49 protein-coding genes and 1 pseudogene (1 of these 50 running past the window's edge) are annotated in these 57,671 nt (G+C 72.4%); 30 read left to right on the top strand and 20 right to left on the bottom strand.

Annotated features, from left to right (window positions below; all coding sequences use genetic code 11):
* On the top strand, positions 1-1,100 hold the 3' portion of the coding sequence (groL, locus tag ABZW17_RS38880; protein WP_354825517.1) for a chaperonin GroEL. Its footprint begins 514 nt before the window's first position; the window shows 1,100 of its 1,614 coding nt (coding positions 515-1,614); the start codon falls outside the window, past its left edge; it ends in the stop codon at positions 1,098-1,100.
* Between the two features lie 67 nt (positions 1,101-1,167).
* Here the strand turns inward: groL and ABZW17_RS38875 are convergent, their stop codons facing one another.
* Positions 1,168-1,488: a WhiB family transcriptional regulator gene (locus tag ABZW17_RS38875; protein WP_013222678.1), complete on the bottom strand. Its 321-nt coding sequence runs from the start codon at positions 1,486-1,488 to the stop codon at positions 1,168-1,170.
* Between the two features lie 191 nt (positions 1,489-1,679).
* Between ABZW17_RS38875 and ABZW17_RS38870 the strand changes: the two genes are divergently transcribed.
* From ABZW17_RS38870 to ABZW17_RS38850, 5 genes and pseudogenes are all read left to right on the top strand, one after another.
* On the top strand, positions 1,680-2,624 hold the full coding sequence (locus ABZW17_RS38870) for a MerR family transcriptional regulator (protein ID WP_354825513.1): 945 nt from the start codon (positions 1,680-1,682) through the stop codon (positions 2,622-2,624).
* 43 nt (positions 2,625-2,667) lie between these two features.
* Complete coding sequence (locus ABZW17_RS38865; protein WP_354825511.1) at positions 2,668-3,675, top strand: hypothetical protein; 1,008 nt, start codon at positions 2,668-2,670, stop codon at positions 3,673-3,675.
* Between the two features lie 131 nt (positions 3,676-3,806).
* Positions 3,807-4,403, top strand: a pseudogene (locus ABZW17_RS38860) (response regulator transcription factor).
* Between the two features lie 385 nt (positions 4,404-4,788).
* Entirely contained in the window at positions 4,789-5,361 is a 573-nt protein-coding gene (locus ABZW17_RS38855) for a sigma-70 family RNA polymerase sigma factor (protein ID WP_026468912.1), read from the top strand.
* Positions 5,362-6,297, top strand: coding sequence for an anti-sigma-D factor RsdA (locus ABZW17_RS38850; protein WP_354825508.1), 936 nt, complete (start codon positions 5,362-5,364; stop codon positions 6,295-6,297).
* 127 nt (positions 6,298-6,424) lie between these two features.
* Here the strand turns inward: ABZW17_RS38850 and ABZW17_RS38845 are convergent, their stop codons facing one another.
* A complete protein-coding gene (locus tag ABZW17_RS38845) occupies positions 6,425-6,820 on the bottom strand; it encodes a DUF5319 domain-containing protein (RefSeq protein ID WP_003073549.1) in 396 nt (131 codons plus the stop codon).
* A 129-nt stretch (positions 6,821-6,949) separates the two neighbouring features.
* Between ABZW17_RS38845 and guaB the strand changes: the two genes are divergently transcribed.
* The 3 genes from guaB to ABZW17_RS38830 all read left to right on the top strand — a co-directional run bounded on the left by guaB (position 6,950) and on the right by ABZW17_RS38830 (position 10,399).
* Positions 6,950-8,461, top strand: a complete 1,512-nt coding sequence (gene guaB / locus ABZW17_RS38840; RefSeq protein WP_354825505.1) for an IMP dehydrogenase — start codon at positions 6,950-6,952, stop codon at positions 8,459-8,461.
* A gap of 199 nt (positions 8,462-8,660) precedes the next feature.
* On the top strand, positions 8,661-9,188 hold the full coding sequence (locus ABZW17_RS38835; protein ID WP_354825502.1) for a hypothetical protein: 528 nt from the start codon (positions 8,661-8,663) through the stop codon (positions 9,186-9,188).
* 77 nt (positions 9,189-9,265) lie between these two features.
* Positions 9,266-10,399: a GuaB3 family IMP dehydrogenase-related protein gene (locus ABZW17_RS38830; protein ID WP_013222686.1), complete on the top strand. Its 1,134-nt coding sequence runs from the start codon at positions 9,266-9,268 to the stop codon at positions 10,397-10,399.
* Here the strand turns inward: ABZW17_RS38830 and ABZW17_RS38825 are convergent.
* Complete coding sequence (locus tag ABZW17_RS38825) at positions 10,383-10,577, bottom strand: DUF397 domain-containing protein (protein WP_354825499.1); 195 nt, start codon at positions 10,575-10,577, stop codon at positions 10,383-10,385. The two genes, ABZW17_RS38830 and ABZW17_RS38825, sit on opposite strands and share 17 nt — an antisense overlap.
* A 155-nt stretch (positions 10,578-10,732) precedes the next feature.
* On the opposite strand from ABZW17_RS38825, the gene ABZW17_RS38820 reads away from it, so the two are divergent.
* The 3 genes from ABZW17_RS38820 (at position 10,733) to ABZW17_RS38810 (ending at position 14,741) form a co-directional block, all read left to right on the top strand.
* Positions 10,733-12,445, top strand: a complete 1,713-nt coding sequence (locus ABZW17_RS38820; protein WP_354825497.1) for a GMC family oxidoreductase — start codon at positions 10,733-10,735, stop codon at positions 12,443-12,445.
* Positions 12,446-12,455: 10 nt separating this feature from the next.
* Complete coding sequence (locus ABZW17_RS38815) at positions 12,456-13,163, top strand: maleylpyruvate isomerase family mycothiol-dependent enzyme (protein ID WP_354825495.1); 708 nt, start codon at positions 12,456-12,458, stop codon at positions 13,161-13,163.
* Between the two features lie 72 nt (positions 13,164-13,235).
* Positions 13,236-14,741, top strand: a complete 1,506-nt coding sequence (locus ABZW17_RS38810; RefSeq protein ID WP_354825492.1) for an FAD-binding oxidoreductase — start codon at positions 13,236-13,238, stop codon at positions 14,739-14,741.
* Here ABZW17_RS38810 and ABZW17_RS38805 read toward each other — a convergent pair.
* From ABZW17_RS38805 to ABZW17_RS38795, 3 genes are all read right to left on the bottom strand, one after another.
* Positions 14,738-16,183: an aldehyde dehydrogenase family protein gene (locus tag ABZW17_RS38805; protein WP_354825489.1), complete on the bottom strand. Its 1,446-nt coding sequence runs from the start codon at positions 16,181-16,183 to the stop codon at positions 14,738-14,740. The two genes, ABZW17_RS38810 and ABZW17_RS38805, sit on opposite strands and share 4 nt — an antisense overlap.
* 55 nt (positions 16,184-16,238) lie before the next feature.
* Entirely contained in the window at positions 16,239-17,273 is a 1,035-nt protein-coding gene (locus ABZW17_RS38800; RefSeq protein WP_354825487.1) for a zinc-dependent alcohol dehydrogenase family protein, read from the bottom strand.
* Positions 17,274-17,417: 144 nt separating this feature from the next.
* The gene (locus tag ABZW17_RS38795; protein ID WP_354825484.1) at positions 17,418-17,966 is read right to left on the bottom strand and encodes a DinB family protein; all 549 of its coding nucleotides are present in this window, start codon (positions 17,964-17,966) and stop codon (positions 17,418-17,420) included.
* Between the two features lie 107 nt (positions 17,967-18,073).
* Here ABZW17_RS38795 and guaA point away from each other — a divergent pair, with 107 nt between their 5' ends.
* Positions 18,074-19,630: a glutamine-hydrolyzing GMP synthase gene (gene guaA / locus ABZW17_RS38790; RefSeq protein WP_354825481.1), complete on the top strand. Its 1,557-nt coding sequence runs from the start codon at positions 18,074-18,076 to the stop codon at positions 19,628-19,630.
* Between the two features lie 66 nt (positions 19,631-19,696).
* Here the strand turns inward: guaA and ABZW17_RS38785 are convergent, their stop codons facing one another.
* Together ABZW17_RS38785 and ABZW17_RS38780 are read right to left on the bottom strand one after the other, a co-directional pair.
* On the bottom strand, positions 19,697-19,936 hold the full coding sequence (locus ABZW17_RS38785) for a hypothetical protein (protein WP_354825479.1): 240 nt from the start codon (positions 19,934-19,936) through the stop codon (positions 19,697-19,699).
* Positions 19,929-21,209: a PspC domain-containing protein gene (locus ABZW17_RS38780; RefSeq protein ID WP_354825477.1), complete on the bottom strand. Its 1,281-nt coding sequence runs from the start codon at positions 21,207-21,209 to the stop codon at positions 19,929-19,931. The genes ABZW17_RS38785 and ABZW17_RS38780 overlap by 8 nt, the downstream gene beginning before the upstream one ends.
* Before the next feature lie 120 nt (positions 21,210-21,329).
* Here ABZW17_RS38780 and ABZW17_RS38775 point away from each other — a divergent pair, with 120 nt between their 5' ends.
* A complete protein-coding gene (locus tag ABZW17_RS38775) occupies positions 21,330-22,634 on the top strand; it encodes a PspC domain-containing protein (RefSeq protein ID WP_354825534.1) in 1,305 nt (434 codons plus the stop codon).
* A 7-nt stretch (positions 22,635-22,641) separates the two neighbouring features.
* On the top strand, positions 22,642-23,322 hold the full coding sequence (locus tag ABZW17_RS38770) for a response regulator transcription factor (protein WP_003073499.1): 681 nt from the start codon (positions 22,642-22,644) through the stop codon (positions 23,320-23,322).
* Here ABZW17_RS38770 and ABZW17_RS38765 read toward each other — a convergent pair.
* A complete protein-coding gene (locus ABZW17_RS38765) occupies positions 23,319-24,224 on the bottom strand; it encodes a DMT family transporter (RefSeq protein ID WP_354825474.1) in 906 nt (301 codons plus the stop codon). The two genes, ABZW17_RS38770 and ABZW17_RS38765, sit on opposite strands and share 4 nt — an antisense overlap.
* Positions 24,225-24,327: 103 nt before the next feature.
* Here ABZW17_RS38765 and ABZW17_RS38760 point away from each other — a divergent pair, with 103 nt between their 5' ends.
* Positions 24,328-25,230, top strand: coding sequence for a LysR family transcriptional regulator (locus tag ABZW17_RS38760; RefSeq protein WP_354825472.1), 903 nt, complete (start codon positions 24,328-24,330; stop codon positions 25,228-25,230).
* On the opposite strand, the gene ABZW17_RS38755 is transcribed toward ABZW17_RS38760, so the two are convergent.
* The 7 genes from ABZW17_RS38755 to ABZW17_RS38725 form a co-directional block, all read right to left on the bottom strand.
* Positions 25,227-26,327 (bottom strand): serine/threonine-protein kinase, encoded by a 1,101-nt coding sequence (locus ABZW17_RS38755; protein WP_354825469.1) that lies wholly within the window; start codon positions 26,325-26,327, stop codon positions 25,227-25,229. The two genes, ABZW17_RS38760 and ABZW17_RS38755, sit on opposite strands and share 4 nt — an antisense overlap.
* A 16-nt stretch (positions 26,328-26,343) precedes the next feature.
* Complete coding sequence (locus tag ABZW17_RS38750) at positions 26,344-27,975, bottom strand: protein kinase (RefSeq protein ID WP_354825466.1); 1,632 nt, start codon at positions 27,973-27,975, stop codon at positions 26,344-26,346.
* Positions 27,976-28,190: 215 nt separating this feature from the next.
* Positions 28,191-29,051: a hypothetical protein gene (locus tag ABZW17_RS38745; protein WP_354825463.1), complete on the bottom strand. Its 861-nt coding sequence runs from the start codon at positions 29,049-29,051 to the stop codon at positions 28,191-28,193.
* Between the two features lie 259 nt (positions 29,052-29,310).
* The gene (locus ABZW17_RS38740) at positions 29,311-30,906 is read right to left on the bottom strand and encodes a hypothetical protein (RefSeq protein ID WP_354825460.1); all 1,596 of its coding nucleotides are present in this window, start codon (positions 30,904-30,906) and stop codon (positions 29,311-29,313) included.
* Positions 30,907-31,240: 334 nt separating this feature from the next.
* The gene (locus ABZW17_RS38735) at positions 31,241-31,555 is read right to left on the bottom strand and encodes a hypothetical protein (RefSeq protein WP_354825457.1); all 315 of its coding nucleotides are present in this window, start codon (positions 31,553-31,555) and stop codon (positions 31,241-31,243) included.
* 64 nt (positions 31,556-31,619) lie between these two features.
* A complete protein-coding gene (locus ABZW17_RS38730) occupies positions 31,620-31,916 on the bottom strand; it encodes a chorismate mutase (protein WP_354825454.1) in 297 nt (98 codons plus the stop codon).
* A gap of 161 nt (positions 31,917-32,077) precedes the next feature.
* Complete coding sequence (locus ABZW17_RS38725; RefSeq protein WP_354825451.1) at positions 32,078-32,503, bottom strand: DUF1707 domain-containing protein; 426 nt, start codon at positions 32,501-32,503, stop codon at positions 32,078-32,080.
* 141 nt (positions 32,504-32,644) lie between these two features.
* On the opposite strand from ABZW17_RS38725, the gene pcrA reads away from it, so the two are divergent.
* Entirely contained in the window at positions 32,645-35,059 is a 2,415-nt protein-coding gene (gene pcrA / locus ABZW17_RS38720; RefSeq protein WP_354825449.1) for a DNA helicase PcrA, read from the top strand.
* Between the two features lie 1,137 nt (positions 35,060-36,196).
* Here the strand turns inward: pcrA and ABZW17_RS38715 are convergent.
* The gene (locus tag ABZW17_RS38715; protein WP_354825447.1) at positions 36,197-37,009 is read right to left on the bottom strand and encodes a M23 family metallopeptidase; all 813 of its coding nucleotides are present in this window, start codon (positions 37,007-37,009) and stop codon (positions 36,197-36,199) included.
* Positions 37,010-38,285: 1,276 nt separating this feature from the next.
* Here ABZW17_RS38715 and ABZW17_RS38710 point away from each other — a divergent pair.
* The 9 genes from ABZW17_RS38710 (at position 38,286) to ABZW17_RS38670 (ending at position 47,855) form a co-directional block, all read left to right on the top strand.
* Positions 38,286-39,755: a hypothetical protein gene (locus ABZW17_RS38710; RefSeq protein ID WP_354825444.1), complete on the top strand. Its 1,470-nt coding sequence runs from the start codon at positions 38,286-38,288 to the stop codon at positions 39,753-39,755.
* Positions 39,756-39,765: 10 nt separating this feature from the next.
* The gene (locus ABZW17_RS38705) at positions 39,766-40,068 is read left to right on the top strand and encodes a hypothetical protein (RefSeq protein WP_354825441.1); all 303 of its coding nucleotides are present in this window, start codon (positions 39,766-39,768) and stop codon (positions 40,066-40,068) included.
* 117 nt (positions 40,069-40,185) lie between these two features.
* Positions 40,186-41,355 (top strand): ADP-forming succinate--CoA ligase subunit beta, encoded by a 1,170-nt coding sequence (sucC, locus tag ABZW17_RS38700; RefSeq protein ID WP_354825438.1) that lies wholly within the window; start codon positions 40,186-40,188, stop codon positions 41,353-41,355.
* Between the two features lies 1 nt (position 41,356).
* Positions 41,357-42,247: a succinate--CoA ligase subunit alpha gene (gene sucD, locus ABZW17_RS38695; RefSeq protein WP_354825435.1), complete on the top strand. Its 891-nt coding sequence runs from the start codon at positions 41,357-41,359 to the stop codon at positions 42,245-42,247.
* Between the two features lie 207 nt (positions 42,248-42,454).
* Entirely contained in the window at positions 42,455-43,228 is a 774-nt protein-coding gene (locus tag ABZW17_RS38690) for a DUF5336 domain-containing protein (RefSeq protein ID WP_354825432.1), read from the top strand.
* 142 nt (positions 43,229-43,370) lie between these two features.
* A complete protein-coding gene (locus tag ABZW17_RS38685) occupies positions 43,371-44,822 on the top strand; it encodes a DUF6350 family protein (RefSeq protein WP_354825429.1) in 1,452 nt (483 codons plus the stop codon).
* Between the two features lie 77 nt (positions 44,823-44,899).
* The gene (purN, locus tag ABZW17_RS38680) at positions 44,900-45,517 is read left to right on the top strand and encodes a phosphoribosylglycinamide formyltransferase (protein WP_354825427.1); all 618 of its coding nucleotides are present in this window, start codon (positions 44,900-44,902) and stop codon (positions 45,515-45,517) included.
* Entirely contained in the window at positions 45,507-47,075 is a 1,569-nt protein-coding gene (purH, locus tag ABZW17_RS38675; RefSeq protein ID WP_354825423.1) for a bifunctional phosphoribosylaminoimidazolecarboxamide formyltransferase/IMP cyclohydrolase, read from the top strand. The genes purN and purH overlap by 11 nt, the downstream gene beginning before the upstream one ends.
* A gap of 30 nt (positions 47,076-47,105) precedes the next feature.
* Positions 47,106-47,855 (top strand): hypothetical protein, encoded by a 750-nt coding sequence (locus ABZW17_RS38670; protein ID WP_354825420.1) that lies wholly within the window; start codon positions 47,106-47,108, stop codon positions 47,853-47,855.
* Here the strand turns inward: ABZW17_RS38670 and ABZW17_RS38665 are convergent.
* Entirely contained in the window at positions 47,852-48,610 is a 759-nt protein-coding gene (locus ABZW17_RS38665) for a hypothetical protein (RefSeq protein WP_354825532.1), read from the bottom strand. The genes ABZW17_RS38670 and ABZW17_RS38665 overlap by 4 nt on opposite strands.
* 44 nt (positions 48,611-48,654) lie before the next feature.
* Positions 48,655-49,143, bottom strand: coding sequence for a GNAT family N-acetyltransferase (locus ABZW17_RS38660; protein WP_354825417.1), 489 nt, complete (start codon positions 49,141-49,143; stop codon positions 48,655-48,657).
* Between the two features lie 241 nt (positions 49,144-49,384).
* Between ABZW17_RS38660 and ABZW17_RS38655 the strand changes: the two genes are divergently transcribed.
* The 3 genes from ABZW17_RS38655 to ABZW17_RS38645 all read left to right on the top strand — a co-directional run bounded on the left by ABZW17_RS38655 (position 49,385) and on the right by ABZW17_RS38645 (position 56,095).
* Positions 49,385-50,107 carry a hypothetical protein gene (locus tag ABZW17_RS38655; RefSeq protein ID WP_354825414.1) on the top strand — a complete coding sequence of 241 codons (723 nt, stop codon included), beginning with the start codon at positions 49,385-49,387 and terminating at the stop codon, positions 50,105-50,107.
* 517 nt (positions 50,108-50,624) lie between these two features.
* Positions 50,625-52,187 (top strand): DNA polymerase Y family protein, encoded by a 1,563-nt coding sequence (locus ABZW17_RS38650; RefSeq protein WP_354825529.1) that lies wholly within the window; start codon positions 50,625-50,627, stop codon positions 52,185-52,187.
* 602 nt (positions 52,188-52,789) lie between these two features.
* Positions 52,790-56,095 (top strand): error-prone DNA polymerase, encoded by a 3,306-nt coding sequence (locus ABZW17_RS38645; RefSeq protein WP_354825411.1) that lies wholly within the window; start codon positions 52,790-52,792, stop codon positions 56,093-56,095.
* Here the strand turns inward: ABZW17_RS38645 and ABZW17_RS38640 are convergent.
* Positions 56,088-56,816, bottom strand: a complete 729-nt coding sequence (locus ABZW17_RS38640) for a methyltransferase domain-containing protein (protein ID WP_354825408.1) — start codon at positions 56,814-56,816, stop codon at positions 56,088-56,090. The two genes, ABZW17_RS38645 and ABZW17_RS38640, sit on opposite strands and share 8 nt — an antisense overlap.
* 209 nt (positions 56,817-57,025) lie before the next feature.
* Between ABZW17_RS38640 and ABZW17_RS38635 the strand changes: the two genes are divergently transcribed.
* Positions 57,026-57,613 (top strand): pentapeptide repeat-containing protein, encoded by a 588-nt coding sequence (locus ABZW17_RS38635; protein WP_354825407.1) that lies wholly within the window; start codon positions 57,026-57,028, stop codon positions 57,611-57,613.
* Positions 57,614-57,671: the final 58 nt, after the last annotated feature.

The raw sequence follows: 57,671 nt of genomic DNA, 5'->3' as shown, positions 1-57,671 counted from the left end.
TCATCACCATCGAGGAGTCGTCGACCCTGGCGACCGAGCTGGTGATCACCGAGGGCGTCCAGTTCGACAAGGGCTTCCTCTCGGCGCACTTCGCGACCAACCCGGAGGAGCAGAAGGCGATCCTCGAGGACGCCTACATCCTGCTCGTTCGCGAGAAGGTCTCGTCGCTGGCCGAGCTGCTGCCGGTGCTCGAGAAGGTCGTCGAGGCCAAGAAGCCGCTGCTGATCATCGCCGAGGACGTCGACGGCGAAGCGCTGTCCACCCTCGTGGTGAACTCGCTGCGCAAGACGATCACCGCCGTCGCGGTCAAGGCGCCGTTCTTCGGCGACCGCCGCAAGGCGTTCCTGGACGACCTCGCGGTCGTCACCGGCGGCGAGGTCATCTCCGCGGAGATCGGCCGCAAGCTGGCCGACGTCGACCTCGGCGCGCTGGGCAAGGCCCGCCGCATCGTCGTCACCAAGGACGACACCACGATCGTCGACGGCGACGGCACCAAGGACGCCATCTCCGGGCGGGTCGCGCAGATCCGCAAGGAGATCGAGACGACCGACTCCGACTGGGACCGCGAGAAGCTGCAGGAGCGGCTCGCGAAGCTCGGCGGCGGCGTCGCGGTCATCAAGGTCGGCGCGGCCACCGAGACCGAGCTGAACGAGCGCAAGCACCGCATCGAGGACGCCGTGGCTTCGACCAAGGCGGCCGTCGAGGAGGGCATCCTGCCCGGCGGCGGTTCGGCGCTGGTGCACGCGGTCAAGGAGCTCGAGGGCGGCCTCGGCCTCACCGGCGACGAGGCGACCGGCGTCCGGATCGTCAAGGACGCGCTGGTGGCGCCCCTGTTCTGGATCGCGACCAACGCGGGCCACGAGGGCGCTGTCATCGTCAACAAGGTGCAGGAGCTGGGCTGGGGGCACGGCTTCAACGCCGCCACCGGCGAGCTGACCGACCTGCTGGCTGCCGGCATCGTCGACCCGGTCAAGGTGACCCGGTCCGCGGTGGCGAACGCCGCCTCGATCGCGCGTCTCGTGCTGACGACGGAGTCGTCGGTCGTCGAGAAGCCGGCCGAGGAAGAGCCCGCCGCGGCGGGCCACGGCCACTCGCACTGAGTCACACCCTGAACAGCACGAAGGGCGGCACCCCACCCGGTGCCGCCCTTCGATGTCTGTGAGCCGCTCAGCCGCCCGACATGCTGAGCGCGCGCTTGTCCGCCTTGATGAGGTGCTCGCGTTCGGACTCCGAGAGCCCGCCCCAAATGCCGTAGGGCTCGTGCACCGCCAGCGCGTGGCTGCGGCACATCTCCAAGACGGGGCAGCTCAGGCAGACCGCCTTCGCCCTGGCCTCCCGCCGTGCCCGCGCCGGGCCGCGCTCGCCGTCCGGGTGAAAGAAGGACGCGCTGTCCATCCCCCGGCACGACCCTTCGAGCTGCCAGTCCCACATGTCGGCGTTGGGTCCTGGGAGCCTGCGCGTGTCTGCCATCCTGACCGCCTCCGTCATTCGGTCGATGCCGCTAGCTGCTCTGCTGTGGTGCCGATACTCCATTCGGTGCAACGGGCGTAACGTTAGAAGCGCGCCAATAGTTGTTCAAGCGATTCGGGTCGATTCAGCCGTTAGGCATCCCCCGGATGTGTGAGCAGGGCTTTCGCCTCCGGTTGCCGACTCCGCTGGGTGCCTGGATATTGAGGCTCGTGGGAGCTGGGTCGGGCACCGAAGAACCCACCCTGCCGGTGGCCTCGGTCGCCCGCCGGCTCGGGGTCGCGCCGTCCACCCTCCGAACCTGGGACCGCCGCTACGGACTGGGCCCCAGCCGCCACACAGACGGCCGTCACCGCCGCTACGGCACCTCCGACATCGGCCGCCTCGAACTGATGCAGCGCGCGCTCCTGAGCGGCGCATCGACGGCCGAAGCGGCGCGGTACGCCCTGGAGCAGATCCCGCGCTCGGGCCCACCCCAGCCGGAGGAGCTCTCGGAACCGGCGGACGTGTCGGCGGCCGACGACGGCCTCGAGGTCCGCTCCCGCCTCGCCCGCCGCCTGAGCACGGCGGCGCTGGCCATGGACGTCGGCGCGGTCCAGCGCATGCTGGCGGACACCATCGCCGAGCTCGGCGTCCTCCCGGCGTGGACCGGCGTGATCGAGCCGGTGCTGTCGGCTCTGGGGGCGCGCTGGCGCGGCGCGAGCGCGGGGGCGGAGGTCGAGTACCTGCTGGCGGAGTGCGTGTTCGCGGCGCTCGTGCGGGCGACCCCGGTGCTCGACGAGCCGCGCAACACCCGCCCGGTGCTGCTGGGCTGCGTCCCGGACGAGCGCGACTCGATGCCGATGTACGCGCTGGCGGCCTCGCTGGCCGGACGGCGGATCGGCGCCCAGCTGTTCGGCGTCCCGCTGCCGGCCGAGGTGCTGGCGGTGGCGGTCCGCCGCAGCGCACCGGCGGCGGTGGTGCTGTGGGCGAACGGGCGAGGGGTGGCCGACACCCGGCTGTTCGCCCGGGTGTCCCGCGGACGCCAGCGCAGCCGGTTGTTCGCGTGCGGCCCGGGCTGGGACCCGGCGAGCCTGCCGGACAAGGTGGAGCTGCTGACGGACCTCCCCGGCGCGGCCGACCGCATCGAGCACGTCCTGGTCGGCGCGCGGCGGTAGTTCGATCATGTTTTTTGTCGGACCCAACCGCTAGAAAGGACGGGTGCACGAACCCGCCCTGAGGGCCGCCGCGTTCGGCGGCGATCCGCTGCCCGAGCCCGCCGTCGTGCGCGGGTCCGGCACGCCGCGGGAACGGCTGCTCGCCGCCATCGTGCTCGGCGCCCAGGGCCGGTACGCCGCCGCGGCGATGCTGCTCGACCGCCTCCGGGGCGGCGATGACCCGGTGACGGCCTCGCTCGCGGCCAGCACGCTCGCCTCGCACCGCCGGCAGCTCGGCGGCCACCGGCAGGCCCGCGCCCTCGACGGCGAGGCCTTCGCGAAAGCCGCCCACCTCGAAACCGCCCCGGCCGAGACCGGGACCGGTGCTGCGGTTGGCCGTGGCCCCGAGGCCGGAACGGGCGCTGCGGTCGGCCGTAGCTCCGAGGCCGCGACCGGCGCTGCGGTCGGCCGTGAACCCGAGACCACAGCCACAGCCACAACCTCCGCCGCGGCCGAACCCGACCCGGACGGTCTCGACGCCGCCGGCGCCCGTGCCGACGCCCTCCTCGGCCTCGCCGCCGACAACCTCGCCCTCGGCCGCCTCGCCGCCGCCCGGCGGCTTGCCGAGCGCGCCGCTGCCGAGGACTCCCGCTGGCGGGCCACCGTCCGCGGCGGCTGGGTCGGGGCCGAAATCGCCCTCGCCGCAGGTCAGGGCGCCGAGGCCGTGCCGCACGCCCGGCGCGCTTTCGAAACCGCGCGAGCGCGGGGTGCGCGGCGGCACGCCGTGAAATCCGGGATTGTGCTGGCCGTGGCCCTGCGGGCGGCCGGGGCTCCCGATCACCGGAAGATTTCGGACGACCTTGTCGGAAATGCAATGGCGGCCGCGGAGGAATGCGAACTGCTTTCACTTTCGTGGCCGGCGGCGCTCGTCGCGGCCGACCTGCGCCCAGGACACGCCGAGGAGTATCGATTCAGAGTGGCGCAGGTGTTGCACGCAGTGTTACGAAGCGCAGATCCTTGCGGGAGGAGGGTTGCGGGGGAATCACCATGGGTCCCCGTCCCGGGTGGTTGAGCCGTCGGAATGGGGTGTTCCGGCATCCGGGCTAAGAAGTTTCAAAAAAAGCCACCGGATCGTGTCAAGGTTCGGGCTAAAGCGTCCGATAGGGGAAGAGGAATGTCACCCGGCTGCAGGAAGGAAACCCCGTGACGACGGTCTTGATCTGCGACGACCGACGCAGTGTCCGTGAAGGGCTCACCCGAGTGATGTCCGCGGTCCCTGGGGTCAGTCGCATCGACTGCGTAGCGCACGGTGACGAGCTGCTGGCCCGGTACTCCCGTCAGCCCGTCGACGTCGTGCTGGTCGGGACGCAGCGCGCGGTCCCGACGGGTGTCGAAGCCACCCGGCGGCTCGTCTCGGCCAACCCCCAGGCGAACGTCATCGTCTTCGGCGCCCCGGACGACGCGGGCAGCATCGCCGCCGCGATCGCCGGCGGTGCCCGCGGCTACCTCCGCTAGGACGCGTCCCGGCCGGAGCTGGTCGCCGCACTGGCCCACACCCTGGCGAGCACCTCGGTGCCCGCGCCCCGTCAGCCGTCCGACCCGGGCGTCCAGCTGACCGAGCGCGAGCTTCAGGTGCTCCGCGGGATGAGCCAGGGCAAGAGCAACGGCCAGATCGGCCGCGAGCTCTACCTGTCGGAGGACACGGTCAAGACCCACGCCCGCCGGCTGTTCCGCAAGCTCGGCGTGCGCGACCGCGCGCAGGCCGTGGCCCACGGCTTCCGCCGCGGCCTGGTCAGCTGACCTGCTGCTCTCCCCGTTCCTGACACGGCCGGTTTACAGGTGACGACGGGCCAGGGCGCACCGCCCTGGCCCGTACCTGTGTGGTCCCCATCACATTCCGGCGCCCGCCAGGGCCGCCCGGCGGCCGATCACCGCCCGGCACCGTCCCTCCGACGGATCTCGTACCCGCGCCGCCGTCCGGTCGTTGAAACCGGTGATGCGGGCCGCGGGTCTGCACCACAATCCGTATTTCCGCGGCTACGCACGCCGCGGCGCGCCGGGGAGTACCGCGCGCGCCGCACCGGACCGGGCCGCAGGTACGGTAACTGTCACCGGTGCGCGGTGGAGGCGACCACGGGCCGGGTTCTTTGCCCACCTACACGTAACACTGGGACTGTTGTCTGCGATGGCCAATGTGGGGGATGGACTGGATGAACCGGTCGCCGCTGCTGTCGAGGGAGATCCCCAGGCAGTGGAGCGGCTGCTGGCTGCTATCCGTCCACTGGTAGTGCGGTATTGCCGCGCCCGGGTTGGCAGGCAGGAGCGATCGTTCGCTTCGGCAGACGATGTTGCGCAGGAGGTGTGTCTCGCGGTGCTAACGGCATTGCCTTCGTACCGTGACCAAGGCCGCCCTTTTCTGGCGTTCGTCTACGGGATCGCGCAGCACAAGGTGGCCGACGCGCACCGCGCGGCCGCGCGCAACCGGGCCGAGCCGGTGGCCGAAATCCCCGACGAGGTCGAGGGCGGGGTCGGCCCCGAGCAGCGGGCGCTGCAAGGTGAGCTGAACGAGCGGATGTCCCAGTTGTTGCAGGTGCTGCCGGACAAGCAGCGGGAGATCGTGGTGCTGCGCGTGGTCGTCGGCCTGTCGGCGGAGGAGACCGCTGATGCGGTGGGCTCCACCCCCGGCGCCGTCCGCGTCGCCCAGCACCGCGCCCTCGCGCGGCTGAGAAAGGTCCTGGCCGCGGAGGAGGTGATCTGAGTGACCGGTCACGAGAAGAGATTCGAGCCGGATGACGTCTTCGGCAGTGGTCTGACGGCGTCGGAGGCGGAGTTCGCCGCCGACCTGTCGGCCGTGCAGGCCGACGACGCGCTGCTCGACGCGCTCGGCGGGTCCGACCCGGCGCTGGCCGACGGTCTCGGCGACCAGGAGCTCAACGCGTTGCTGGTGGCGTGGCGAAGAGACATCGACAGCGAGCCGCTGGCCGAGCTCGTCGACGTCGACACCGCCGTACGCACCGTCAGCACCGCCGCGCTGGCGAAGCGGCACGCCTCGGGCGGACGCCGCCGCAGGCTGCTCGTCCCGGTCGCCGTCGCCGCCGCCGTGCTGGCGATCGCGTTCACCGGCACCGGGCTGGCCGCGCGCTCCGCGCAACCCGGCGACACGCTGTGGGGCCTCGCCAAGGTCCTGTACTCCGACCACACCCGCTCGGTCGAGGCGGCCGCGACCGCCAAACTCGACCTCGAGAAGGCCAACCTGGCCATCGCCGGCGGCAACCTCGACGCCGCCCGCCAGGCCCTCCAGGACGCCCAGGCCGCGCTGTCGCAGGTCACCGACGAGGAGAACCGCGACCAGCTGATGGAGCAGCACCGGCAGCTCGCCGCGCAGCTGACGAACCCGGACGCGCCGGTCCAGGGCCCGATCCAGACCTCGGTGCCGCCGGCTTCGCCGGGCGCGCCGACGAGCCCGGCCCCGCCGGCCGGCTCGGCCTCGTCCCTCCCCGGCAGCGGCAGCGGCACGACGAGCCTCCCGGGCAGCGTGACCCCCACGCCGACACCCCCGCCGCCGACCACGACCCCACCGCCGACCACGACCCCGGCACCCCCGACGACGACCGGCGCGACCGGCAACGAGCCGGGCACGCCGCGGAGCGAGTCCGCGGGCGGTACGCCGCAGGGTGTCAGCGAGACGCCGTAGTAACGGTTACGGCCCGGCAGCACGAGCTGCCGGGCGGTGGGGACACCGGCCGCAGCCACGGAAAAGCAGGCACGAAAAAGCCCTGGTGAGCAATCTCACCAGGGCTTCCTCATGTGCTCAGCAGCGCTCAGTACGCACTTTCGTTCGCCGTCACGCCGTCGGCGAACCCGCGGCAGTAGTCCCAGCTCACGTAGTCACCCGGGTTCGGGTCGTAAGCCGGCTCGTGCGGGCGCATCCGGCCGTCCGCCAGCAGCTGCTCGAGGCTGGCTCGCAGCAGGTGCCAGTCGTGGTAGTGCGGCTCGTCGCACTCGCCGCAGTCGACCACGATCCCGCGGACTCCGCGGGGCTCGAGCAGGGCCTGGTAGACCGCCAGATCCGACAGGTCGGCCAGCAGTTCGGTGCGTTCGGAGTCGCTGATCGGCTCGTCCAGCCGGTCCTCCGGGTCTCCGAAGGCGCGGGCCGGGTCGTCCGGGTCGTCCGCGAACGGGTCTGGGGGCAGGACATCGTGCGCCACGGCCTGCACGGTACCGGGCGCCCCCGCCGGCCCGCCCACCGCCCGGGGCGGGCGGCGCGCGGCGGATATCATGAGGGGAAGGCTCCGAGTCGCCACAGCGACACGCTCATCCCGCGCCAGGAAGGCCCTTCACCCGCTATGACCAGCGACGGCACCACCGCCCCCGTTCCGGCCAAGTTCGCCATGCTCGGCCTGACCTTCGACGACGTGCTGCTGCTGCCGGCCGAATCGGACGTCGTCCCCAGTGCCGTCGACACCAGCGCCCGGCTGACCCGCAACATCACCCTCGGCATCCCGCTGGTGTCCGCCGCGATGGACACCGTCACCGAAGCGCGGATGGCGATCGCCATGGCCCGCCAGGGCGGCATCGGCGTCCTCCAGCGCAACCTGCCGATCGACGAGCAGGCCGCCGCGGTCGAGGTCGTCAAGCGGTCCGAGGCCGGCATGGTCACCGACCCGGTCACCTGCGCGCCCGACGCGACCCTGGCCGAGGTCGACGCGCTGTGCGCGAAGTTCCGCATCTCCGGCGTGCCGGTGACCGACGCGTCCGGCGCGCTGGTGGGCATCATCACCAACCGCGACATGCGCTTCGAGGTCGACCACAGCCGCCCGGTCTCCGAGGTGATGACGAAGGCGCCGCTGATCACCGCGCAGGTCGGTGTCTCGGCGGACGCCGCGCTCGGCCTGCTGCGCCGGCACAAGATCGAGAAGCTGCCGATCGTGGACGGCGCGGGCAAGCTGCGCGGCCTGATCACCGTCAAGGACTTCGTGAAGACCGAGCAGTACCCGCGGGCGACGAAGGACCCGGACGGCCGGCTCATCGTCGGTGCCGCGGTCGGCGTCGGGGCGGACGGCCACCAGCGCGCGATGGCGCTGGCCGACGCGGGCGTCGACGTGCTGATGGTCGACACCGCGCACGGCCACTCCCGCGCGGTCGTCGACACGGTCGCCCTGCTGAAGAAGGAGCTGGGCGACTCGGTTGACATCGTCGGCGGCAACGTCGCGACGCGTGCGGGCGCGCAGGCGCTGGTCGACGCGGGCGCGGACGGGGTCAAGGTCGGCGTCGGCCCGGGCTCGATCTGCACCACCCGGGTGGTCGCCGGGGTCGGCGTGCCGCAGATCTCGGCGATCTACGAGGCCGACCAGGCGTGCCGCCCGGCCGGCATCCCGGTCATCGGCGACGGCGGCATCCAGTACTCCGGCGACATCGCGAAGGCCATCGCGGCCGGCGCGTCCACCGTGATGCTGGGCAGCCTGCTGGCCGGCACGGCCGAGGCCCCCGGCGACCTGATCCTGGTCAACGGGAAGCAGTTCAAGACCTACCGCGGCATGGGTTCGCTGGGCGCCATGCAGTCGCGGGGCCAGGCCAAGTCGTACTCGAAGGACCGCTACGCCCAGGACGACGTGCTTTCGGACGACAAGCTGGTGCCGGAGGGCATCGAAGGCCGCATCCCGTTCCGCGGACCGCTCGCCAACGTCGTGCACCAGCTGGTCGGTGGTCTTCGCTCGGGCATGGGTTTCACCGGCTCGGAGACGATCCCGCAGCTGCAGGAGGCGCAGCTGGTCCGGATCACCGCGGCCGGGCTCAAGGAGAGCCACCCGCACGACATCACGATGACGGTCGAGGCCCCCAACTACACCACCCGCTAGCCCGCCCGTTCGATCGTTCCGCCCTGGGTCATGGGCCGCCGGGATCGGCCCATGACCGGGGAGGGACGAACGGCGATTCCTCGGCGGTACTGCGTTCGGATTCCGTGGAGCGCGTCTCGCTCTGAGTCACGGTGACCTAGCGTGCTTACGGTGATCGGTCTATCGCCTTGCGTGGCAGTCGTGGTGTGCACTAGGACACATGACGGTCGACCGGTTCACCCGGGTGCTGCGCAAGGTGTTCTTCACGGCCGTCGCGCTCGTGTCGCTGTTCCTCGGCGGCGTGGTCTGCCTGATGTGCCAGGCGCTGGCCGGGCGTGACGCACCCACGTACCGCGTCGAGGGACACGTGACTTCGCACGAGCGCGGCGCGCTCCCGGTCGGCGGCAACGAGGACGCGATGAGCCACACCATCGCGGTCGACGCCGGCGGCAAGCAGTACCGCGTCACCGCGGTGGACCCGGGCCTGGACCTCCCGCCCGGCCAGCCGGTGACGCTCGACGTGTCGACGGCCGACGGCGGCATCGCCTACCTGCGGGCCGGCGGTGGCGTGGTCGACCTGCGCCCGGGCGTGGTCCGGCCGGTGCTGCTGATCTCGGCGGCCCTGCTCGCCCTGGGCGCGGTCTACTTCGGCGCGGTCCGGCTGAACGTCTACCCGCCGGTCGCCACCTGGCTGGCCCTCGCGCTGGGTGCGTTGCTGGCCCCGGTCGCCGTGTTCGTGCGGGTGTAGACCCCCGTGCGCGGGTCACCCACGCGGCCTAGCGACAATGGGGCACGGCAGATTGTCGTCGGCGGAGGAGGCTTCACGTGCGGGACCTGGTCGAGATCGGGATGGGCCGCACCGCGCGGCGGGCGTATGACCTCGACGACGTCGAGATCGTGCCGTCGCGGCGGACTCGGTCGTCCTCGGTGGTGTCCACCTCGTGGCAGATCGACGCCTACCGCTTCGACCTGCCGCTCGTCACGCACCCGACGGACGCGATCGTCTCGCCCGGCACCGCGGTCGCCGTCGGCGAGCTCGGCGGCCTGGGTGTGCTCAACGCCGAAGGCCTCTGGGCGCGGCACGCGAACGTCGAGGACGCCATCTTCCAGCTGGTCCGCGCGGCCGAGGACCTCGAGGACCCGACCGCGGTCGGGCGCGTGCTGCAGGAGCTGCACGCCGCGCCGATCCGGCTCGACCTGCTGACCGAGGCGATCAAGACGGTCCGCGAATCCGGCGTCACGGTGGCCGCGCGCGTCAGCCCGCAGCACGCCGCCGAGCTGACGCCCGACCTGATCGCCGCCGGCGTCGAGATCCTCGTCGTGCAGGGCACGATCATCTCCGCCGAGCACGTCCAGCGCGACGCCGAGCCGCTGAACCTCAAGGAGTTCATCGGCCGCCTCGACGTCCCGGTGATCGCCGGCGGCGTCAGCGACTACCGCACGGCGATGCACCTCATGCGCACCGGCGCGGCCGGTGTCATCGTCGGCCACGGCTACACCCCGGGCGTGACCAGCACCGACCGCGTGCTCGGCATCGGCGTCCCGATGGCCACCGCGATCATCGACGCCGCGGCCGCCCGCCGCGACTACCTCGACGAGACGGGCGGCCGGTACGTCCACGTGCTCGCCGACGGCGGCATGACGGTGTCGGGCGACATCGCCAAGGCCATCGCGTGCGGCGCGGACGCCGTCATGCTCGGCTCGCCCCTGGCCGCCGCGTCGGACGCGCCCGGGCAGGGCCTCTACTGGACGGCGGCGGCCGCGCACCCGTCCCTGCCGCGCTCGCGCGTGGCGGCCGGGCCGGACTACGCCGTCGACCTCAAGACCCTCCTGTTCGGGCCGTCGTCCGACGCGGAAGGCGTGGTGAACCTCTTCGGCGCGCTGCGCCGGGCGATGGCGAAGACGGGCTACTCGGACCTGAAGGAGTTCCAGCGGGTCGGGCTCACCGTTCGCCGGTGAGCCGCCGTAGGAACGCCGCGAAGGCGTCGGCGGAGTAGACGAGCACCGGGCGGGGTGCCGCCTCCTTGGTGTCCCGCACCCCGACGACGCCGGGTGCGGTGCCGATCTCGACGCACGCGTTCTCTTCGAAGTGGCTGTGGCTCGACTTGCGCCACCCGGTGAGCTTTCGCAGGCTCATCGTGGTGCCTCCTGGAAATGGTGTCCCGCCCGGCGGTGGGTCGCCGACGTGGACATCGAGCACCTCGGAAGGTACCCACCGTTGTCATCGGACAAGCGTGACTGGCCGGTAACTTACCTCTGGTCAGAACGCGGAGGCGGAGTTACGCTCAAGGTGTGACTGCCAGTAACACCACCACCAGTGCGGGTGGCCCCGACTACGACGTCGTCGTGGTGGGGTCGGGGTTCGGCGGCAGCGTCGCGGCGCTGCGGCTCACCGAAAAGGGCTACCGGGTAGCCGTCGTCGAGGCCGGGCGGAGGTTCGCCGACGACGAGTTCGCGAAGACGTCGTGGGACCTCAAGCGCTACCTGTGGGCACCGCAGGTCGGCTGCTACGGGATCCAGCGCATCCACATGCTCAACGACGTCATGGTGCTCGCGGGCGCCGGCGTCGGGGGCGGATCGCTGGTCTACGCGAACACGCTGTACCGGCCACTGAAGCCGTTCTACCGCGACCGGCAGTGGGCCCACATCACCGACTGGGAGGCCGAGCTCGCGCCGCACTACGACCAGGCGAGCCGGATGCTGGGTGTCGTCACGAACCCGACCATGACGCCGTCGGACGTCGTGATGCGCGACGTCGCGGAGGACATGGGCGTCGCCGATTCGTTCCACCCGACGCCGGTGGGCGTCTACTTCGGCAAGCCGGGGGAGCGGGCGAAGGACCCGTACTTCGGCGGGGCCGGGCCTGAGCGCGTCGGCTGCACCGAGTGCGGCTCGTGCATGACCGGCTGCCGCGTGGGCGCGAAGAACACGCTGGTCAAGAACTACCTGTACCTCGCGGAGCAGGACGGCGCGAAGGTCATCCCGCTGACGACGGTGACGTCGGTGCGGCCGGTCGACGGTGGTTACGAGGTCAGCCTGAAGAAGACCGGCACGACTTCGAAGCGGTTCCGGACGACGATCACGGCCGGGAGGGTCGTGTTCGCCGCGGGGACCTGGGGCACGCAGAACCTGCTGCACAAGATGAAGGACACCGGCACGCTGCCCGCGCTCTCGCGCCGGCTGGGCGAGCTGACCCGGACGAACTCCGAGGCGATCATCGGCGCGGCCCGGACCGACGTCGACGAGAGCCGGAACTTCAGCCGGGGCGTCGCGATCACGTCGTCGATCCACCCCGACGAGAACACCCACATCGAGCCGGTCCGCTACGGCAAGGGCAGCAACGCGATGAGCCTGCTGCAGACGATCGCGACGGACGGCGCCTCACCGGTGCCGCGGTGGCGGCAGGCCGTCACGTTCATGGCCAAGCACCCGGTGCAGGCGGCGAAGCTGCTCAACGGCTACCGCTGGAGCGAGCGCACGGTGATCCTGCTGGTGATGCAGAGCCTGGACAACTCGATCACGACCTACACCCGCCGCGGCCTGTTCGGCCGGCGCAAGTACACGTCCAAGCAGGGCCACGGCGAGCCCAACCCGAGCTTCATCCCGGCGGGCCACGAGGCGAACGAGCGCACGGCCGACCGCATCGGCGGCATCGCGGGCGGCACCTGGGGCGAGATCTTCGACATCCCGCTGACGGCCCACTTCATCGGCGGCGTCCCGATCGGGTCCACGGCCGACGAGGGCGTGATCGACCCGTACCACCGCGTGTTCGGCTACCCGGGCCTGTCGGTGGTGGACGGCGCGGCGATCACGGCCAACCTGGGCGTGAACCCGTCGCTGACGATCACGGCCCAGGCTGAACGCGCGTTTTCGTTCTGGCCGAACAAGGGCGAAGAGGACCAGCGGCCGGAACAGGACGCGGGGTACGTGCGGTTGGAGCCGATCGCGCCGAAGAACCCGGCCGTCCCGGCGGAAGCTCCCGCCGCGTTGCGCCGATCCTCCTAGACTCGGGGCCGTGACGGCATCCGAGAAGGCACACGCCCTGCTCGACGGGGTCAGGAAACTCGATGACGAATGGGCGCGGGCCATCGGCAGCCTCGGCGAACCCGAGCTGCGCGCCCCCAGCGCCCTGCCCGAGTGGTCGCGGGCGCACGTGCTCGCGCACGTCGCCCGCAACGCCGATGGCCTGCGCAACCTGCTGACCTGGGCGAACACCGGCGTCGAGACGCCGATGTACTCCAGCGCCGAAGCCCGCGAGCGAGACATCGAAACCAGCGCCCAGCACGCCGCTGCCGATCTTCTCGCCGACTTCGTCGCTTCGGCCGGGCGGTTCGAGCAGTACGCCGCCGCGATGCCCGACGACGCCTGGGCCCGGGAAGCGCGCAACCGCCAAGGCCAGCCCGTGACCGGGACCGTCGTCGCGCGGATGCGGCTGTCCGAGCTGACCATCCACCTCGCCGACCTCGACCGCGGCTACGACCTCGACCGCGTGCTCGCGCTGCTCGGGCCGCTCACCGAGGACGTCGTCCAGCACGCCATCACCTCCCGCGGGGCCCACCTGCCGGCTCTCCACCTGGTCGCCGACGGGTTCGAATGGACGATGGGGGCCGCCCCGAAGACGACCGTGCGCGGCACGGCCGGGGCGCTGCTGGCCTGGCTCAGCGGGCGCTCCGACGGCGCCGCCCTCGACGGTGCCGTGCCGCGGATCCCGGCCTGGGCGTGACCGGCCCGCTCCGCCCGGTGAACGCCTGGCGCCCGCTCTACACTGGGCGTTCCCGGCAGCGAGGAGTCCGCTGTGGACAGTGAGCACGACCAGGGACGGCCCGGCCTCCCGCGGCGGGCGTTCCTGCGGATCGCCGGCGTCTCCGCGGCCGGTGCCGTCGTCGCCGCGTGCGGGCCCGACACGCCCTCGGCGCCGGTGGCCTCGACCGCCCCGATCGACACGACGTCCGCGCCGCCCGCCGCCAGCCGGCTGCCCACCGGGCCGCCGAACTGGGACGACCTGCGCAGCCAGCTGACCGGCACCCTGGTGCGTCCGGGCGCCGAGAGGTACGCGACCGTGAAGCGCGGGTTCAACCAGCTCTTCGACGGCAACAACCCGGTCGCCGTCGCGACCGCGTCGACCGTCGAGGACGTCCAAGCCTGCCTGCGGGCCGCCGCCGGGCGCGTGACCATCGCCGCGCGCAGCGGCGGCCACAGCTACGCCGGCTACTCGGTGCCCGAAGGCGGGCTGGTCGTCGACGTGGCCGGTCTCAACAAGATCGACGTCCAGGGCGGCAAGGCCGTGATCGGCGCCGGCGCGAAGCTGGGTGACGTCTACACCGCGCTGGCGAAGGCCGGGCGCGCGCTGCCCGCCGGGTCCTGCCCGACGGTCGGGATCGCCGGGCTCACCCTCGGCGGCGGTATCGGCGTGCTCGCCCGCAAGTACGGCCTGACCTGCGACCACCTGAGCTCCGCGCAGGTCGTCGCGGCCGACGGCCGGGTGCTCACCGCGTCCGCGGACTCCGAACCGGACCTGTTCTGGGCGCTGCGCGGCGGGGGCGGCGGCAACTTCGGCATCGTCACCGAGTTCACCTTCGACACCGATCCAGCGCCGGACCTGACGGTGTTCTCCCTGCGGTTCCCGCCCGGATCCGCCGCCGGCGTGCTCGGCGCGTGGCAGCAGTGGATCGCCGCGATGCCGCCGGAGCTGTGGGCGAACCTGGTGCTCTCGGGCGGTTCGCCGGTCCAGTGCCGGGTCGGCGGCTGCTACGTCGGCGGCGCCGCGGGGCTGAACACGCTGCTGAACAACCTGACCACCAACGCCGGCGCGCGGCCGACGCAGCGGGTCGTGAAGAGCCTGGACTACCTGGGCGCCATGAAGTACTTCGAGGGCAGCTCGAACCGCCAGTCGTTCGTCGCGTCGTCGCGGATCATCACCGCGCCGGTCGACGCCGCGCAGATCGTCGCGGTCGCCGACGGCCGGACGGGCATGGACCTGCTCGTCGACGGCCTCGGCGGCGCGGTCGCCGGCCCGGCCAAGGACGCCACCGCGTTCTGGCACCGCGACGCGCTGGCCAGCGTGCAGGTCTACGCGCCCGCGACGGCGAAGACCCGGACGAAGGTCGCGCAGTCGGTCGGTGAGGTCGTCGCCGGGCTCGCCACGGCCGGCGCGGGCGGCGGGTACGTCAACTACATCGACCCGGCCCTGCCCGACTGGAAGGCCGCCTACTACGGCGACAACGCGAAACGCCTGGTGGACGTCTCGAAGAAGTACGACCCGCAGAACGTCTTCCGGTTCGGGCAGGGCGTCGTCAGCTAGAGGTCGATGCCGGTGAAGACCGTGACGCGCTCTTCGGTCAGGTCGTGCATCGCGGCGAGCACGCCTTCGCGGCCGACGCCGGAGCCCTTGACGCCGCCGTAGGGCATCTGGTCGGCGCGGTAGGACGGGACGTCACCGATGATCACCCCGCCGACCTCCAGCTCGGCCGAGGCGTGGAAGGCCAGCTGGACGTCCGTGGTGAAGACGCCGGCCTGCAGGCCGTACGCGGATTCGTTGACCGCGCGGAAGGCGTCGTCCACACCGTCCACAACGGACACCGCGAGCACCGGCCCGAAGATCTCCTCGTTCCACGCCTTGGTGTCCGGCGGAACGTCGGTGAGCAGCGTCGGGGCGACGGTCGCACCCTCGCGCGTGCCGCCGGTCAGCACCTTCGCGCCCGCGGCGACGGCCTCGTCGACCCACGCCACGATCCGCTCGGCGGCGGCTTCGTCGACCACCGGGCCGACGTCGGTGTTGCGGTCGTACGGGTCGCCGGTCCGCTGCGCCTCGACCGCTTCCACCAGCGCGGGCACGAACTCCTCGGCCACGGCGGCGTCCACGATCACCCGCTGCACCGCGATGCAGGACTGGCCGGCCTGGTAGTTGCCGAAGGTGGCGATGCGGTGCGCGGCGCCCTCGGGGTCGGGCCAGTCGCGCAGGACCACGGCCGCCGCGTTGCCACCGAGTTCGAGCACGACGTGCTTGCGCGGCGCGGCGTCCTTGAGCGCCCAGCCGACCGGGCCGGAGCCGGTGAACGACACGACCGGCAGCCGCGGGTCGGCGACGAGCGCCTGCGTCGGTTCGTTTCCCAGCGGCAGCACGGAAAACGCGCCTTCCGGCAGGTCCGTCTCGGCCAGGATCTCGCCGAGGACCAGCGCCGACAACGGCGTCCGCGGCGCGGGCTTGACGATGATCGGCGCACCGATCGCCAGCGACGGCGCCACCTTGTGCGCCACCAGGTTGAGCGGGAAGTTGAACGGTGCGATGCCGAGCACCGGCCCGCGCGGGACGCGGCGGGTCAGCGCCAGCCGCGCCTCGCCGGCCGGGTCGGTGTCGAGGCGCTGGACGTCGCCGGTGAACCGGCGGGCCTCTTCGGCGGCGATCCGGAACACCGAAACCGCGCGCTTGACCTCGGCCTCGGCCCACTTGAGCGGTTTGCCGTTTTCCGCGGTGATCACTTCGGCGATCTCTTCGGCGCGCGCGGCGAGCACGCGGGAGACGTGGTCGAGCGCGCCCGCCCGCAGGTGCGCGGGGGTGCGCCGGAACTCCTTGGCGACCGCCGCCGCGGCGGCGACCGCGCGTTCGACCTGCTCCGGCCCGGGCACGGCGACCGTGGCGACCTCGCTGCCGTCGTACGGGTGGTGCACGACGAGGGTGGTGGCGCCCGGCTCGGGGCGGCCGGCGATCCAGGCGGGGCGCGGCTCGGGGGTGATCATGTCCATGCGTACCAACGTAATGCGGGTGGGGGCGCGAACGAGTGACCCCCACCCGGACGGGTCACGGCGTGATGAGCACCTTCAGCGCTTCGCGGTCCGCCATCGCGCGGTAGCCGTCCGGCACGCCTTCGACGTCGATCGTGCGGTCGAAGACCTTGCCGGGCTGGTACTTGCCGTCGAGGACGTCCGGCAGCAGCTCGGGGATGTAGTGCCGGGCCGGGGCGACACCGCCGGTGACGGTGACGTTGCGGCGGAACACGCCCACCCCGATCGGCCCGTCTTCGTACTGCGGCAGGCCGACCCGGCTCACCGCGCCGCCCGCGCGGACGGCTCCGATGCCCATCTCGAACGCGCCCTTCGTGCCGACGCACTCGAGAACGGCGTGCGTGCCCCGGCCGCCCGTCAGCTCGCGCACCTTCTCGACGCCTTCCTCGCCGCGCTCGGCGACGACGTCGGTCGCGCCGAACTCGCGGCCGAGGTCGGTCCGCGCCCGGTGCCGTCCCATGAGGATGATCCGGTCGGCGCCCAGGCGTTTCGCGGCGAGCACGGCGCAGAGCCCGACCGCGCCGTCGCCGATGACGGTGACGTTCTGCCCCGCGCGCACCTGCGCCTTGACGGCGGCGTGGTGCCCGGTGGCGAAGACGTCCGACAGCGTCAGCATCGACGCGAGCAGGTCCGCGTCTTCGGTGTGCGGCAGCTTGACCAGCGTGCCGTCGGCCTGCGGCACGCGGACCGCCTCGCCCTGGCCGCCGTCGACCCCCGGCGAGCCCCAGCCGCCGCCGTGCAGGCAGGAGGTCTGGAGCCCTTCCCGGCAGAACTCGCAGGTGTTGTCGGACCAGACGAACGGCGCGACGGCGAGATCGCCCTTCGCGAGGGTGGTGACGTCCGCGCCGGTTTCCTCGACGACGCCGAGGAACTCGTGCCCGATCCGGCGGCCGTGCTCCCTCGGCGCCATGTCGGCGTACGGCCAGAGGTCGCTGCCGCAGATGCAGGACCGCACGACCCGCAGGATCACGTCGGTCGGCTCGGCCAGCTTCGGGTCGGGGACCGTCTCGACCCGCACGTCACCGGCACCGTAGATGACTGTCGCTCGCATACTGGGGCCTTCCCGTGGAGGTTCGCGGCAAACGCCGGGGGTCGCGCGTCTGGATTTTCGTCCACGATCCCCGCCACCGCATCTCGCCCACCCCTCCTCCCGCGGGTCGTGAGTGAGAAACAGCGTTAGAACACTGTTTCTCACTCACGACCTGCTGCGGTAGAGGTCGCGCAGGAGGAGGACCTCGGCGCAGTGGTGGATCATCTCCCGGCTGATGTGCAGCACCAGCGTTGCCATCGACTCCTTCGCGTACGGGCCTTCGGCGGGACCGCACGGCCGCGCGAGTGCCTCGTCGTCGAGGGTCCCGACGCCCGCGATCCACCGGGCGTAGAACTCGTCCAGCTGCTTCAGCGCCTCGGCGGCCGCCCCCGGGTACGGGTACGTGTCGTACGCGGCCGGTGGGCCGCCGAAGTGCGACGCGATCCGCGCGCCCAGCACGCCGACCAGGACGTGGTTGAGCCGCCAGGCGATCGTCGTGACCGGCGGCGGTGTCGGTTCGGGGTAGGCGAAGTCGATCGTGAACGGGCCCGAGCCGGGCTCGTCGTCCGACTTGCGCGGGCGCACGGTCCAGCAGCCCGCAACCGGCTCCCACAGGTACTCGTCGTCGGTGAGCCCTTCGAGCTTCGGGCGCGTGTGCACGTTCCAGTGGAAGTCGAGCTGGTCGGTCAGTTCCTTGGTCCAGTTCACAGCCATACCGGGCACCGTAGGCCCGATCGCGGACAGGGACCGCCCTGAATCCCGGGTGACCGGGCCCACCTGGGACGATGGGGGTCAATCCAACGTCGCCAGGAGGTCGCCAGGTGCCCAGTCCCACCGGTCCGGTTCTCGTCGTGGACTTCGGGGCGCAGTACGCGCAGCTGATCGCCCGGCGCGTCCGCGAGGCACAGATCTACTCGGAGGTCGTCCCGCACAGCGCGTCCACCGAAGAGATCCTCGCGAAGAACCCCGCGGCCATCATCCTTTCCGGTGGTCCTTCGAGCGTGTACGCCGAAGGCGCGCCCGGCATGGACCCGAAGCTCACCGAGGCCGGCGTGCCGATGTTCGGCATCTGCTACGGCCACCAGCTGCTGGCCAGCGCGCTCGGCGGGGTCGTCGAGCCGACCGGCGTCCGCGAGTTCGGCCGCACCGAGGTCCGCGTCACCGGTGACGGCGGCGTCCTGCACGCCGGCCTGCCCGCGCACCAGCCCGCGTGGATGAGCCACAACGACAGCGTCACCAAGGCCCCCGAGGGCTCGGTCGTCACCGCGTCTTCGGACGGCGCCGCGGTCGCGGGCTTCGAGGACGTCGAGCGCCGCTTCGCCGGCGTCCAGTACCACCCGGAGGTCGCGCACTCGCCGCACGGCCAGGAGGTGCTGCGCCGGTTCCTGCACGACATCGCGGGCATCAGGCCGCAGTGGACGACGTCGTCGATCGTCGAAGACCAGGTCAAGCGGATCAGCGACCAGATCGGCGACGGCCGGGCGATCTGCGGCCTGTCCGGCGGCGTCGACTCGGCCGTCGCGGCCGCACTGGTCCAGCGGGCCATCGGGGACCGGCTGACCTGCGTGTTCGTCGACCACGGCCTGCTGCGCGCGGGGGAGCGGACCCAGGTCGAGCGCGACTTCGTCGCCGCCACCGGCGTCAACCTGGTCACCGTCGACGCGCGCGAGCGGTTCCTCGACGCGCTCGCCGGCGTCACCGACCCGGAGCAGAAGCGCAAGATCATCGGCCGCGAGTTCATCCGCGTCTTCGAGCAGGCCGAGCGCGACCTCAAGGCCCAGGGCGACTACAAGTTCCTGGTCCAGGGCACGCTGTACCCGGACGTCGTCGAGTCCGGCGGCGGCGAGGGCACGGCCAACATCAAGAGCCACCACAACGTCGGCGGCCTGCCGGACGACCTGGAGTTCGAGCTGGTCGAGCCGCTGCGGCTGCTGTTCAAGGACGAGGTCCGCCGCGTCGGCCTGGAGCTCGGCCTGCCCGAGACGATCGTGCAGCGCCAGCCGTTCCCCGGCCCCGGCCTGGGCATCCGGATCATCGGCGCGGTCGACCAGGAGCGCCTGGACACCCTGCGCGCGGCGGACCTGATCGCCCGCGAGGAGCTGACGGCCGCCGGGCTGGACCGCAGCATCTGGCAGTGCCCGGTGGTGCTGCTCGCGGACGTCCGCAGCGTCGGCGTCCAGGGCGACGGCCGGACCTACGGGCACCCGGTGGTGCTGCGGCCGGTGTCGTCGGAGGACGCGATGACCGCGGACTGGACGCGCCTGCCCTACGACGTCCTGGAGCGGATCTCCACACGCATCACCAACGAGGTCGCGGAGGTCAACCGGGTGGTGCTGGACGTGACGTCCAAGCCGCCGGGCACCATCGAGTGGGAATAAGTCCACTGTAGACAAGGCTCGAGGCCCCGGCGTGGGATCCGGGGCCTCGAGGGTTTTCGGGGTGGGTCAGCGCCGCCGCTTGCCGAACGACGCGGTGAGCAGCAGCACGCCGACGAACACCGCGCCGCCGGCGATCACCCAGCGGAAGTCGAACGAGGGCAGCCAGCTGGCGCCGTCCGAGAGGACGTACGCCGAGACCAGCAGCGTCGCGACGCCGACGATCAGGGTGAAGGCGTTCACGCCGCCGCGCCGGGCGGGCTGGGTGTCGGCCGGGTTGTCGTAGGCGTAAGGGTTCTGGTCAGTCACGCCGCACCTCCACGTTGCCCACACTGTTCGACACGTGCAGGGTGATCTTCTGGCCGCCGACGCCGTCGGGGCCGTTGTCCGTGCCGCTCAGCGCGGGCTGGCTGATGCCGTCGCTCGAGCGGCCGAAGCAGGACGCCTCGCCTGCCCCGGTGCGGCAGTCGAAGGTGACGTCCGCGTTCGCCGGCACGATCACCGTGGTGTCGCCGGCGCCGTTGGACACGTTCGTCGAGTACGGCGCGCCTGCGGGCAGCTCGGTCAGGTCGAGCCGGATGTCGCCCGCCGCGTGCTGGTAGAGCGGCAGCAGCTCGGCCTGCGACTGCGGGGTCCGCGTGAGGTCGCCGACGCCGCCGCGGACGTCGAAGTTCTTGAACGGCGCGCTGGTGAGGACCATGCCGACGATCGCCAGCGGCACCGCGAGCCCGATCAGGCCGCGCCCGCCCCCGGCGAACGCGCCGGCGACCAGGCCGATCCCGACCACGCCGAGCACCAGCCCGACGATGTGCTGCGCGTCGAACCAGGTGGCGCCGTTGAGCGCGGCGAGCACGCCGGCCCCGGCGGTCACCACGGCGAGAGCGAACGTGGCCGAGCCGACCTTCGACCGCGGGCCGCGCTGCGTCCCGTGGTGGTGCGACGCCCGCGGCGGCGGGGTGGGCGACGGCTCCGGGGCGGGCGGCGCGTCGGGCAGGTCCCAGCCGGCCGGGTCGGCGGCGAGGGGATCCCAGCCCCGGGCCGGCGACGGCGCCTCGGCGGTGTCGGTCATGGTGAAGGCTCCGTTTCCGGTGAAAGCCGGGTAGGACGTCCGCGCGGCAACGGGCGCGGGCCGGTTCAGGTGACCGCGGCTGCGGTGCAGCAGGTAGAGCGCGGCGGCGATGAGCGCGCAGCTGATGAGGCCCCCGCCGTCGAACCACGAGCCGGTGATCGACCCCCCGGTGCTGACGACGGTGAGCACGAGCAGCACGACGGCGAAGGCGGGGGACACCGACGACCGGCCGCGCCCGATGAGGCTCTCGAAGCCGGAGACCTCGTCGCTTTCGCCGGGGAAGAACAGCCACCCCAGCAGGTAGAAGGGCACCCCGAAGCCACCGAAGATCGTCGTGACGACGAGGGCGATCCGCACGACGACGGGATCGACGCCGTACCGGTACCCGATGGCGGCCGCCACCCCGGCGACCTTCCGCCCGGCGTGCGGCCGCCGCGGCCGGCTGGCCCAGAAATCCTTGACGGTCTCCTCGAAGCCGTTCAGGACCCCCGGCTTCTCACTCGCACCACTCATACCGAGAAGCATGCGGTACCGGCGGCGGCGGGACATCCGGGATGGTCCCTGATGTTCCCCTGGGGCTGCGGGTCCTCAGCGGATCAGGGGTTTCCCCGATGGAACCGTCCGCGGGTGCGTGTGACCATGGACGGCGTGCAGGAGTCCCTCGACAAGATCACCGCCGAGCAGGCGATCGCCACCACCGGCCCGGCCACGCCCAAGATGTTCCGGCGCCGGTCCGGGCGGGCCATCGCCGGGGTCGCCGGCGGGCTCGCCGATCACCTCGGGGTGCCGGTCCTCTGGGTGCGGACGGCGTTCGCGTTGCTCGCCGCGCTCAACGGCGCCGGGCTGCTCGCCTACGGCCTCCTCTGGGTGTTCGTCCAGCAGCAGTCCGAGGAAGCCGCGGACGCGCCGAAGCCGAAGGAACGGCAGCAGGCGTTCGGCCTGATCGCCCTCGGCGTCGGGCTCGCCGTCGCCAGCGGGACGCTCACCGGGTTCATCAGCGGCTGGGTCGCCGTGCCGCTGGCCGTCGCCATGATCGGTCTCGCCGTCGTCTGGCGCGAGGCCGACGAGTCGCAGCGCCGCCGCTGGCGGGTCGGGGCGAAGGACGGCTTCGCGGGCGCCTTCCTCGGCGGTGGCGGCTGGTCGGCCGCCATCCGGATCGTCGCCGGCGTCGCCCTGGTGATCACCGGCATCACCGTCGTCGTGCTGCGCAGCGGCACCCTCGACCAGGTCCAGTTCGCGCTGATCGCGGTCCTCGCGACGCTGATCGGCGTCGCCGTGCTGACCGTGCCGTTCTGGCTGCGCCTGGTCCGGGACCTCTCCGACGAGCGCAAGGCCCGCATCCGCACCGACGAACGCGCCGAGATCGCCGCCCACCTGCACGACTCCGTGCTGCAGACGCTCGCGCTGATCCAGAAGCAGAGCGAACAGCCCCGCGAGGTCGCGCGGCTGGCCCGCAGCCAGGAACGCGAGCTGCGCGGCTGGCTCTACGGCCCCAACGGCTACGGCAAGCCCTCGGAGATGACCGAAGAAGCCTCGGGCCAGCTCTCCGAAGCGCTCGCCACCGCGTGCGGCGAGGTCGAGGACACCTTCGCCATTTCGGTCGGGCAGGTCGTCGTCGGTGACGCCGAGCTGGACGAATCGCTGGCCGCGCTCGTCCAGGCCGCCCGCGAGGCCATCGTCAACGCGGCCAAGCACGCCGGGGTCGACGAGGTCAGCGTCTACGCCGAGGTCGAGCCGACGTCGGTCACCGTGTTCGTCCGCGACCGCGGGAAGGGCTTCGACCCCGACCTCGTCCCGGACGACCGCCACGGCCTCGCCGACTCGATCCGCGGCCGGATGACCCGCCACGGCGGCACGTGCAAGGTCCGGACCGCGCCCGGCGAGGGCACCGAGGTGCAGCTCGCCATGCCGGTGAAAGCGGGCAAGGGAGCGGCGTGAGGCGGCTATGCTCGACGACGTGACGGACAGCCAGCGTGAACCGGTCAAGGTGTTCCTCGTCGACGACCACGCGCTGTTCCGCGCCGGGGTCCGCACCGAGCTCGACTCGATCACCGACGAGGTCCGCGTCGTCGGCGAGGCCGGGTCGGTCGCCGAGGCGGTCGCCGGCATCGCCCGGACGAAGCCGCAGGTGGTCCTGCTCGACGTGCACATGCCCGACGGCGGCGGCGCCGAGGTGCTGCGCCGCGTCCGGCCCGAGCTGCCGGACGTCGTGTTCCTGGCGCTGTCGGTGTCCGACGCGGCGGAGGACGTCATCGCGGTCATCCGCGCCGGCGCGCGCGGGTACGTCACGAAGACGATCTCGTCGAAGGAGCTGGTCCGCGCGGTGGTCCGGGTCGCGGACGGCGACGCGGTGTTCTCGCCGCGGCTGGCCGGGTTCGTGCTGGACGCGTTCGCCGACCGCCCCGGTTCGGCCCCGATCAACGACCCGGAGCTGGACCTGCTGACCCCGCGCGAGCGGGACGTCCTGCGGCTGCTCGCGCGCGGGTACGCCTACAAGGAGATCGCGTCCGAGCTGTTCATCTCGGTGAAGACGGTCGAGACGCACGTGTCGAGCGTCCTGCGGAAGACCCAGCTGTCGAACCGCTACGAGCTCTCCCGCTGGGCCTCCGACCGCCGTCTCGTCTAGACCCGTTCGAGCGCCGGCTCCGCCGCCGGCACGCGCTTCGGGATCCGCGTCAGCGCCACGCCGCCGAGCACGACGACCATGCCCGCGATCACCCGCAGGTGCAGCTGCTCGCCCAGGAACACCGCGCCGAGCAGCACGGACACCACCGGCAGCAGGTAGCCGACGACGGACGCCGCGACCGCGCCTTCACTCGCCAGCAGCTGGTAGTTCAGCGCGAACGCGATGCCGGTCGAGCCGATGCCCAGGACCAGGATCGCCAGCAGCGGCCCGGTGGACACGTGGACCGGCGTGAACCCGCCCGCCGGCAGGGCCAGCACCAGCATCCCGCTGGCCAGCAGCATCTGACCGGCCGAAGTCGCGTACGGCGACAGCGAGGCGTCCGACAGGTACTTGCCCTCGTAGACGAACGCGAAGCCGTAGCTGGCCGCCGCCGCGAGGCACGCCAGCGCGCCCCAGCTCAGCAGGCCCGACGCCTGCCAGGGCGCGAAGATCAGCAGGATGCCGCCGAGGCCCACGACGAGCCCGGCGAGCCGCGTCCCGGTCATCCGCGACGACGTCCCCATCATCGGCGCCGCGAGCAGCACCCACAACGGCGTCGTCGAGTTCAGCACGCCGGTGATCCCCGAATCCACCGTCGTCTCGCCGATCGCGAACAGCAGGAACGGCAGCGCGTTGTGGAAGAACGCCGCGACCGCCAGGTGTCCCCACATCCGGCGGTCTCGCGGCAGCCGCGCGCGCTGCAGCCGGCACAGCACCAGCAGCATGGCCGCGCCGAGCACGAGCCGCGCCAGCACCAGCTGGACCGGGGAGAACATCCCCAGCCCCAGCTTGATCCAGAAGAAGCTCGAGCCCCACATCAGCGCCAGCGCACCGATCCTGAGCAGGGTCTTCGTCTCGCCCACCCCAGTCCTCCTTCGACAACCAGGGTCAGCTTCGCCCGGTGGAGACGTAAGGACAAGCGAAAATAACTGCAGGGACACTTAAGCTGAGCTGTAAGATCTTGGCATGCTCGACGTCCGCCGCATGCAGGTTCTCCGCGCCGTGATCACCAGCGGGTCGATCACCGCCGCGGCCCGCAACCTCGGTTACACGCCGTCCGCGATCAGCCAGCAGCTGTCCGCGCTGGAACGCGAGGCCGGCACCGAACTGCTCGAACGCGTCGGCCGCGGCGTCCGGCCGACGGCGGCGGGCGCCCTGCTGTCGGAGCACGCCGAAACGCTCAGCGCCGAGCTCGCCAAGGCCGAGGCGGCGCTGACCGAGCTCAAGGAGGGCCGCACCGGCCGCGTCGCGATCCGCTACTTCGCGACGGCGGGCGCGTCGCTGGTCCCGCCCGCCATCGCCGCGGTCCGGCGCGAGCACCCCGGCGTGCACCTCGACCTCAAGCTGGTCGAACTCGACGACCCGATCCTGGACGTCGAATCGGGCGACGCGGACGTCGCCATCACCGTCTTCCCGCGCAAGACCCCGCCGGCCAAGGGCGTCGAGCTGGTGCACCTGCTCGACGACCCGTACCGGGCGGTGCTGCCGAAGGCCCACCCGCTGGCCCGCAAGCGCGTGCTGGACCTGACGGAGTTCGCCGAGGAGCCGTGGGTCGGCGTCGACGGCCTGCCCGGCGTCTGCCGCGACATCCTGCAGGGCGCCTGCGCCTCCGCCGGGTTCGCCCCGAACATCGTGGTCGAGTCGGAGGACTACCAGACGGCTCAGGGGTTCGTCGCGGCCGGCATCGGCGTCGGCTTGATCCCCGAGCTGGGGCTGGGCGCGCAGCACCCCGGGGTGATCGTCCGCCGGATCCGGAACCCGGAGCCGGTGCGCGCGATCCACGCCGCGGTGGCGTCGCGGGCGTGGGGACACCCGGCGGTCCGCACGCTGCTGGAAGCCATGCGCGCGGCGACCGCCAAGGTCGCCTAGACGAAGAACAGCTCCGAGACCAGGATGCCGACCAGCACGGCCGCGAGGATCGCGGCCACGGTGATCAGCACCTTCTTCGACACCGGCAGGTTCCACGCCTGGCCCTGAGCCTGGGCCTGGGCGCCCGGCGCGAGCGGCGGCGCGTACTGCGTCGGCGGCGGCACCGGCTGCATCCGCTGCGTCTGCTCCGCCGCGGAGAAGTCGGGCGCGGCGACCGGGGGCTGCTGCTGGAACTGCGGTCCCGACGGCGGCATCGGCGGCCCCGCGGGCGCCAGTCCCGGGTTGAAGGGCGGGGGCGGCGGCGGGGGCATCCCGGGCGCGGTCGGCGGGATGAACGCCGTCTCGCGGCCTTCGGTGATCGCCTGCAGGGACCGGACGGTGTCCGCCATCGTCGGCCGGGTCGTCGGGTCCGCGCGCAGCATCTTGCGCAGCGCCTCGGTGAGGACGCCGGAGTTCTGCGGCGGGCGTTCGGACGACTGGCCGTCGTCCCCGAACGGCGGCACACCCTCGACCGACGTGTAGAGCGTCGCGCCGAGGGAGAAGACGTCGGCCGCCGGCGTGGGCGGCAGCCCCCGCGCGACCTCGGGCGCGACGTACGCCGCGTGCGGCCCGCCGCCGCTGATGCCGATGTCGGTGAGCTTCACGCCGCCGTCGTCGGCCAGCAGCACGGTGCCCGGCTCGAGGGTGCGGTGCACGAACCCGGCCGCGTGGATGGCCGCCAGGGCGTTCCCGAGCTGGATGCCGAGCTGCGCGGCCTGGTCGGGCGTGAGCCGGCCGTGCTCGGCGAGGAACGTCGCCATGCTGCGCGACGGGATGTACTCCATCACCAGCCAGACGTCCTGGCCGTCGGGCAGCACGTCGAACACCTTGATCGCGCACGGGTGCTCGATCCGGGCCGCGTCCTTGCCCTCCTGCATGGCGGCGGCGCGCGCCTGCTCGGCGCGGTCGCCCGCGCCGACCGGCAGGTACATCCGCTTCATCGCGACGGTCCGGAACAGCCGCGTGTCGAACGCCAGCCAGACGATGCCGGCGCGGCCGCGGCCGATCGGCTGGTCCAGCCGGAACCGGCCGCCGACGATGGTTCCCTCAGAACTCAAGATTGACCTCGGATGATCAGGTGCCGGTCGCCGGAGTCGACTCCGGCGGGGATGACGTCGGCGTCGTCTTGGGTGTCGACTCGGCTGTCGAAGACTTGGTCGGCGGCGTCGTCTTCGGCGTGGTGGTCTCCTGCGGTTCGGAGCTCCGCGACGTCGTCGCCTTCTTCGACGACGAGGTCTGCTCCGTCGCCGGCGGCGGCACGTCCGCCGTGCTGAACGGTGTGTCCGTCGTGGACGGCACCGAGTCCGACGTCGCGGCGGGCGACGGCTTGGTGCTGGAGATCTGCGTGGCCGGCGCCTCCGGGTTGTTCGGGCTCAGCAGCCACACGACCAGCGCGACCAGGCCCACCACCACGACCCCGCCGATGATCGCCGGGCGCTTCCACGCGCCGGGCTTGCCCTCGTCGTCGTCGACCGGGCTCATCTGCGGGCGCGACCGCGCCGGGGGCGGCGGGGCGGGCTCGTCGTCGTAATCGTCGTAGTCGTCCTCGTACCCGCCCTGCTCGTGCGGCGGCACCGGCACGGCGCGGGTCGCGGCCAAGCCGGGCGGCACGCCCCCGGCCGCGTGGCGGTCGTCCTCGCGGTAGTGGCCGTACCCGTCGTAGTCGTCCTCGGGGTAGCCGGTGGCCTCCGGGTAGTCGTCCTCGTCGTAGAACGGCACGGCCTGGGTCGGCGCCCCGCCGCCGCCGAGCAGCGTGCCCGAGTGGCCCGCGGGGATCTCGTCGAACATCTGCGTCGCGTTCGGGTCGGCGACGGCGGCCGCGCCCAGGACGCCGGCGGACGGCGCCAGCATCGTCTCGTCCGACGGGCCGCCAAGCGGCGTCTCGCCGCGCGCGACGGCCGCGAGCAGCTCCTCGCACTCTTCGGCGGTCGGCCGGTGCTCGACGTCCGGGTGCAGCAGCACGGCCAGCACGCTGGCCAGCGGCCCGGACTGGCGCGGCGGGTTGATCTGCCCGGCCGCGACCGCGTGCAGCAGGCTCAGCGTGTTCTCGGACAGCCCGAACGGCGGCTGGCCCTCGCACGCCGCGTACAGCGTCGATCCGAGGGAGAAGACGTCGGACTCCGGCCCCGGCTCGCCGCCGATGGCGACCTCGGGGGCCAGGTAGGCGGGGGTGCCGGCGATCATCCCGGTCTTGGTGACCGTGACGTCGTCCTTGGCGCGCGAGATGCCGAAGTCGGTGATCTTCACGACGCCGTTGCCGCCGAGCAGGATGTTGCCCGGCTTGATGTCGCGGTGCACGATGCCGACCGCGTGCGCCTCGCGCAGCGCCGCGGCGACCTGGGCGCCGATGCGCGCCACCTCGGTCGGCGGCAGCGTGCGGCGTTCCTGCAGCACGGCGGCCAGGCTGGTGGAGTTGAGGTACTCCATGATCAGGCACGGCTGCCCGTTGTCGTCGGTGACGACGTCGAACACCGAGATCGCGTTCGGGTGGTGCAGGCGGGCCGCGATCCGGCCCTCGCGCATCGTCCGCTGCCGGGCGTCCTCGGCGTCGTGCTGGTCCAGGTGCGGCTGGAGCAGGAGCTGCTTGATGGCCACGGTGCGGCCCAGGACCTCGTCGTGCGCCTGCCAGACGGCCCCCATCGCGCCCGTGCCGATCCGGCCGACGATGCGGTATCGATCGGCGACCAGACGACCCTCGTCGCTCACGCGACCTCCCTTTGGGCTCCGACTTCACCAGGGCGTGAGGATCGGTGCCTGGTGACGCGGCCACCTGTACGCCGCTTCGCTGGAGCGTATGCACATGTCGTGGGCTGCGTGCCGGCTTCACGGAGACCGGCCCGTGACAAGGCTAGGCGCTCACTCTGCGCACACGAATCCGGTACAGGCACTTGAACCACGGGTGAAGGGGTGATCGCCGAGGGCTACATGTACTGGGCCGAGACGAGCTCGGCTTCGGTGATCAGCCCACCGGTGTCAGCGACCCGGAACAGCTGGGTGACCCGCACCAACGCGCCGTCCGGCCGGTGCAGCGTGGCGACCGCGAGGATCGAGCCGTCCGGCTTGATCTGCGTGTCGGCCTCCTGGACGTCGATGGCGTCCATCGCGCTCCAGGTGCGGACGAGCTCGCCCGCCGAGCCGTCGGCCAGTGACGGGCTCAGCAGCGCCAGCGCGCCCGCCGAGTTCCGCGCGATGGCGGCGTAGAAGTCCTTGACCGCCTGGATCTTGCGGCTCGCGCTGCGCGCGTCGGCCGCCTTGTCCGGGACCGACGTGGCTTCGGCGGGTACCGCCTGGGTCCGCGGGGTGCCGTTCGACGGCCGGTCGGCTGCCGGCTGGTCTTCGGCGTGCGTGCCCGGTGACGTCGTCCCGGGTTGCTCCGGCGCGCCGCCGCCGGCCTGGCGCTGCGGCACGGCGAGGCCGCCGAGCTCCGCGGCACCGGTGAACCCGGCGGGCGTGGACTGGCCGCCCGAAGAGACGGCGCGGTGCGAGCTGGTCAGCATCGGTGCGGCGATCACCGCGCCGGCGACGAGGGCGCTGGCGGCGACGAGCCCGGCCAGCTTCGCGCGGCGAGCGAGCCGGCTTTCCGGCTCCCCGTCCTCATCGGCCAGTTCGGGTTCGCGGGCGGGCTCGGTCCGCCGCGGCAGGAACCGCTGCGGGTCGCGGACGACCTGCTCGAGGTGGTCGCGGTCGGCGTCGGCGACGCCGTCCAGGATCTCGGCCGGGATGATGTCCTCGACGCGGACGGCGTGGGGTGACTCCCGCCGTGTGCGCTGCCGATCAAGCACGAAAGTCCTCGCTCTGGGGTTCCGGGGACGGGCATCCGCCGTTCGGCCGGTGCCCGCTGGTCCGGTTGGCCGGTTCGTGGCCGGTTCCGGATCCGCTAGTCGTCAGGTAACCCTGTGCGGACGGCGATCACCAGGTTCTGTCGCCGGAATGCCGTCGCGATACGACGAGCGGCAGCTTATGTCACCCACCCGGACCAGGCATAACCGCTCGGCGCACCGCACGTGCATCGGAACGGGCGAACCGCACGTGCAGGCTCGGCTACTGACCGTCAGCGGTGATCTTGTCGCCGTCCCCGAAGGTCAGTGTGCGCTGCTCGACCGTCTTGGTCCCGTCGGTGTGGGTGACCTCGACGGTGTTGACGGTGACGCCGCGCTGCTGGTCGATGCTGACCTTCTTGACTTCGAAGTACGCGATGCCCGCGTACCGCCGGGCGAGGGCCTGCGGGCCCTGGTCGTGCAGCTCGCCGGTGGTCACCGACGACGCCGCGGTGGGATCGGTGGTGACGGTGTTGAAGAACTTCTCCGAGTTGTCCCCCATGGTCTGGGCGTCCGGCGGGAAGGAGTACCACCACGGCGGCTTGACCGGGGTCTCGCGCTGGGCGGGGGTGACGGGCGGCTTCCGCGGCGTCCCGTCGGCGGTGGCGGGCCCGGTGGTCGCGGTGGACGGCGCCTCGGTGCTGCGGGCGGGCGGCGCGGGCACGCCGTCGACCGGCCCGGCCCCACCGCCCCCGCTGGTCGTCCCGGGGACGCGCGCCGAGGAGGAGGCGGCGGTTTCCGGCCCGGCGGCGGAACCACCCTCGGTGGGCGGCCGGTGCCCGGAGGTGGGATCGGCGACGGTCGGCACGCCCTGGTAGCCGGGCCACGAACCCTGCACGGCCTGGTCCACCGGCGGTTTCCCGACGAGGAAGGACCCGGCGCACAGCAGCCCGACGACGACGGCCCCGGACGCACCGGTGGCGAACCAGGCGGCCTTCCGCCAGGTCTTGGGCGGCGTCACGGAGGCGGGCACGGACCCGATGGTGAAGCCCCCGAGCCCGTCGATGGGGGGAGCGGAGTAGACGCGGGCGTCGTCTTCGTCGACGTCCACGCAGCGCGGAGCGGGGGAGGCCAGCGACACCCGGGTGCGCCGAGCGGCCTGCTCGGCGTGCGACTCGGCGGGCGGCCCTTCGGGGTCGTCGTCCTCGAAGTCTTCAGCGTCGTCGGCGTCGGCATCGGCGAAGGTGTCGAGGGGCAGGCTCCCGTGCACGGCCGGGAAGAGCGGAACGGGCCGCCCGTCCCGCGGCTGCGGCAGCGGAAGGCAGCCGGACATCGCCGGAGCGGGTTCGTCGGTGCGGCGCTGCCAGGGGTGGTTCAACGGAAGCGACCCGGACACCACGGCCGGGTGCGGCGGGAGCCCCCCGGACATCACGGCATCGCCCGCCAGGCCATCGCCGACGTGCGGCAAGGAGTGAAGCGATCCGGCCATCGCCGCATCGGCGGCCACGGGGCCGGCCTGCCGCAGGCGGTACTGCGGCGCGAACGACCCTGCCGGATCAGCCACCGCATCGCCGGCCACTGAGCTGGTCTGCCGCAGGTGGTACTGCGGCGTGAAAACCCCTGCCGGATCAGCCACCGCATCGCCGGCGCACCGCGCGGAATAGTCCCGTGCACCAGCCGCCCCACCGCCGCGGCGCTGGTCGGCCTGCTGCGGAAGCACCCCGCCGACCGGCGGATCGGCCGGCCGGCCCGTCGCGTGGTGGCGCACCGGGCGGTGCTGCGGCAGCGGTGGCGTCCAGCTCTCCGCGCCGCCGCGCCGGTGCCGTCCGGGATGCCCGGGCGCGGCGGCGCGTCCGGGGTACTCCGTGCCTTGGCTCATGTGGGCTCGACCACCCGGCGGAAGACTCCTGACGCCATCCGGCGGCCGGAAGACCCGATCGGAGCACCCTCACGCGCGGAATCCTGTTCGGAATCCTGCGCAAATGCACGCGCACGCAACAGTGGGCGCGCGGGGCCAGTGCCCCCGCGCGTCCTGCGGGCGTTGCCCGACCCAGACGCAAGGGTCCTCACGGCGTCAACCCTAGGAGCATCCGGCGGAGAAAGTCGCCCCCAAACCTGCAAGTTGCAGAGGTTTCACTCGGTCGGGCGCGACCGAACGGGCGATGGTGACGCTGCGAAGTTTCACGCAGGGATATCGCCCCTGATCAGGCCCTTCAGCCTCCCGAACGGTAACGGTCCCGAGTGGACTGCAGCGCCTTCGTCGCCACGACACCGCTACCCGCCGCGACGATGATCGCGAAGACGTCCAGTGTCGGTCCCCCGGCCGTGAGCAACCAGGCGAACAGCGAAGCCGCGGTCGTACCCCCGGCAACGGCCCACCGGCTTCGGACGTACTGCGCGACCGGAGTGCCCCCGGCACGCTTACCCGCCGCGTTGTTGAGCAACGCCAGATACCCCACATGGCCCAGCGCGGCCAGCACGCTCGCGAGCGCGACGATGACGGCGATGAGGTTCACGAGCCAGTCCATGACCCCAGTCTGCCCGCACCGGGGCCGCGGCGGCCTCGGGGAAGACCCCGAATTCGGGCAACCGTTACCGGCCGAGCCGCCCGCGGCCCAGGTTCAGCAGCGCCATGGCCAGCTGACGGCCTTCCGGGCCGAGCTCGCGGTAGCGCGCGAGCACGTCCATCTCGCGGTTGTAGACGATGCGCGTGCCGCCGGCGGCCATCCGCGCGGCCCCGATCGTCTTGGACACCTCGACCCGGCGTTTCACCAGCCGCAGGATCTCCTTGTCCAGCCAGTCGATCTCCTCGCGCAGCGACGCGATGTCATCGCCCGCGGGGGTGTGCTCGGCGGGCTGGCCGTCGGCGTTCGTGGCGTGTGCGTTCATCGGGACCTCTTTCTCGAAGCCCGGACCCGGTCCCAGGGACGGCGACAGCCCCGGGTCCGTGGACTCCGGGGCTGGCGTGATGGCGGTCGGGGCACTACGCGATCACGGGAGCCGGAGTCCGGGTCCCGTAAAAAAATCGCTCTGCGTGGTGCCGCACGCGGTCAGTATGGCACAGCGGAGCCGGTCCGCTCCCGGAACGCGCGCACCCGAGCATGAACCAAGAGGCTCACCGCGAGCCAGAACATCGGGAACGCGGGCCAGAAGAACCCGGCGCCCAGCACGACCCAGCGGACGATCGCCACGGCCGCGATCGCCGCCACGACGGCGAGGTGCAGCCGCAGCGCGGGGTGGCGCCGCAGCGCGTCACGGGTGAGGGGGAAGCCGGGCCGCGGTGGCGCCGGTCGCGGCAGGTCGGTGGTGAGCTCCGCGAGTTCGTCGGTGAACCGCGCGGCGTACACGCGGGTGAGGCGCTCTTCGACCTCTTCGAGGGTGAGCCGGCCTTCGGAACCGGCGTGCTGGACAGCGGTGGCGACGCGTTCACGGTCGGCGTCGGCGGCCCGGAGGCGGGCGGCGTGGTTGTCTTCCATGTCCGCCGATGCTCCGCGCGCGGGAGGACCGGCGCGTCGGACGGCAGGCGACACCTCCCGGTACGCCCGGCGCCGTACCCGCCGCGGCGCCCCGGCACGCTCTGCCGCACTCCTGCCCACCCGGGGTAGCGTGGACCCACGATGGACACCCTCTTCGATCTCCCCGCCGCGACCCCTGTGCGCAAGCCCGCCGCCGGCGGGCAGGCCGAGCTGCTCGACGACCTCAACCCCGCCCAGCGCGAAGCCGTCACCCACGCCGGTGGCCCGCTGCTGGTGGTGGCGGGCGCCGGCTCGGGCAAGACGCGGGTGCTGACCCGCCGGATCGCCTACCTGCTCGGGCAACGCCGCGTGCACCCCGGCGAAATCATGGCGATCACGTTCACCAACAAGGCCGCCGCCGAAATGCGCGAGCGCGTCGCCGCGCTCGTCGGCCGCCGCGCGAACGCCATGTGGGTCTCGACGTTCCACTCGATGTGCGTGCGGATCCTGCGCCGTGAAGCCAAAACGCTGGACATGTCGTCGAGCTTCTCCATCTACGACTCCGACGACACCAAGCGGCTGATCACCCTGGTGGCCCGGGATCTCGACATCGACCCCAAGCGGTACGCCGCCCGCACGCTCGCCGTGCACATCTCGAACCTGAAGAACGAGCTCACCGACCCGGAGACGGCGGCGGCGAACGCGGGCAACGACCTCGAGCGCCGCGTCGCCGAGGTCTACGGCGAGTACCAGCGGCGGCTGAACCAGGCCAACGCCTTCGACTTCGACGACCTCATCATGCGCACGGTCTCGCTGCTGCAGGCGTTCCCGGACGTCGCCGAGTACTACCGGCGCCGGTTCCGGCACGTGCTGGTCGACGAGTACCAGGACACGAACCACGCGCAGTACACGCTGGTCCGCGAGCTGGCCGGGACGGCGCCGAACGACGCGGGTGTCGAGCCGGCCGAGCTGGTCGTCGTCGGTGACGCGGACCAGTCGATCTACGCCTTCCGCGGCGCGACGATCCGCAACATCGAGGAGTTCGAGCGCGACTTCCCGAACGCGCACACCATCCTGCTGGAGCAGAACTACCGCTCCACGCAGACGATCCTGTCCGCGGCCAACGCCGTCATCGAGCGGAACCCGAACCGCCGCGCGAAGCGGCTGTGGACGGATTCGGGCGACGGCGAGAAGATCGTCGGCTACGTCTCGGACAACGACCACGACGAAGCCGCCTTCGTGGCGGGCGAAATCGACGCGCTGGCGGAGAAGGGCGAAGCCGACTACTCCGACGTCGCCGTCTTCTACCGCACCAACAACCAGTCCCGCGTCTTCGAAGAGATCTTCATCCGGCTCGGCCTGCCGTACAAGGTCGTCGGCGGCGTGCGGTTCTACGAGCGGCGCGAAGTCCGCGACATGATCGCGTACCTGCGCGTGCTGGCGAACCCGGAGGACACGGTCAGCCTGCGGCGGGTGCTGAACGTGCCCAAGCGCGGCATCGGCGACCGCGCGGAAGCCGTCGTGGCGACGCACGCCGAGCGCGAGCGGATTTCGTTCGCCGCGGCACTGCGCGACGCCGTCGAAGGCAAGGTGCCGCTGCTGAACCCGCGCTCGGTCAAGGCGATCAGCGGGTTCGTCGGCCTGCTCGACGAGCTGGGGCTGCTGGTCGAGCAGGGCGCCGAGGTGCACGACGTCCTCGAAGCCGTGCTGGAGAAGACCGGCTACCGCATCGAACTCGAGGAGTCCGAGGACCCGCAGGACCACACACGCGTCGAGAACCTCGACGAGCTCGTGACGGTCGCGCGCGAGTTCACCGAGATCACCGCCGAGGTGGTCGCGGACGAGAACGCCGAGCTCGTCGTCGAGGAGGGCGTCCCGGCGCCGGGCTCGCTGCCGGCGTTCCTCGAACGCGTGTCGCTGGTCGCGGACGCCGACTCGGTGCCCTCGCCCGACGGCGGCGAGGAAGGCGACGGCGGCGCGGGCGTGGTCACGCTGATGACCGTGCACACGGCGAAGGGCCTGGAGTACCCGGTGGTGTTCTGCACCGGCTGGGAGGACGGCGTCTTCCCGCACATGCGCGCGCTGGGCGACCCGACGGAGCTGGCCGAGGAACGGCGGCTCGCGTACGTCGCGATCACGCGGGCTCGCAAGCGGCTGTACGTCTCGCGCGCGATCACGCGCTCGGCGTGGGGCCAGCCGTCGATGAACCCGGCGTCCCGGTTCCTCGACGAGCTGCCGCCGGACCTCGTCGACTGGCGGCGGCTGGAGCCGTCCAGCGGCGGCTTCGGCTCGTTCGGCTCCGGCTCGCGCGGCACCCCGCGCGCGGCGACCACCTGGGGCGGCCGCCGGTCGTCCTCGCCGTCTTCGTCGGGCACGCCGTCGTTCGGCAAGGGCTGGAAGGACACGGTGGCGCTGAAGCTGGACGTCGGCGACCGCGTCAGCCACGACAAGTACGGCCTCGGCACGGTGATCTCCTGCGACGGCGTCGGCCCGCGCGCGACGGCCACGATCGACTTCGGCCAGGCGGGCAAGGTCCGCCTGATGCTCATCGGCAGCGTGCCGATGGTGAAGCTCTAGCGCCACTCGTCCGAGTGAATCCGGCGGCGATCTCCCCGATCGCCGCCGGAATCGTCGTACCCACCCGGTAGAACGGACCCTGCACTCGAACAAAGGTTCGACGGAGGGGGTAGTGTGGTGTGGACGCGGTGCTGTTTGGGCTGCTGGCCGAAGGGGTACGAAACTACCTGCGGGGAGTCCTGGAGACGAGGGTTCCGGATCGGGGTCGGGAGCCTTCGGGGGCTTCGGGAACTGCTCCGCTCGCGGGAGCGGAGGCGTGCCGGCTGGCCGCCGCCTGGCGAGCGCTGCTCAGGCAGCACGAGCTCGGCGCGGACGGGCGTTGTGTCACCTGCGGCCGGGGACGCCGCTGGACGACCAGGGCCCGAAGCGCCGCGCGTGTCCGCTCCGCGGGGGGCGCGGTCCCCTGGGGCTGGCTGCCGGTGCGGCGCCCGGCGGAGCTGTGCACGGTGTGGCAGGTCGCGGTGGCGTACTTCATCCGCCGGCTACCCGGCGGGCAGCGGTAGGTGGGTGTTGCGGGCGCTGAGGCGCCTGTGGACGGTGTTTCCCGGCCGGGGAGTGGCTCCGGTCGCCCGTCGGGTTCCGGCTCGGCCTGGGGCGGTTGTTGCCGGGCCTTCGGTGGGGGGCTGTGCCGCCAGGGTCTCGCTGCCGGGTGCGATCGGCTTCGGGCCTGGCCAGGGTTCGCGGGAATGGGCCGGGATTGGCCTGGGTTCGCAGGGCTGGTCCGGGATCGGCTTGAGTTGGTGGAGCTGGTTCGAGTCTGACCCGAGTTCGCGGAGCGGCCGCCCGGCCGGCTTCCGCGGCGCCGCAAGCTCGCCGGAGCCGTGGAAATCTTCTTCGCTGACCTCCGCCGGTCAGCGGGGCGGCGGCGCTGAGTCCGTCGGCGTGCGCACCTGGCCGCTCGATGTCCGAGAGTTCCCTGCGAGCCGAGCCTTACCCGATCCGGGCGTTTGTGTTTGTTCCCGGCCCGAAGCGGTGAACCATGATCTTGTGACCGGTTCCAGCTCGGCGGCCTGGCGGAGCGCGTGCCTTCAGCGCTTTCCGCCGGTTGCCGCTGCCCTCGGCGTCCCGGCCGAGCGGTGCGCTACGGCCGGGTTCCCGCTGCTGGACGTGCCGGCTCGCGGGCGATGTGCGGGTGAATCAGACGACGATGCCGCGCGCGGCCAGCCACGGCCGGGGGTCGATCTTCTTGGTGCCGTTCTGCCACACCTCGAAGTGCAGGTGCGGGCCGGTGCTCTGGCCGCGGTTGCCGATCTCGGCGATCTGCTGGCCGCACTTGACCTTCTGGCCCTCCTTGACGGAGAAGCTGTTCATGTGGCCGTAGACCTGGATCGTGCCGTCGTCGAGCTGCACCCGAACCCAGAGGCCGAAGCCGCTGGCGGGGCCGGCCTCGATCACGGTGCCGTCCGAAGCGGCGTAGATCGGGGTGCCGATGGCGTTGGCGATGTCGATGCCGAGGTGGCTCGTGCCCCACCGGGCACCGAAGCCCGAGGTGAAGGTGCCGTGCGCGGGCAGGCAGGTCTTGGGACGAGCGGCTTCGTCGGCGGCCTTCTTGGCGGCGTCGGCTTCGCGCTGCTCGCGGGCCTGCGTGACAGAAGCGCTGTCAGCGAGCTTCGCGGCTTCGGCGGAGGCGTCGACGGCGTGGCCGGTCGGCAGGAGTTCCGGGGCGCCCCCGGTGCCCGCACCTCCCGCGGTCAGCGAAGCGCTGGCGTCCTGGCTGTTGGCCAGGGGCGTGAAGGCGGCGTCGGAATCGGTGACCGTCTTGAGGGTCGAACCCGCAGCAGCGGCAGCGAACGCACCAGCCGCAACGGCGGCAACGACGACACGGCCGCGAAGGGCCGAAGAGGGCGGGGCGATGCGGTGCGCACCCCGGACACGAACGACCGCACCTTCCAGTGCGTCCTTCAATGCCGGGGAAGGAGCTTGGCCGCCGGGGGAGCGGTGTGAAGCCAAGACAGGGCCTTCCATCGTCGGGGAGCCGGGTCGAGGACTACGGGCGGGGGAACCCGGTGAGCCAACCTCGGGGGTGGTTTGCTCGGCGTCCTACTTCGTGACCTGACTGTAATGGGGACCCCGGGACAGTAACGAAGGGGTACCGCTGTCGGCAAGACGTGCCCCCCGCCTCGGCCGTTCGGGTGGAGTCTGCAGCGCTCTCACCTGTGTCAATCACCCAAAGTTAGAGGGGGTTTACGGCGTTCGGTGTGACTTGCCTTACAGGGTGGCGGGCCGGTGAACACCTCCCAAGGAGCCCAAAACGGCCTCCGCGACGGTCACGACGGGGAATAAGCGATTGCGACGGGAGGTTGAGGCCCTTTCGACGACTCGCGCCCCGCCGACGGCTCCGCGACGGCCCGAACTTGCTAGCGTCGCGGGCAATATGCCCCCACGCTCAGAGCCCCCCACGGGAAGCACCCCCACCCCCCGCCAGGACCCGGCCCCCGGCGAACCCACGCCGAAGTACGGCATCGGCCAGCCCGCGCAAAGCGCCCCCGAGCAGCCGGGCCGGAAGCCGCCCACCTCGGCTGATTCCGCCGAGCCTGCGGCCGGGAGTGCACCTGGCGCGGCCGCAGGTGGCTCTGGCGGCCCGGCACAGCCCGAACCCGCCGCTGGGAGCGAACGTGATTCGGCGCGCGATGCCGCGGATAGCTCCGGCGACTTACCGCGGCCCGAGCCCGCCGCTGGGAAGGCGCCTGGCGCGAAGCGAGGTGTCGCGGGTGGTTCCGCTGACCCGGCGCAGCCTGAGCCCGCCGCCGGGAAGGCGCCTGGCGCGAGGCGAGGTGCCGCGAGCGGCTCTGCTGACCCGGCGCAGCCCCAGCCTTCCGCCGGGAGCGCACCCGATGCCGCGGATAGCTCCGGCGACCCAGCCCAACCCGCCGAGCCCACCGTCGCCGCAAAGCGGGCCCCGCGCGAAGCCACCCCGAAACCCCCCAGCAAGCCCCGAGCCACCCAACCACGGCAACCCGAGGCCCCCGCCGAACCCCCATCCTGGGCCGAAGAAACCCCCTCCCTCACCCCCGCACTGGCCCTGGCCACCCTCGGCGCCCTCGCCCTGACCGCCGGAGCCATCGCCCCCGTCTCCCCGGCCGCCTCGCCCGGCTTCACCAGCTGGCCCTGGCTGGCCCTCCTCGCCCTCGCCCCCGTCGCCCTCGCCGTCCGGCTCTCCTTCCGGAAACCCGCCCTCGGCGGCGGCCTCGTCCTCGGCCTCGCCGCCCTCGCGCCCGGGCGGCTCGTGCTCGACCTCCAGTTCGCCGTCAACGGACCCCTCACCATCCGGCCCGAGCTCTACCTCCCCGACCGGTTCCTCGGCGGCTCCGCCGTCGGGGCCGGGTTCTGGCTGCTCGTCGCCGGGCACGTACTCACCCTCGCCGGCGGAGTTCTCGCCTGGCGCGCCCTCCGCAGTCACGACGAACCCGAACGGCGGCGGTGGCGCCTCCTCGTCCCGCTGCTCGCCGTCGTCGCCTCCGTCGGGCTGCTGACCGCTCCCGTCCAGTCCGACAACGGCTTCCTCCTCGCCCGCGCCGCCTTCGAAGGGCCCTGGCCCGCCCTCGGCGGCTACCTCCTGCTCGCCGCCGCGCTGCCGCTGGCCGCCGTTCTCGCTCTCGCCGCTCCCTCCGAGGACGTCGCCCGGGGTGCGCTCGGCGGGCTCGCCGCCGCGGCCTTCGGCATTGCTCTGCCGCCCGTGCTTGCCGGGCTCTTCCGGGACGATCTGCACGTCACCTGGGGGCCCGTGCTCGCCCTCGTCGCCACGGCGATCGTCGCCGGGCTCGCGAACACGAAACTCGCCGAACGAGCCGAACCGGAGCTGGCCGACGCCGCGACCCTGCCCGGCCTCTTCTGGTGGCGGCTCACCACCGGGCTGCTCGGCCTCGCCACCGCCGTCGCCGCGCTCATCGGTGCCTTCGCCCCGCAGGTCGCCGTCACCGCGCTGAACCCCGGTGCCACCGTGCCCGTCAGCGCCGCCGCCGACAGTCCCGCGCGGTGGTTCCTGCTCGTTGCCGCCGTCGTGCTCGCCGTTCCCGCCGCCGGGGTGCTCGTGCCGAAGACCGCCGCCCTCGCGCGGCCGGTGCTCGGGGTGGCCTGGGCCGGGATCGTGCTGGCCGGCACCGCCGTCCTCAACACCGCGCTCACCGCCACCCAGGCCGGCAACCTCGCCGGCTTCGGCGGGGCCGCCGCTCCCGTCTTCGGTTACGACCTCGGGGCCGGTGCCGCCTGGACGTTCGCCGCGCTCGTGCTCGCCGCCCTGGCCGCGCTCGCCGCCGCCGGGACCGGGGTCGTCGAACGCGAAGACGCGGGGGACGGGACACCCCCGAGCAAGAACCTCGCCCTCGTCGTCGCCGGGGCCGTGCTGGCCGTCGCCGCGTTCGGGCTGCCCGTCTTCGACGTCGCCGGCTACGTCGCCGCCGGGCTCTGGTCCCGCTTCGACACGCCTTCGTGGGGACTGCTGACCGCCGCCGTGGTCGTCCTCGGGGCCGCCGCGCTCGCGACGCGGGCCCGGCCCCGGCCGGCCGCCGCCCTGCTCGCCGGGGCCGCCCTGCTCACCGCGCTCCACGCCGCCGAACTGCCGCTCGTCGGCGGCTCGCTCGGCGGTGCGAGCCCGGCCGCCGGCTTCTGGCTCGCGCTCGCCGCCACGGCCGCGTTGCTCGCCGCGGCCGGGATGGCGGGCGGGACGGCGGCCGCCGGGGGACGTCGTGGGGCGTGACCGGCCCCGGGTGCTGCTCGTCGAGTTCGCCCGGCCCGACCCGGCCGCCGTCGCGCTGGCCCGCCGATTGCGCGACGACGGCGTGGAGGTCGTCCACGCCGGGCGCATGGACACCGCCGAGCAGATCCTCCGCACCGCCGAACAGGAAGACCCGGACGCCGTCGGCGTGCTCGGCGCCGCGCCGCCCGAAGACCTCGCGCGCGCCCTCGGCGACGTCCGCCTTTTCGCCGCCGAAACGGCCGAGGAAACGCTGAAAGACCTTCGCGGTGGGCGGTCTCACACTGCGGGAACACCGTCTGACCGCGGACGGTGACCGACTTCACCAGGTGCGGAGTCCCCTGCGTCTGCGCAGGTCGCTAACCTCGACAGGTCCGACAGCGCGGTCCGGCAACGGACCACCACAGTGGCGTGTCGTCAGGAGACTGGAGTAGTGGACCTCTACGAGTACCAGGCGAGGGATCTCTTCGCCGCCCACGGAGTACCGGTTCTGCCGGGAGCCGTGGCTAGCAACCCCGAAGAAGCCAAGACCGCCGCGGAGCAGATCGGCACCCAGGTCGTCGTCAAGGCGCAGGTGAAGGTCGGCGGGCGTGGCAAGGCGGGCGGCGTCAAGCTGGCCCAGACGCCGGACGAGGCGAAGGAGAAGGCGGAAGCCATCCTCGGCCTCGACATCAAGGGCCACATCACGCGCCGCGTGCTCGTGGCGGAGGCCTCGGACATCGCGTCCGAGTACTACTTCTCCTTCCTGCTGGACCGGGCGAACCGCACCTTCCTGGCGATGGCGTCGTCCGAAGGCGGCATGGAGATCGAGCAGCTCGCGGTCGAGCGGCCCGAAGCGCTCGCCAAGATCCCCGTCGACGCGATCGCCGGTGTGGACAAGACGAAGGCGCTCGAGATCCTGAAGGCCGGCAACTTCCCGGCCGACATCATCGACGAGGCCGCCGACGTCGTCGTGAAGCTCTGGGAGACCTTCGTCTCCGAGGACGCCACCCTCGTCGAGGTCAACCCGCTGGTCCGCGACCCGCAGGACAAGATCATCGCCCTCGACGGCAAGGTCACCCTCGACGAGAACGCCTCCTTCCGCCAGCCGGGCCACGAGGCCCTGGTGGACAAGGACGCGGAGAACCCGCTCGAAGCCAAGGCCAAGGCCAAGGACCTCAACTACGTCAAGCTCGACGGCGAGGTCGGCATCATCGGCAACGGCGCCGGCCTGGTCATGTCCACTTTGGACGTCGTGGCCTACGCGGGCGAGAAGCACGGCGGCGTGAAGCCGGCGAACTTCCTCGACATCGGCGGCGGCGCGTCGGCCGAGGTCATGGCGGCCGGGCTGGACGTCATCCTCAACGACACCGACGTGAAGAGCGTCTTCGTCAACGTCTTCGGCGGCATCACCGCCTGTGACGCGGTGGCGAACGGCATCGTCGAGGCCCTGAAGATCCTGGGCGACGAGGCCACCAAGCCGCTGGTCGTCCGCCTGGACGGCAACAACGTCGTGGAGGGTCGCAAGATCCTGGCCGACGCGAACCACCCGCTGGTCACCGTGGTGGACACAATGGACAACGCGGCCGACAAGGCTGCCGAGCTCGCCGCGGCAGGTGCGTGAGATGTCGATCTTCCTCAACGAGAACAGCAAGGTCATCGTCCAGGGCCTCACCGGCTCCGAGGGCATGAAGCACGCCACCAAGATGCTGAAGTCCGGCACGAACATCGTGGGCGGCGTCAACGCCCGCAAGGCCGGCCAGACCGTCTCCATCGAGGGCAAGGACCTCACCGTGTTCGGCACGGTCGAGGAGGCCATCAAGGAGACCGGCGCCGACGTGTCGGTCATCTTCGTGCCGCCGAAGTTCGCCAAGGACGCGGTCATCGAGGCGATCGACGCCGAGATCCCGCTCGCCGTGGTCATCACCGAGGGCATCCCGGTGCACGACTCGGCCTACTTCTGGGCGCACGCCGTCGCCAAGGGCAACAAGACGCGGATCATCGGCCCGAACTGCCCCGGCGTGATCAGCCCGGGCAAGTCGAACGCCGGCATCATCCCGGCCGACATCACCAAGGCCGGCCAGATCGGCCTCGTGTCGAAGTCCGGCACGCTGACCTACCAGATGATGTACGAGCTGCGGGACATCGGCTTCTCGACCGCGGTCGGCATCGGCGGTGACCCGATCATCGGCACCACGCACATCGACGCCCTCGAGGCGTTCGAGGCCGACCCCGAGACCAAGGTCATCGTGATGATCGGCGAGATCGGCGGCGACGCCGAAGAGCGCGCCGCGGCCTACATCAAGGAGAACGTGACGAAGCCGGTCGTCGGTTACGTCGCGGGCTTCACCGCGCCCGAGGGCAAGACCATGGGCCACGCGGGCGCCATCGTGTCGGGTTCCTCCGGCACGGCCGCCGCCAAGAAGGAGGCCCTCGAGGCCGCCGGCGTCAAGGTCGGCAAGACCCCGAGCGAGACCGCCGTCCTGGCACGTGAGCTGTACAACAATCTCGGCTGATTCCGAGAAGTAACTCCTGGTGAGGCCGGGCACCCGCGAGGTGCCCGGCCTTTCCTCGTTCCGGGATGAAACCGTGCGGGGGATTCATGCGTCTGGTGGGCTGACGGCCTTCGAGTGCGCTAGCGTTCTGCGCACACAAGCCGCCTCGTCTTTCCCCGGGCGCCCGCGCGCCCGCCAGGGCCGGTCGAACCGACAGGAGTGCATCCGATGACCTTCCCCAGCGGTGGGCCCGGCTACCCCCAGCAGGGTGGCGGCCAGCAACCCCCCGGACCGCCGTCCAGCGGTTTCCCCGCGCAGCAGCCGCACTCGCACCAGGCGCCGTCCGGCCCGGCGGGCCTGCCGCAGAACCTGCCGGTGCTGCTCTCCCTGGTCGTCGCCGTCTTCGGCCTCGTGCAGTACTTCCTCGGCTTCTCCGACAACGCCGACGTCGGCCTCGCGACGACGTTCCTGCTGGGCGCCGGCCTGCTCGCCGGGCTGCACGTGCTGCCGAAGGGACCGAAGACGCTGCCGTTCGCGGCGCTGTTCAGCGTCCTGGGCGCGCTCGGTGCCCTGGACGCGCTGGTCGCGCTGCCCACCACCCCGGGCATCGTCACCGTCATCCTGATCCTCGGCATCCTGCAGATGATCGTCGCGGTCGGCGCGCTGCTGATCGAGCACGACGTCATCAAGCCGCCGTCGCCGAAGCCCGCCACGCCGTCCTACGGCGGCGGCCAGTACGGCCAGCCCGGTCAGCAGCAGTACGGCCAGCCCGGCCAGCAGTTCGGCCAGCCGGGCCACGGGCCGGGTCCGGTCGCCGCCACCGGTGAGCCGTCGGCGCCGTTCTCGCAGCCGGGCCAGTACGGCTCGCCGAACCCGCCGTCGACCACGCCGCCGCCGGGGCAGCAGGCCACGACGTACGCCCCGCAGCAGGGCCAGTTCTTCCAGCAGCCGCCGCCGGACAACCCGGGCACCCCGCCCGGTGGCTTCGGCAAGTCCAGCTGACCCGCACCGCCGACACCCGCTGTGACCCTCCGTGTCACAGCGGGTGTTTTGCGTCCGGGGGTTACCCGACCGGGTGGGTTGGGTTCGTCACGCGCCCCGCCGACGGCGTGCCTCACCCGGACGGAGCAGCCCGGATGTCAGGGTGCGCAGCATGGACCTGCTCACCGACGCCCCCGAGGAGCCGGTGAGCGACCCCGGACCCGGCGTCGAACCCTCCCGGCCCGCGCGGGTGCGGGTGTTGCTCGCCGCGGCCCTCGGCCCGCTGGTCACCGGCTACACCGCGGTCGCCGCGGTGCTCGCGCTGATCACCCTCACCGCCGGCCGGGCCGTCTTCTCCGACACCGGCGTGCTGCTGGCCGCCGGCCCCGGCTGGCTCGCCGCGCACCAGGTGCGCCTCGCCATCGGGGGTCACCCACTCGGGATGCTGCCGCTGCTGCCGACGCTGGGCGCGGTCGCGCTGGCCGCGCGGACGGCGTCCGGTACCGCCCGCCGCCTCGGCTGCCGGTCGTTCCGCGAAGCGCTGCCGGTGCTGGTGACGATCACCGGCGCGCACGCAGTGTTCGGGCTCGTCGTGGCCCTCCTCGCCCAGGGCTCGCCGGTGACGGCCGACCCGGTGACCGCCTTCGTCGTGCCGGGGCTGCTCGCCGCGGCGGCGGCGTGCGTCGGGATCACCCGGACGTGCGGGCTGCCGGACGCCGTCGAAGAGCGTCTCGACCCGCTGGCGCTGCGCGGCCTGCGGACCGGTGCGCTGAGCCTGGCCGTCCTCGTGGCCTGCGGTGCGGCCGTGTTCACCGTCGCGACGGCCGCGTCCTGGAAGACCGTGGCCGACGTTTACGAGCCCGGCTTCGGCACCAGCTTCGGGCTCTTCCTGCTTTCGGTGCTGTACCTGCCGAACGCCGTCGCCGCCGCGCTGTCGTTCGTCACCGGGCCCGGGTTCTCGATCGGGGCCCTGGACGTCGGCGTGTTCGGCTACCGCGGCGGCGCCGTGCCCGGCGTCCCGCTGCTCGGCGGCCTGCCCGAGCACCACGCCGGCTGGTGGCCGGCGCTGCTGGTGCTGCCCGCGGCGGCCGGTGTCCTGGCCGGCTGGACGCTGCGCAGGGCCGACGCCGATCCCGCGCAGCGCATCCGCGCGGTCGCGGTCGCCGGGGCCGTCGTCGCGCTCGGCTGCGTCGTGCTGGGCACGCTGTCCGGCGGACGCCTCGGCGACGGCCCGTTCGACCCGGTGAGCGTCCCCGTCGGCGTCGCCTCGGTGGTCGCCTTCTGCTGGATCGTCATCCCGGGCTCGTTCGTCGCCTTCTTCGCGGGTGAGCACGAGCCGCCCGCGCCGCCGCCGGAAGCGCTTGAAGACAACGAAGCGTTCCAGGACGCCGACGAGGTCGACACCGAAGAAGCGTCCGAAGCCGTCGAGGAACTCGAAGCGGCTGAAGGGCTTGAAGCGTCCGAAGAGGACGAGGAGATTTCCGCCGAGGACGCCGAGTTCGAAGCCGAAGCCGACGCCGAACTGGGCCTCGACGAGCCGGCCGAAGACGGCGAAGCTGTGACCGGAGGCACCGAGACCTGCGGCGACGTCGAGCCGGACGAGGGCGACCGTTAGGGTTTACGTGTCCTGGTGAAGCGCCGTGCGCCCGGCTGCGCACCGCCCGCGGCAAGGAGCCCGCTCTGTCTCAACGGTTGGAGCTGCCCACCCCGGTGAAGCTCGTCGTGCTCGCGTCGGGCTCCGGCACCCTCCTGCAGGCGGTGCTGGACGCCACCGGGCGGTCCGGTTTCCCGGCCAAGGTGGTCGCCGTCGGCGCCGACCGCACCGGCATCGAGGCCCTCACCCGCGCCGAGCGGCTGAGCATCCCGGCGTTCACCGTCCGCGTCGCCGACCACCCCGACCGCGCCGCGTGGGACAAGGCGCTGGCCGAGGCCGTCGCGGCGTACCGGCCGGGCCTGGTCGTCTCCGCCGGGTTCATGAAGATCCTCGGGAGTGAGTTCCTCGGCCGCTTCACGGTGATCAACACGCACCCCGCGCTGCTGCCGTCGTTCCCGGGCATGCACGCGGTCCGCGACGCGCTCGAAGCCGGCGTCAAGGTCACCGGCTCGACCGTGCACTTCGCCGACGCCGGGGTCGACACCGGGCCGATCATCGCCCAGGAGGCGGTCGTCGTGGAGAGCGACGACGACGAAAACGTCCTGCACGAACGGATCAAGGCCGTCGAACGCAGGCTGCTGGTGGAAACGATCGAGCGACTCGGCCGCGGTGGCTGCACCGTGGACGGACGAAAGGTGACATTTCGTGAGCACTGACCTGGGACGGCGTCCGGTCCGCCGGGCGCTGATCGGCGTCTCGGACAAGGCGGGCCTCCTGGACCTCGCGACCGGCCTGCACGCGGCCGGCGTCGAGATCGTCTCCACCGGCGGCACCGCGAAGGTCATCGCCGACGCGGGGGTCCCGGTCACGCCGGTCGAAGAGGTCACCGGCTTCCCCGAGTCCCTCGACGGCCGGGTCAAGACGCTGCACCCGCGCGTGCACGCCGGCCTGCTGGCCGACCAGGGCAACCCCGACCACGTCGAGCAGCTGCGGAAGCTCGACATCGCGGCGTTCGACCTGCTGGTCGTGAACCTGTACCCGTTCGCGCAGACCGTCGCCTCCGGCGCGAGCGCCGAGGACTGCGTCGAGAACATCGACATCGGCGGCCCGGCCATGGTCCGCGCGGCGGCGAAGAACCACGGCAGCGTCGCGGTCGTCGTCGACCCGGCCCGCTACGCGTGGGTGATCGAGCGCGTCGCCGACGGCGGCTTCGACTTCGAGGACCGCAAGCGCCTCGCGGCGCGGGCGTACGCGCACACGGCGGCGTACGACACCGCTGTCGCTTCGTGGTTCGCCAGCGCGTACGCCCCCGACGAGGACACTGTCGACGCCGGTTTCCCGGACTTCCTCGGCGCCACCTGGGAACGCGCCGACGTCCTGCGCTACGGCGAGAACCCGCACCAGAAGGCCGCGCTGTACAAGAGCCAGAACCCGGGCCTGGCGCACGCCGAGCAGCTGCACGGCAAGGCCATGTCCTACAACAACTACGTCGACACCGACGCCGCCCGCCGCGCCGCGTTCGACTTCACCGAGCCCGCCGTCGCGATCATCAAGCACGCCAACCCGTGCGGCATCGCGGTCGGCACCGACATCGCCGAGGCGCACCGCAAGGCCCACGCGTGCGACCCGGTTTCGGCCTACGGCGGCGTCATCGCGACGAACCGGCCGGTCAGCCGCGAGGCCGCCGAGCAGATCGCCGAGGTCTTCACCGAGGTCGTGCTGGCGCCGGACTTCGACGCCGAAGCGCTGGAAATCCTGCAGCGCAAGAAGAACATCCGGCTGCTGAAGCTGCCCGCGGCCCCGGCGTTCCCGGTCGAGTTCCGCCCCATCTCCGGCGGCGTCCTGCTGCAGACCGCCGACGCGATCGACGCCCCGGGCGACGACCCGGCCGCGTGGACGCTGGCCACCGGCACCCCGGCCGACGAGCAGACCCTGCGCGACCTCGAGTTCGCGTGGCGCTCGCTGCGCGCGGTCAAGTCGAACGCGATCCTGCTGGCGGCCGACGGCGCGACCGTCGGCGTCGGCATGGGCCAGGTCAACCGGGTCGACTCGTCGCGGCTCGCGGTCGCGCGGGCGGGCGACCGGGCGAAGGGCTCGGTCGGCGCGTCGGACGCGTTCTTCCCGTTCCCGGACGGCCTGGAGGTGCTGGTCGAGGCGGGGGTCCGCGCGATCGTGCAGCCCGGCGGCTCGGTCCGTGACGCCGAGGTCATCGCGGCCGCGGAGAAGGCGGGCGTCACGATGTACCTGACGGGGACGCGCCACTTCGCGCACTGACCCGGGCTTCGCTTCGAGAGGGAGGGCTCGATGCAGCAACCGCCGTACGGTCACGGTCAGCAGGGGTACCCGGGCTATCCGCACCAGCCGCCCGGGTACCCGCCGCAGCCGGGACATCCGCCCGGGTACCCGCCGCCGGGATATCCGCCGGCCGGGTACGGCGCGCCGATGCCGCCGCCGAAGAAGAAGCGGACCGGGCTGATCCTCGGGATCGTCGGTGCCGTCGTCGTGCTGCTCGGCGCGGGGATCCCGCTGGGCATCTTCGCGAGCGGCTACTTCGCGAGCACCGGCGCGGCGCCGTCGTCGTCGCCGGTGCCTGCCGAGTGCCAGGTCCCGGCGCCGGTGCTGGAGAAGGCGGGCTTCCCGAGCTTCGTCCTGGCCGGTCAGGGCGCCCAGGACCTGCCGGGTGTCAAGCAGCAGGGCTGCAGCTGGAAGCCGGGGCCGGACGAGAACGTCCGCGACGCCACCATGCACGTCCAGATCACCCGGTACTCCGGGGAGAGCGCGCGGGAGCAGGCCAACGACCTGTTCAAGCCGAAGGCGCCGGCGATCCCGCCGACGGACGTGCGCGGCATCGGTGACAGGGCGGTCCTGGTCCGGCTGGCCACCGACAGCGCGTTCAGCGGGTCCGAACTGCACGTCCTGAAGGGCACGACGGTCGTCGTCCTCGAGGTGTCCGGCTGGGACAAGGGGTTCTTCTCGAACTCGCCGATGCCGCAGGAGGAAACCGACGCCGCCGTGCAGGCGGTCGGCGCGGAGATCGTCAAGAAGCTGCGTTAGGCGGGCGCGGGCAGCGTCTTGCAGAGCGCGACCGGGAACTTCCGGTCGGCCGCCAGGATGTCGGCGCAACCGGCGGCCCGCGTCTGCGCGAACGACGTCCACCCCGCGTCGCTCCAGCGGAACGCGGTGCGCGAGGGCGGCTCGGTCTGGCGCACCAGGAGGTCGACGAGCAGCCAGGCCGGGTCGCAGGCGCGGGTCGTCCCGGCGCTTTCGGCACCCGCGGCGGTCACCGCGGCACCGATCCACGCGGGGTCGCAATGGTCGGCGGGCGGGGCGCAGGTGCCCTGGCGGTCGCAGTGGCCCCAGCCGGCGCCGAGCTTGTGCCAGGCGTTGCCGGTGTCGGAGTTGAGGATCACCGTCCGGTCCGCGACCGGGCCCGTCGTCGTCAGCCGCAGCTCCGCGGGGACCTTGTCCTGGCAGCCGCCCGCCGCGGGCCGGGTCGAGTAGACGACGTCGGCGCGGATGTCGGTCTTCGCCTCCACGAGCTGCTCGATCCGCGGCTCGCGGACGCAGCCGGGGTCCTTGCCGGGCAGGGCGACCTGCACGAACAGGCTGTGCTCGTCCGGGCCGGGGCGGATTCCGGTGACGTCGGCGCGGAACGAGCGCCACTCCGCGCCGATGGTGGTCGGCCCCGGGGCCGCGGCCGTGGCGCCGGGCACCGCGCCGCCGGCGGTCAGCACGACGGCGGCCACCGCGCCCGCCGCGGCGAGCGCGCCGGCGGCCCACAGGATCGGCCGTCTTCGCGGTCCGGTCATCGTCACCCCCAAGTCCACGGGGCAATCTAGCCGACGCCGCAGCGTCAGGCGGCCGGACCGGATTTTTCGCGCAGCGTGACGTCTTTCTCCAGGTACACCGCGCCCCGGATGTGCCCGCCGGCCGCGGGCGGATCGGTGAGCCGGTAGCCGGCCCGCTGGTACATCGTGATGTTGCGGGTGCTGCGCGCCCCGGTGAACAGCGCGAACCGGCGGGCTTCGGCGGGCGCCTGCGCCTCGGCGTGGGCGAGCAGCCGCCGCCCCAGGCCGCGCCCGGCGAAGTCCGGCGCGACCATCAGCCGGCCGACCTCCCAGCAATCGCCGTCGAGGCGGGCGCGCACGGCCCCGACCAGCCGGTGGTCCTGCCGCAGCACCCACACCGACCACGTCTTCGTCCAGTCGCGCACGTCTTCGAGGGTTTCGTGCAGCGCGGGGATGTCGAGGGTGTCGTTGAGCAGGGCTTCCTGGACCCAGCAGCAGCGTTGCAGGACCAGCAGTTCCGGGGCGTCTTCGGGGCGGGCGTCGGTGAGCTCCACGCCGTCTGTCTAGTGACCGGCCCGGGCCGCGGCAACTTCATTACGCGATTCGCTCGGGTTTCGGGGGGCTCGTCACCTATCGGGTGACTTGACACCTCGGGGGGTTCGCGGTTGACTTGTTCATGTCGAACACGTGTTCGACATGAACACCGCCGCCTTCCCCGCGGCGAACCAGAGTTGTCGGTCGTGTTTTGGGAGAGGCCCGGCCGCCGGCTCAGTCCGTGGTGGGGAGGTGCGTGCGGTGACCGCTGTGGTGGAGCCGCCGGTGGCCCGGCTGGCGGCCCTGCCCGGGGTCAGCACGGCGAGCCGCGTGGCGGCCCAGGCCGAGCGGGCCAGGGCGACGGGAAGGGTGCTCCCGGTCGTCCCGGCGCTGGCCGGGCTGCTGCCCGGCGCGGGGCTCCGGCGCGGGAGCACGGTGGCGGTCCATGGGGGGACATCACTGCTGCTCGCGCTGCTCGCCTCGCCGACGAACGCGGGTTCGTGGGCGGCCGTGGTCGGTCTGCCGTCGCTGGGGCTGGCGGCGGCGGCCGAGTACGGCGTGGACCTGGCGAGGGTGGCGCTCATCCCGCGGCCGGGTGCGGAGCTCCCGGCGGTGGTGGCGGCGCTGCTGGACGGCGTCGACGTGGTGGCGGTCCAAGCGGAGACCCTGCAGCCATCGGTGGCGCGCCGCCTGTCGGCCCGGGCGCGGCACCGGGGCGCGGTCCTGCTGTCGGCCGGCGCCTGGCCGGGGGCGGACGTGGAGCTGTCCTGCCGTCGTTCGGCGTGGTCGGGCGTGTCGGACGGCTACGGTCACCTCCGCTCACGCGAGGCGACGGTCCGTGCCCACGGCCGCGGCGCGGCGGCCCGCCCACTCTCGGCCTCCCTCGCCCTCCCGGCCCCCACCGGCACCCTCACCCACCCCCTCCCCACCCCCACCCCCGCCTCCACCCCCGCCACCCGCACGCTCCGCGAGGCCACGGCATGACCCCCTCACGCCGCCAGCGGACCCCCGCCTCGCCCCCATACCCCCCGCCCAACCACCCGAGATGCCCCTCCAGCCACGCGTGTGGCCCCTCCAGTCACGTGAGATGCCCCGCCAGTCACGCGTGTGGCCCCTCCAGTCACGTGAGATGCCCCGCCAGTCACGCGTGTGGCCCCGCCAATCACGCGAGTTGCGCCCCCGGTCGCGCGAGCCGACGGTTCAGGTACGCGAACCGACCTTCGGAGTACGCGAACCGACCCTCCGGGGACGTGAGTCGTCCGTCCAGGTACGCGAGTTGGCCGCCTGGGTGCGCAAGCCCGCCGTCTGGGGACGCGTGTCGTCCGTCCGGGTACGCGAGTTGGCCGCCTATATGTGCGAGCCGACCGGCCGGGTACGCGAACCGACCGTCTGGGTGCGCCGACCGACCTTTCCGGTACGCGAGGCGACCGTCGAGACTCCTGCTGCGGGAGGTCGCGTGACCGTCCCAGCTCAGCGGGGTGCCTCCGGCGTCCCCGCCCGCATGCTCGTCCTGTGGTGCCCGGACTGGCCCGCCGTCTCCGCTGTGGCTGCCGGGGGCGTTGCCCTCACTCAGCCCCTTGCCGTCTTCACTGCGAACCGGGTCGTTGCCTGCAACGCCCCCGCGCGGCGGAGTGGGGTGCGGCGGGGGATGCGGCGGCGGGAGGCGCAGTCGAACTGTCCGGAACTTGCCGTCTTCGCCGCGGATGACGGGCGGGATGCGAGGCTTTTCGAGCCCGTTGCGCGGGCGGTTGAAGGGCTCGTCGTCGGGGTCGAAGTCGTGCGGCCGGGCCTCGTCGCGGTACCCGTTTCCGGTGCTGCGGCGTACTTCGGCGGGGAACATGCCCTCGTCGAACGGCTTCTCGACGAGATTGCCGCCGTCGCCGGGGTCGAATGTCAGGTCGGCGTGGCCGAAGGTCTCTTCGCCGCGACGCTCGCCGCTCGGCTCGGTTCCTTTGTCGAACCCGGGTGTGTTGCCGAGTTCCTCGCGCCGCTGCCCGTCACCGAACTCGACCAGCCCGGTGCCGAACGCGCTGAGCTCGTCGACCTGTTGCGCCGTCTCGGGTTGAAGACGCTCGGGGCCTTTGCCGCCCTGTCGGAACGTGATGTTGTGAACCGGTTCGGGACCGTCGGCGTCCTCGCCCACCGGCTGGCGCGTGGCCGCTCCGAACGGCCGCCGCTGCGTCGGCGGCCTCCGCCGGAACTGACCCTCACCGAGGAGTTCGACCCGGTTGTCGAGCGGGTCGACGTCGCCGCGTTCCTCGCCAAGGGGCTCGCGACGCGGTTCTGTGCCGGACTCGCCGGGCACGGCCTCGCCTGCACCCGGCTCGGCATCCACGCCGTCACCGAGGACGGCGAACACCTCGGCCGCACGTGGCGGTGCGCCGAACCGCTGACGCCGTCCGGGGTCGCCGATCGGGTGCGCTGGCAGTTCGAAGGCTGGCTGCGCGCTTCGCCGGGGCAGCGGCCGACGTCCGGGGTCGTGCGGCTGCGGCTGGAGCCGGAGGAGATCGTCGACGGGCGTTCGCTGCAGCTCGACCTGTGGCGCAACGGCGGTTCCGACGCGGACGACGAGCGCGCCGCCCGGGCGTTCGTGCGGGTCCAGGGCCTGCTCGGGCCCGAAGGCGTGGTGACGCCGCTGCTCGACGGCGGCCGCGACCCCGCGGGCCGGGTCCGGCTGGTGCCGTGGGGCGACCCGCGCGAGCGGACGACGCCCCCGGACGCGACCTGGCCGGGACGGCTGCCGTCCCCGTCCCCGGCGACGGTCCTCGTCCGGCCGGTCCCGGCGCAGGTCTTCGACGACGGCGGCCGGGCCGTCGGGATCACGGCCCGCGACCAGGTGACGTCGCCCCCGCGACGGCTCAGCATCGCGGGTGCGCCGGGGCGGGAGGTCGTGGGCTGGGCGGGCCCGTGGCCCCTGACGGGCGATCGCCGGCGGCCGGGCACGCCACGCGCGCGGTTGCAGCTGGTCCTGGCCGGCGAAGGAGAAGAGCCACCCGAGGCGGTGCTGGTGCATTGCGCGGGCACGGAAAATCCACTGTGGACGGTCGAGGGAGTGTACGACTGAGCATGGACGAGGACTACGCACAACGGCTCCGGAACTGGCTGCAAGCCGAGCCGGAGGCAACCCCGCGCCGAGCCGCGGCGCAACGCGAGTGGCTGCGGGAAGTCCCGGAGCCAGGCGCCCGCGCGGCCCACGACCGCCTCCCGGCAGCCGACGACCCGAACCAGGGTGCGGCGCAGGACCGACCCGGCGACTCGGGTCCGGCCGAGCGCACGCCGCACGACCGGGTTCCGGCGGCCGGCGAGCCGGATCCGGCCAGCTGGACGGTCCGCGGCTACCTGCCGGACACCCCCGACGACGATGACTGGGTCTGCCCGGTGATCGCGCTACCAGTCCCACGCCCGTCGCGCGAGAACGGCTGCCGAATGAGCGAGGCCGAGGCACGAAGCCGCCGGAACCACCCGACGAACGCGGACCGTCGCACCCCAGCACCGAACGCGAGCCACATGACCGAAGCCCGTAGCCGTGCCAACCACCCCGCCCAACCCCCGGAATCAGCCCCCATGAGCGAAGCCGAAGCCCGGTCACGCTGGAACCACCCCTCCAACTGGCACCGCCGCCGCCGCGATGGTGGGCCGGGTCTCGATCAGCCTCGGGGCCTGTGAATGGGCTGGAACAACCCACCCGTCCGCTGGAAGGACCTCGCGCGCACCCTCGCCGGGGGGCTGCCGCCCGGTGATCACGGTGACAGTCCCGCCTGGGGGCGCCGCCGGGACGGCTACCACCGTCCCGATGACCTTCCCGCCCGCCGCAACGATGATGGCGGTGAGGCCGTCCGCGTTCCCTACGCCGAACTTCACTGCCACTCCAACTTCAGCTTCCTCGACGGTGCCAGCCACCCCGAGGAGCTCGTCGAAGAGGCCGCTCGCCTGCAGCTGGACGCCATCGCGCTCACCGATCACGACGGCATGTACGGCGTCGTGCGGTTTGCCGAGGCCGCGCGGGAACTCGGGGTCAACACCGTCTTCGGCACCGAGCTCAGCTTCGGGCTCCCAAGCCCGCAGAACGGCGTTCCCGACCCCGAAGGCGAGCACCTCCTCCTGCTCGCCCGCGGCGACCAGGGCTACCGGGCCCTCTGCCGCGCGATCACCGCCGGGCAGATCCACCACCACGCCGAAAAGGGACGCCCGATCTACGACCTCGGTGCGGTCGCCGAGGAGGTCGCCGGGCAGTGTGTGGTGCTGACGGGCTGCCGCAAAGGCGCGGTGCGCTCGGCCCTCGTCGCGCACGGCCCGGCGGCCGCGGCCGAACAGCTGAAACTCCTCACAGACCGCTTCGGCCACGACAACGTCTACGTCGAACTCACCGACCACCGCCAGCCGCTCGACAGCACCCACAACGACCTCCTCACGCAACTCGCCGAAGAGCTGGGACTTCCGACCGTCGCCACCACCGCCGCGCACTACGCCCGGCCCGAACGCGCTCCGCTCGCCGATGCCCTCGCCGCCATCCGCGCGCGGCGGGGGATCGACGAACTCGAAGGCTGGCTGCCGGCCGCCGGGACAGCGTTCCTGCGCAGTGGGGCCGAAATGGACGTCCTGTTCCGGCGGTACCCCGGTGCCGTCCGGCGCAGTGCCCTGCTCGGCATGGAGTGCGCGTTCCCGCTGAAGCTGATCGCGCCCGAGCTGCCGCCCTTCGGCGTCCCCGAGGGCTACACCGAAACGACCTACCTGCGCCACCTGACGGAGGAAGGCGCGAAGGAACGGTTCAACGGCAAGGCGCACAAGGAAAAAGCGAACCAGCAGATCAAGCACGAGCTCGCCATCATCGAGGAACTCGGCTTCCCCGGCTACTTCCTGATCGTCTGGGACATCGTCCGCTTCTGCCGCGAGCACGACATCCTCTGCCAGGGCCGCGGTTCCGCCGCGAACTCCGCCGTCTGCTACGCGCTCGGCATCACGAAGGTCGACTCCGTCGCCTACGAACTGCTCTTCGAACGCTTCCTCGCCCCGGACCGCGACGGCTATCCCGACATCGACCTCGACATCGAGTCCGACCGCCGCGAAGAGGCCATCCAGTACGTCTTCCGGAAACACGGCCGGCTCCGGACCGCCCAGGTCGCGAACGTGATCACCTACCGCGCCCGCTCCGCCGTCCGCGACGCCGCCCGCGCGCTCGGCTACTCGCCCGGCCAGCAGGACGCCTGGAGCAAGCAGATCGACCGCTGGGGCCCGCTGCAAAGCACCGAAAAAGACCACGACCACGACATCCCGGACGACGTCGTGCAGCTCGCCTTCGCGCTCGAGGACTTCCCGCGGCACCTCGGTATCCACTCCGGCGGGATGGTCATGTGCGCCGAGCCGGTCAGCCAGGTCGTGCCGGTCGAGTGGGCGCGGATGGCCGACCGCAGCGTGATCCAGTGGGAGAAGGAGGACTGCGCCGCCGCCGGGCTCGTCAAGTTCGACCTGCTCGGCCTCGGCATGCTGTCCGCGCTGCACTACATGATCGACCTCGTCGAGGAGTACAAGCACGAAACGGTCGACCTGGCCGAGCTCGACCTCGCCGACGAGAAGATCTACGAAATGCTGTGCCGCGCCGACGCGATCGGCGTCTTCCAGGTGGAGAGCCGCGCGCAGCTGGCGACGCTGCCGCGGCTGCAGCCGCGCGAGTTCTACGACCTCGCCGTCGAGGTCGCGCTGATCCGGCCCGGCCCGATCCAGGGCGGCTCGGTGCACCCGTACATCCGCCGCAAGCAGGGCCGCGAGAAGTGGACCTACGACCACCCGCTGCTGGAAAAGGCGCTGCACAAGACCAAGGGCGTGCCGCTGTTCCAGGAGCAGATGATGCAGATCGCACTGGACGTCGCGAACTTCACCGCCGCCGAGGCCGACCAGCTGCGGCACGCGATGGGCTCGAAGCGGTCGGACCGGAAAATGGACCGGCTGCGGCAGCGGTTCCTCGACGGCGCCGCCGCGAACGGCGTCGAAGCCGACCTCGCGCAGAAGATCTTCCTGAAGCTCAAGGCGTTCGCCAATTTCGGCTTTCCGGAGAGCCACGCGCTGAGCTTCGCCCACCTGGTCTTTTCGAGCGCCTACTTCAAGCTCTACCACCCGGACGCGTTCCTGGCGGGCCTGCTGCGCGCCCAGCCGATGGGCTTCTACTCACCGCAGTCCCTGGTCGCCGACGCGCGGCGCCACGGCGTCACCGTGCACGGTCCGGACATCAACCGCAGCCTGCCGCACGCCACGCTGGAGGCGGGGCCGGGCGAGTTCCACGACGTCCGCACCGGGCTGAGCACCGTGCGGAAGATCGGCGAGGACCTGGCGAAGCGGATCGTGGCCGAGCGGCAGGAAAACGGCGACTTCGCCGGCATGGCCGACGTCGCCCGCCGGGTGCGGCTGACCACGCCGCAGATCGAGGCGCTGGCCACCGCCGGTGCCTTCGCCGGTTTCGGCGGAGACCGCCGGCAGGCGCTGTGGATGGCGGGTGCGGTCGCCGGGGAACGTCCCGAGAAGCTGCCCGGCCTGGTCGGGGTGGACGCACCGGTGCTGCCCGGGATGGACGGCCTCGACGTCGCCGCGGCGGACGTCTGGGCCACCGGCGTTTCGCCCGGCAGCTACCCGACCGAGTTCATCCGCGACCGGCTCGACGAGCTCGGCGTCGTCCCGGCGAGCGGCCTGGCCGACCTCGACGACGGCGCGCGCGTGCTGGTCGGCGGCGCGGTCACGCACCGGCAGCGCCCGGCCACCGCGGGCGGGGTCACCTTCCTCAACATCGAGGACGAAACGGGGATGGTCAACGTGATCTGCACGCTCGGCCTGTGGCAGCGCTACCACCGCGTCGCGCGCGGCAGCTCGGCGCTGCTGATCCGCGGCGTGGTCGAGAAGGCCGACGGCGTGGTCAGCGTCCTCGCCGACCGCGTCGAGGCCCTGCCGATGCGGATCAAGGCGAAGTCGCGCGACTTCAGGTGAGGGGGCGCCGCACGATGGTGATGATCTCCGGGCCCGCATCCGTCACCGGCGTGCGGTCCCAGTAGCCGTACTGCTCGTCGACGACCAGCCCGGCTGCCTCGACGAACTCGTTCAGGGCGGCGACATCGAGGAAGCGCAAGGTGCTTTCGCTGTACTTCGGCGCGTTCCAGTTCGGGCTTTCGTACGTCGTTTTGAAGCTGACGTACCCGTTCTCGAACGGCCCGGCGTCGTTCCACGAACGGACCTCGCCGGCTTCCCAGACGTTCGAAGGCGTCCAACGCTCCCAGGCGCGGGCCGCCGGGTTGCGCGTCTCGAAGCCGAACCGGCCGCCGGGTTTCAGGGCCTTCCGGACCGCCGAGAACGCCGTCCGCAGCTCGTCGTCGGTCAGCAGCACCTGGAACGCGTGCCCGGTCATCACCGCGAAGTCGAACTCGGCGTCCCAGGACGCGGTCGACAAGTCGCCGTGCACCCACTCGACGTCGTCCCGGCGGCGGGCCTGGACGAGCATGCCCTCGGCGGGATCGAGCCCGACGAGCCGTCCTGGGTGGCCGGACTCGCGCGCCCAGTGCAGCAGGGATCCGGTGCCGCAGCCGACGTCCAGGACCGATTCCGCGGCCATGATCATCGGCAGGTAGAACGCGAAGTCGCCGCTGCTTTCGCGCGGGTTCAGCGTGTCGTAGAGCGAGGCGAGGTACGGATCGACGTAGTCGTGGTCGGGCACGGCGCCACGGTAGTGAGCGGGCCGCGAAAGATCATCCCGTTTTCGGCAGCGGTCAGGAACTGATCGGCCACCTGTGGTGGATCCGGGCGCGCCTGGAAGACCTGGACGAGACCGGGATGGCGCGCCGCGCGCAGCTGCCGGAGTACGTCGAGGCGATGAACTACGTCCAGGGTGTGCTGGGCCGGTAGCCGGTGTGACACCCTGGGGCCGTGCTGGAGACGGGGGAGGACTACCGCGAAGCGGTGCTGTCCGGGCAGTGGTGGGAAAAGCGGCGGTTCACCGGCTGCGACTTCAGCGGGGCGGACCTCAGCGGGCTGCGGACCCGGGGCTGCACCTTCGACGACTGCGTGTTCGGCCGGGCCGACCTGTCACGTTCGCGGCACGACGCTTCGGCGTTCCGCTCGTGCACCTTCGAGCGGACCGTGCTCGCCGAGAGCCGCTGGACCGCGTGCTCGCTGCTGGGTACGTCGTTCGCCGACTGCGGCTTCGGCGGGATCGCGCTCACCGAATGCGACCTGTCGCTGGCGTCGTTCGCGAAGGCGCGGCTGCGCAAGCTCGGGCTTTCCGGGCTGCGGCTGCGCGAAGCCAACCTGACCGAGGCCGACCTCGCCGGCGCCGACCTGCGCGGCAGCGACCTGACCGGTGCCCGCCTGCAGGGTGCGAAGCTCGATGGCGCCGACCTGCGCGGCGCGCGCCTCGACGCGAACGCCCTGGTGCAGGCCGACCTGAGGGGCGCCGAGGTCGACGTCGAGACCGCGATCGCGTTCGCCGCCGCGCACGGCCTGATCATCCGCTGAAGCCCTGCCGCAGCTGGTCGTGAGTGAGAAACAGTGTTCTAACACTGTTTCTCACTCA

The organism is Amycolatopsis sp. NPDC004625, from assembly GCF_040609695.1.
GTDB lineage: Bacteria > Actinomycetota > Actinomycetes > Mycobacteriales > Pseudonocardiaceae > Amycolatopsis.
The sequence above is the reverse complement of the archived record's forward strand: the minus strand, read 5'-3'. Positions and strand labels throughout refer to the sequence as shown.

Bases quoted from the DNA above. Each gene is read 5' to 3' on its own strand.
- ABZW17_RS38645 (WP_354825411.1), top strand. From the start codon at position 52,790: ATGGGCTGGAACAACCCACCCGTCCGCTGGAAGGACCTCGCGCGCACC.
- ABZW17_RS38805 (WP_354825489.1), bottom strand. From the start codon at position 16,183: ATGGACATGATCACCCCCGAGCCGCGCCCCGCCTGGATCGCCGGCCGC.
- ABZW17_RS38650 (WP_354825529.1), top strand. From the start codon at position 50,625: ATGCTCGTCCTGTGGTGCCCGGACTGGCCCGCCGTCTCCGCTGTGGCT.
- ABZW17_RS38670 (WP_354825420.1), top strand. From the start codon at position 47,106: ATGCAGCAACCGCCGTACGGTCACGGTCAGCAGGGGTACCCGGGCTAT.
- ABZW17_RS38875 (WP_013222678.1), bottom strand. From the start codon at position 1,488: ATGACGGAGGCGGTCAGGATGGCAGACACGCGCAGGCTCCCAGGACCC.
- ABZW17_RS38770 (WP_003073499.1), top strand. From the start codon at position 22,642: ATGCTCGACGACGTGACGGACAGCCAGCGTGAACCGGTCAAGGTGTTC.
- ABZW17_RS38780 (WP_354825477.1), bottom strand. From the start codon at position 21,209: ATGAGTGGTGCGAGTGAGAAGCCGGGGGTCCTGAACGGCTTCGAGGAG.
- ABZW17_RS38730 (WP_354825454.1), bottom strand. From the start codon at position 31,916: ATGAACGCACACGCCACGAACGCCGACGGCCAGCCCGCCGAGCACACC.
- pcrA (WP_354825449.1), top strand. From the start codon at position 32,645: ATGGACACCCTCTTCGATCTCCCCGCCGCGACCCCTGTGCGCAAGCCC.
- ABZW17_RS38725 (WP_354825451.1), bottom strand. From the start codon at position 32,503: ATGGAAGACAACCACGCCGCCCGCCTCCGGGCCGCCGACGCCGACCGT.
- ABZW17_RS38735 (WP_354825457.1), bottom strand. From the start codon at position 31,555: ATGGACTGGCTCGTGAACCTCATCGCCGTCATCGTCGCGCTCGCGAGC.
- ABZW17_RS38855 (WP_026468912.1), top strand. From the start codon at position 4,789: ATGGCCAATGTGGGGGATGGACTGGATGAACCGGTCGCCGCTGCTGTC.
- ABZW17_RS38825 (WP_354825499.1), bottom strand. From the start codon at position 10,577: ATGAGCCTGCGAAAGCTCACCGGGTGGCGCAAGTCGAGCCACAGCCAC.
- ABZW17_RS38760 (WP_354825472.1), top strand. From the start codon at position 24,328: ATGCTCGACGTCCGCCGCATGCAGGTTCTCCGCGCCGTGATCACCAGC.
- guaB (WP_354825505.1), top strand. From the start codon at position 6,950: ATGACCAGCGACGGCACCACCGCCCCCGTTCCGGCCAAGTTCGCCATG.
- sucD (WP_354825435.1), top strand. From the start codon at position 41,357: ATGTCGATCTTCCTCAACGAGAACAGCAAGGTCATCGTCCAGGGCCTC.
- ABZW17_RS38665 (WP_354825532.1), bottom strand. From the start codon at position 48,610: ATGACCGGACCGCGAAGACGGCCGATCCTGTGGGCCGCCGGCGCGCTC.
- ABZW17_RS38690 (WP_354825432.1), top strand. From the start codon at position 42,455: ATGACCTTCCCCAGCGGTGGGCCCGGCTACCCCCAGCAGGGTGGCGGC.
- ABZW17_RS38740 (WP_354825460.1), bottom strand. From the start codon at position 30,906: ATGAGCCAAGGCACGGAGTACCCCGGACGCGCCGCCGCGCCCGGGCAT.
- ABZW17_RS38800 (WP_354825487.1), bottom strand. From the start codon at position 17,273: ATGCGAGCGACAGTCATCTACGGTGCCGGTGACGTGCGGGTCGAGACG.
- ABZW17_RS38795 (WP_354825484.1), bottom strand. From the start codon at position 17,966: ATGGCTGTGAACTGGACCAAGGAACTGACCGACCAGCTCGACTTCCAC.
- ABZW17_RS38835 (WP_354825502.1), top strand. From the start codon at position 8,661: ATGACGGTCGACCGGTTCACCCGGGTGCTGCGCAAGGTGTTCTTCACG.